At 59.9% G+C, this 40,868-nt stretch carries 40 protein-coding genes and 1 other RNA gene; 20 read left to right on the top strand and 21 right to left on the bottom strand.

The window, feature by feature from the left end:
* Nucleotides 1-192: 192 nt before the first annotated feature.
* A complete protein-coding gene (rhtB, locus tag HU765_RS23555; protein WP_186623331.1) occupies nucleotides 193-825 on the top strand; it encodes a homoserine/homoserine lactone efflux protein in 633 nt (210 codons plus the stop codon).
* Between the two features lie 213 nt (nucleotides 826-1,038).
* On the opposite strand, the gene HU765_RS23550 is transcribed toward rhtB, so the two are convergent.
* The 5 genes from HU765_RS23550 to HU765_RS23530 all read right to left on the bottom strand — a co-directional run bounded on the left by HU765_RS23550 (nucleotide 1,039) and on the right by HU765_RS23530 (nucleotide 5,806).
* On the bottom strand, nucleotides 1,039-1,782 hold the full coding sequence (locus HU765_RS23550) for a penicillin-binding protein activator LpoB (RefSeq protein WP_186623329.1): 744 nt from the start codon (nucleotides 1,780-1,782) through the stop codon (nucleotides 1,039-1,041).
* 3 nt (nucleotides 1,783-1,785) lie between these two features.
* Nucleotides 1,786-2,373 (bottom strand): penicillin-binding protein activator LpoB, encoded by a 588-nt coding sequence (gene lpoB / locus HU765_RS23545; protein WP_186549634.1) that lies wholly within the window; start codon nucleotides 2,371-2,373, stop codon nucleotides 1,786-1,788.
* A 36-nt stretch (nucleotides 2,374-2,409) separates the two neighbouring features.
* A complete protein-coding gene (locus HU765_RS23540; protein ID WP_016772611.1) occupies nucleotides 2,410-2,781 on the bottom strand; it encodes a YcfL family protein in 372 nt (123 codons plus the stop codon).
* Between the two features lie 16 nt (nucleotides 2,782-2,797).
* Complete coding sequence (locus HU765_RS23535) at nucleotides 2,798-4,192, bottom strand: hypothetical protein (RefSeq protein ID WP_186549632.1); 1,395 nt, start codon at nucleotides 4,190-4,192, stop codon at nucleotides 2,798-2,800.
* Between the two features lie 207 nt (nucleotides 4,193-4,399).
* Nucleotides 4,400-5,806: a hypothetical protein gene (locus HU765_RS23530; protein ID WP_186623327.1), complete on the bottom strand. Its 1,407-nt coding sequence runs from the start codon at nucleotides 5,804-5,806 to the stop codon at nucleotides 4,400-4,402.
* A 241-nt stretch (nucleotides 5,807-6,047) separates the two neighbouring features.
* Here HU765_RS23530 and HU765_RS23525 point away from each other — a divergent pair, with 241 nt between their 5' ends.
* Both HU765_RS23525 and HU765_RS23520 read left to right on the top strand, forming a co-directional pair.
* Nucleotides 6,048-7,943: an FTR1 family protein gene (locus HU765_RS23525; RefSeq protein ID WP_186623325.1), complete on the top strand. Its 1,896-nt coding sequence runs from the start codon at nucleotides 6,048-6,050 to the stop codon at nucleotides 7,941-7,943.
* A 105-nt stretch (nucleotides 7,944-8,048) separates the two neighbouring features.
* Nucleotides 8,049-8,504 carry a YaiI/YqxD family protein gene (locus HU765_RS23520; RefSeq protein ID WP_186623323.1) on the top strand — a complete coding sequence of 152 codons (456 nt, stop codon included), beginning with the start codon at nucleotides 8,049-8,051 and terminating at the stop codon, nucleotides 8,502-8,504.
* A 132-nt stretch (nucleotides 8,505-8,636) separates the two neighbouring features.
* Here the strand turns inward: HU765_RS23520 and elbB are convergent, their stop codons facing one another.
* Together elbB and HU765_RS23510 are read right to left on the bottom strand one after the other, a co-directional pair.
* Entirely contained in the window at nucleotides 8,637-9,305 is a 669-nt protein-coding gene (gene elbB, locus HU765_RS23515) for an isoprenoid biosynthesis glyoxalase ElbB (RefSeq protein ID WP_186623321.1), read from the bottom strand.
* 161 nt (nucleotides 9,306-9,466) lie between these two features.
* Nucleotides 9,467-10,126: a DedA family protein gene (locus HU765_RS23510; protein ID WP_186623319.1), complete on the bottom strand. Its 660-nt coding sequence runs from the start codon at nucleotides 10,124-10,126 to the stop codon at nucleotides 9,467-9,469.
* A gap of 206 nt (nucleotides 10,127-10,332) precedes the next feature.
* Between HU765_RS23510 and hemB the strand changes: the two genes are divergently transcribed.
* Both hemB and ppk1 read left to right on the top strand, forming a co-directional pair.
* A complete protein-coding gene (gene hemB, locus HU765_RS23505; protein WP_186623317.1) occupies nucleotides 10,333-11,346 on the top strand; it encodes a porphobilinogen synthase in 1,014 nt (337 codons plus the stop codon).
* A gap of 18 nt (nucleotides 11,347-11,364) precedes the next feature.
* A complete protein-coding gene (gene ppk1 / locus HU765_RS23500) occupies nucleotides 11,365-13,590 on the top strand; it encodes a polyphosphate kinase 1 (RefSeq protein ID WP_186549620.1) in 2,226 nt (741 codons plus the stop codon).
* A gap of 173 nt (nucleotides 13,591-13,763) precedes the next feature.
* Here ppk1 and ppx read toward each other — a convergent pair whose 3' ends face one another.
* The 5 genes from ppx to HU765_RS23475 form a co-directional block, all read right to left on the bottom strand.
* Nucleotides 13,764-15,266: an exopolyphosphatase gene (gene ppx, locus HU765_RS23495; RefSeq protein WP_186549618.1), complete on the bottom strand. Its 1,503-nt coding sequence runs from the start codon at nucleotides 15,264-15,266 to the stop codon at nucleotides 13,764-13,766.
* Between the two features lie 244 nt (nucleotides 15,267-15,510).
* On the bottom strand, nucleotides 15,511-16,248 hold the full coding sequence (locus tag HU765_RS23490; RefSeq protein ID WP_186530872.1) for an amino acid ABC transporter ATP-binding protein: 738 nt from the start codon (nucleotides 16,246-16,248) through the stop codon (nucleotides 15,511-15,513).
* A complete protein-coding gene (locus HU765_RS23485) occupies nucleotides 16,235-16,885 on the bottom strand; it encodes an amino acid ABC transporter permease (protein ID WP_016772621.1) in 651 nt (216 codons plus the stop codon). Before HU765_RS23485 ends, HU765_RS23490 begins: the two co-directional genes overlap by 14 nt.
* The gene (locus tag HU765_RS23480) at nucleotides 16,882-17,550 is read right to left on the bottom strand and encodes an amino acid ABC transporter permease (protein ID WP_186623315.1); all 669 of its coding nucleotides are present in this window, start codon (nucleotides 17,548-17,550) and stop codon (nucleotides 16,882-16,884) included. Before HU765_RS23480 ends, HU765_RS23485 begins: the two co-directional genes overlap by 4 nt.
* Before the next feature lie 21 nt (nucleotides 17,551-17,571).
* On the bottom strand, nucleotides 17,572-18,357 hold the full coding sequence (locus HU765_RS23475) for a transporter substrate-binding domain-containing protein (protein ID WP_186549614.1): 786 nt from the start codon (nucleotides 18,355-18,357) through the stop codon (nucleotides 17,572-17,574).
* A gap of 256 nt (nucleotides 18,358-18,613) precedes the next feature.
* On the opposite strand from HU765_RS23475, the gene HU765_RS23470 reads away from it, so the two are divergent.
* From HU765_RS23470 to HU765_RS23440, 7 genes are all read left to right on the top strand, one after another.
* On the top strand, nucleotides 18,614-19,318 hold the full coding sequence (locus HU765_RS23470; RefSeq protein WP_186549612.1) for an FCD domain-containing protein: 705 nt from the start codon (nucleotides 18,614-18,616) through the stop codon (nucleotides 19,316-19,318).
* Nucleotides 19,319-19,438: 120 nt separating this feature from the next.
* On the top strand, nucleotides 19,439-19,768 hold the full coding sequence (gene trxA, locus HU765_RS23465) for a thioredoxin TrxA (protein ID WP_003206727.1): 330 nt from the start codon (nucleotides 19,439-19,441) through the stop codon (nucleotides 19,766-19,768).
* Nucleotides 19,769-20,015: 247 nt separating this feature from the next.
* Complete coding sequence (rho, locus tag HU765_RS23460; protein ID WP_057712815.1) at nucleotides 20,016-21,275, top strand: transcription termination factor Rho; 1,260 nt, start codon at nucleotides 20,016-20,018, stop codon at nucleotides 21,273-21,275.
* A 139-nt stretch (nucleotides 21,276-21,414) separates the two neighbouring features.
* On the top strand, nucleotides 21,415-23,376 hold the full coding sequence (locus tag HU765_RS23455; protein WP_186623313.1) for an acyltransferase family protein: 1,962 nt from the start codon (nucleotides 21,415-21,417) through the stop codon (nucleotides 23,374-23,376).
* Nucleotides 23,377-23,456: 80 nt separating this feature from the next.
* Nucleotides 23,457-24,923 carry a 4-hydroxy-3-polyprenylbenzoate decarboxylase gene (gene ubiD / locus HU765_RS23450; protein WP_008081413.1) on the top strand — a complete coding sequence of 489 codons (1,467 nt, stop codon included), beginning with the start codon at nucleotides 23,457-23,459 and terminating at the stop codon, nucleotides 24,921-24,923.
* Nucleotides 24,923-25,891, top strand: a complete 969-nt coding sequence (locus tag HU765_RS23445; RefSeq protein ID WP_186549606.1) for a CDP-6-deoxy-delta-3,4-glucoseen reductase — start codon at nucleotides 24,923-24,925, stop codon at nucleotides 25,889-25,891. Before ubiD ends, HU765_RS23445 begins: the two co-directional genes overlap by 1 nt.
* 303 nt (nucleotides 25,892-26,194) lie before the next feature.
* The gene (locus HU765_RS23440) at nucleotides 26,195-26,863 is read left to right on the top strand and encodes a gamma-glutamylcyclotransferase (protein ID WP_186623312.1); all 669 of its coding nucleotides are present in this window, start codon (nucleotides 26,195-26,197) and stop codon (nucleotides 26,861-26,863) included.
* Here HU765_RS23440 and glpT read toward each other — a convergent pair.
* Nucleotides 26,839-28,188, bottom strand: a complete 1,350-nt coding sequence (glpT, locus tag HU765_RS23435) for a glycerol-3-phosphate transporter (protein WP_186549602.1) — start codon at nucleotides 28,186-28,188, stop codon at nucleotides 26,839-26,841. The genes HU765_RS23440 and glpT overlap by 25 nt on opposite strands.
* A gap of 229 nt (nucleotides 28,189-28,417) precedes the next feature.
* On the opposite strand from glpT, the gene HU765_RS26950 reads away from it, so the two are divergent.
* Both HU765_RS26950 and HU765_RS23425 read left to right on the top strand, forming a co-directional pair.
* Nucleotides 28,418-28,582, top strand: a complete 165-nt coding sequence (locus HU765_RS26950) for a hypothetical protein (protein WP_238344759.1) — start codon at nucleotides 28,418-28,420, stop codon at nucleotides 28,580-28,582.
* 290 nt (nucleotides 28,583-28,872) lie between these two features.
* Nucleotides 28,873-29,484, top strand: coding sequence for an energy transducer TonB (locus HU765_RS23425; RefSeq protein WP_186623309.1), 612 nt, complete (start codon nucleotides 28,873-28,875; stop codon nucleotides 29,482-29,484).
* Between the two features lie 41 nt (nucleotides 29,485-29,525).
* Here the strand turns inward: HU765_RS23425 and HU765_RS23420 are convergent, their stop codons facing one another.
* From HU765_RS23420 to HU765_RS23410, 3 genes are all read right to left on the bottom strand, one after another.
* Nucleotides 29,526-29,798 (bottom strand): bacteriocin immunity protein, encoded by a 273-nt coding sequence (locus HU765_RS23420; RefSeq protein WP_186623308.1) that lies wholly within the window; start codon nucleotides 29,796-29,798, stop codon nucleotides 29,526-29,528.
* Nucleotides 29,795-32,119, bottom strand: a complete 2,325-nt coding sequence (locus HU765_RS23415; protein ID WP_186623307.1) for an S-type pyocin domain-containing protein — start codon at nucleotides 32,117-32,119, stop codon at nucleotides 29,795-29,797. The genes HU765_RS23420 and HU765_RS23415 overlap by 4 nt, the downstream gene beginning before the upstream one ends.
* 175 nt (nucleotides 32,120-32,294) lie before the next feature.
* Entirely contained in the window at nucleotides 32,295-33,272 is a 978-nt protein-coding gene (locus HU765_RS23410; RefSeq protein ID WP_186623300.1) for an NADPH:quinone oxidoreductase family protein, read from the bottom strand.
* 150 nt (nucleotides 33,273-33,422) lie between these two features.
* Between HU765_RS23410 and HU765_RS23405 the strand changes: the two genes are divergently transcribed.
* Entirely contained in the window at nucleotides 33,423-33,830 is a 408-nt protein-coding gene (locus HU765_RS23405) for a flagellar basal body-associated FliL family protein (RefSeq protein ID WP_186623299.1), read from the top strand.
* Between the two features lie 116 nt (nucleotides 33,831-33,946).
* Here HU765_RS23405 and HU765_RS23400 read toward each other — a convergent pair whose 3' ends face one another.
* Entirely contained in the window at nucleotides 33,947-34,399 is a 453-nt protein-coding gene (locus HU765_RS23400) for an EVE domain-containing protein (RefSeq protein WP_186623298.1), read from the bottom strand.
* A 197-nt stretch (nucleotides 34,400-34,596) separates the two neighbouring features.
* On the opposite strand from HU765_RS23400, the gene HU765_RS23395 reads away from it, so the two are divergent.
* The gene (locus tag HU765_RS23395) at nucleotides 34,597-34,752 is read left to right on the top strand and encodes a hypothetical protein (RefSeq protein WP_186549594.1); all 156 of its coding nucleotides are present in this window, start codon (nucleotides 34,597-34,599) and stop codon (nucleotides 34,750-34,752) included.
* Between the two features lie 36 nt (nucleotides 34,753-34,788).
* Here the strand turns inward: HU765_RS23395 and HU765_RS23390 are convergent, their stop codons facing one another.
* The 4 genes from HU765_RS23390 to HU765_RS23375 all read right to left on the bottom strand — a co-directional run bounded on the left by HU765_RS23390 (nucleotide 34,789) and on the right by HU765_RS23375 (nucleotide 36,207).
* Nucleotides 34,789-35,394: a 5-formyltetrahydrofolate cyclo-ligase gene (locus HU765_RS23390; RefSeq protein ID WP_186623293.1), complete on the bottom strand. Its 606-nt coding sequence runs from the start codon at nucleotides 35,392-35,394 to the stop codon at nucleotides 34,789-34,791.
* A gap of 80 nt (nucleotides 35,395-35,474) precedes the next feature.
* Nucleotides 35,475-35,653: non-coding RNA, 6S RNA (ssrS, locus tag HU765_RS23385), on the bottom strand.
* A gap of 30 nt (nucleotides 35,654-35,683) precedes the next feature.
* A complete protein-coding gene (locus tag HU765_RS23380) occupies nucleotides 35,684-36,001 on the bottom strand; it encodes a cell division protein ZapA (RefSeq protein WP_186549590.1) in 318 nt (105 codons plus the stop codon).
* Nucleotides 35,998-36,207, bottom strand: a complete 210-nt coding sequence (locus HU765_RS23375) for a TIGR02449 family protein (RefSeq protein WP_007911197.1) — start codon at nucleotides 36,205-36,207, stop codon at nucleotides 35,998-36,000. The genes HU765_RS23380 and HU765_RS23375 overlap by 4 nt, the downstream gene beginning before the upstream one ends.
* 125 nt (nucleotides 36,208-36,332) lie before the next feature.
* Between HU765_RS23375 and HU765_RS23370 the strand changes: the two genes are divergently transcribed.
* The 4 genes from HU765_RS23370 to HU765_RS23355 all read left to right on the top strand — a co-directional run bounded on the left by HU765_RS23370 (nucleotide 36,333) and on the right by HU765_RS23355 (nucleotide 40,766).
* The gene (locus HU765_RS23370) at nucleotides 36,333-36,893 is read left to right on the top strand and encodes a YecA family protein (protein ID WP_186623292.1); all 561 of its coding nucleotides are present in this window, start codon (nucleotides 36,333-36,335) and stop codon (nucleotides 36,891-36,893) included.
* Nucleotides 36,894-36,920: 27 nt separating this feature from the next.
* Nucleotides 36,921-38,255, top strand: a complete 1,335-nt coding sequence (gene pepP / locus HU765_RS23365) for a Xaa-Pro aminopeptidase (protein WP_186623291.1) — start codon at nucleotides 36,921-36,923, stop codon at nucleotides 38,253-38,255.
* Entirely contained in the window at nucleotides 38,252-39,439 is a 1,188-nt protein-coding gene (gene ubiH / locus HU765_RS23360) for a 2-octaprenyl-6-methoxyphenyl hydroxylase (protein ID WP_186623290.1), read from the top strand. Before pepP ends, ubiH begins: the two co-directional genes overlap by 4 nt.
* A 109-nt stretch (nucleotides 39,440-39,548) precedes the next feature.
* Nucleotides 39,549-40,766 (top strand): 2-octaprenyl-3-methyl-6-methoxy-1,4-benzoquinol hydroxylase, encoded by a 1,218-nt coding sequence (locus HU765_RS23355; RefSeq protein ID WP_186623333.1) that lies wholly within the window; start codon nucleotides 39,549-39,551, stop codon nucleotides 40,764-40,766.
* Nucleotides 40,767-40,868: the final 102 nt, after the last annotated feature.

Genomic DNA, 40,868 nt, shown 5'->3' with positions numbered 1-40,868 from the left:
ACGGTCTGTACTGTTACAGCAGTCAGATGCGAACTGTTCGTCCCACCACCCCTTCAAGTCTAACCATACAAGCGAGCCTGCTTGCGAAGGGGCCATTAGCCGCACCTGCAACCTTCAGCAAGAAATCGGTAGTCATCCACGCGAAGCCGCATTAGCTTAGGCATTTGCCACAAGCATCAGTCGAGGTGTGCGATGGAGCTTCAAACATGGCTGGCGTTTTTTGCCGCCTGCTGGGTGATCAGTCTGTCCCCGGGCGCCGGCGCCATTGCGTCGATGTCCAGCGGATTGCAATACGGCTTCTGGCGCGGTTACTGGAACGCCCTGGGTCTGCAAGTCGGCCTCGCCGTGCAGATTGCGATTGTCGGCGCCGGTGTCGGTGCGATCCTCACCGCCTCGGCCACGGCGTTTTATGCGATCAAATGGTTCGGCGTGGCCTATCTCGTTTATCTGGCGATCAAGCAATGGCGCGCGTTGCCCATGGACATGAGCGATGACGCAGCGGTGCGACCGATCGGCAAGCCGCTGGCGCTGGTATTCCGTGGTTTCCTGGTGAACATCAGCAACCCCAAGGCTCTGATATTCATGCTCGCGGTGCTGCCGCAATTCATCAACCCGCATGAACCGCTGCTGATCCAGTATCTGGTGATTGGCGTGACGATGATTTGCGTCGATCTGATCGTCATGGCCGGCTACACCGGGCTGGCGTCGAAGGTGCTGCGCCTGCTGCGCACACCGAAACAACAGAAGCGCATGAACCGCACGTTTGCCGGGCTGTTCATCGGTGCGGCGGCGTTTATGGCGACGTTGCGCAAAGCAGCGGTGTAAACCTGGCAAACAAAAAAAGGCGACCTTTGCGGGTCACCTTTTTTATTGCCTGCGAGATATCCGACTGAAACTCGATTGTGGCGAGGGGATTTATCCCCGTTGGCTCGCGCAGCGGGCCCTCTTGATCTTAAAAGAAGGGGCCGCTGCGCAGCCCAGCGGGGCGGTGCGACGTTTCGCTAAATCCCCTCGCCACAGAGAGTATTCATCCCGGTGTCAGCGCAGGATTACCGGTGCGGTATCGCGCGGCAGGTTATTGCGCTGCGGCGCCTCGCGCGGTTGCTCGTAACCGTCGCCACCGAGCTGCATGCTCAACTGCCCGGCCACGTCTTCGCCCAACGCCTTGGACACGTCACGCACCACTCTCGGACGGTTCAGCGAGATCTTGATGTCGCGGTGGTTCACCAGTTTGGTGTCCTGCGCTTCACCCATCGCCGTGAAAGCCGAAGTGATCTCGAAGGTCTTGGTGTTGATCAGGCTGAAATCCGCCACCAGCGTCAGGCCCAGCACCGCCGAGTAGCTGTCGGTGTGCGCCAGCTCGTTGATGTCTTGGGTGAAGTCGATGTCGGACACGGTGCCGAACAGCACGTAGTCGGCGCCTTTGAAGTTGCCGGCCTTGATGCGCTTGATCACGTCATACACATCGCCCTTGGACGAGGCGGTGTACGGAGTACCCTGCACCAGCTGGAACATGCCGGTACGGAGGATTTCGCCCTTGATATCGCCGGTGAATTTGCGCAGCTCGCCCTGTTCGATGTAGCTGGTGGTCGCTTCGATTTCGTTATAGCTCGAAGAACCGCTGGCGCTGTAATAACTCTCGCGGTGATTGCTCTGCGCCGAAACGATGTGGATGTATTGCTCCACGCGCTCCTGATACGCCAGATCCGTCACCGCCACTTTCGGGGCCGCCTGCACGCAGAACGCGCAAGCCAGGGCCATCATGCCAATCCATGTGCGCATCGATTAACGCTCCGTGGTTTTGCGAATCTCTTTTTCGTCCATCCACTCGGCCAGACCACTTTCGACGTCGATCAGTTGCAGGCTGAATTTGTAGAAGACGTCCTTGTAGTCGCTGCTGCGCTTGACGATCGAACTGATCGAGCCTTCGATGCGGTACTTGGCAGCAATCATGTTGCCGGTCTTGGCCACAGTGCTTTTCTTGTACAGGCCGCTCTGGTTTTGCAGCTTGAGCTGATCGACCTGGCTCTGCATTGCCGTGTTGTCGCTGGCGAAGCGCGCCACGCCGGTCTTCATCAGTTGGGTCTTGATGCTGGTGGTGATTTCGCGGGTATCGATGTACTCGCTGGTCTTGTTCTTCACGTCGTAGACCTGAACCACCGGACGGCCCTGCAAAATGCCGGACTGGGCCAGCGAGCGGGTCATCGATTCGGCGATCATCTGCAGGTCGGTCGAACCGAATTCATTGGTCACGGTTTCAACCGCTTTGGTGTCGCCGTAGCTGATGTTCTTGCTGCCCAGGGTCGGCGAAGTATTGGCGCAACCGGAGGCCAGCAGGGCGATGACGGCGATGCAGGAAAAGCGTGCAAACATGGGAGTGCTCTCTAAATCAGAAAAAGGGTGACGGGCTTACGGCGTCTTGATTTCCAGACGGAAGTCCACGGCTTTCGGAGTCGGGGCGATGGCCTGAATGAAGCTGGTCTGCGCGCCATACATCATCTGGCTCTTCCAGACTTCTTCTTCGGCTACCGGGAAACCTTCCGCGCCCAGCCAGGCGAAGCGGTAGTAGAAAATTTTGTTGCTGTTGAGGGTGTTGCTCAACTGCACATTGACGGTCATAAAGCCGTTTTCACGGGCGACGCGCATGGCGCCGACAACGATGTGTTTCTGCGGGCCCATGGCCACGACCTTGCTCGCGGCGCTGCCCGGCTCCGGCGGTGGCGGGGTGGCGCAGCCTGCCAGCAAGGCGAGGGCGGCCACGGCGATGATCTTCAAGCGCATTGCAAAGACTCCGTTCTTAAGGTTGTTTGAGGCTGGCGACGTTGGTCGCGCCGGCACTCGGCATTACGTGCGCGGCGATGCCGCCGGCGAACACCTGATTACCCACGGCACGCAGGCTGACCACCTGATAACGCTGATCGACGGTGACCTTGACCACCGAGCCGCCGACGGCGCTCGGCAGGGTAACCTGATGCTCGCCCTTTTTCAGGCGCAGACGCACCACTTGGGTGTTGTCCGGCAGGGTGCGCCATGTACGGGTATCGGCACCTTCAAGCACCGCTGAAGAAATGCCCACGGCAAGACCGGCCAGCGGGTTGGTTTCGTTGATCTGTTTCTGCGCCACGCCCTTGGTGATTGCGCGCACGGTGGTGCGTACGATGATTCCCGGCATGTCATCGCGCAGGGCGCGGCGGGACATGGCAGTGGTGCTGTTGAGCGCGGTCAGGTCGACTTGCTTGCCGTCGACACCGATCTGCGCGAACGGCGCGGTGGAGGTGTCCGGTTTGATGATCGGGAACGACAGCGGGGTGATCACCACGTTGTTGGAAATCGGCAGCGGCAGCGGCACGCGGATCGAGTCGCGCGCCGGCGCCAGACCGCTCTGGACCACGATCAGGATGTCGCTGTCGTCAGACTTCACAGGCTTGTCGAGGTTGACCAGCGCCTGCTCGAGCAGCGGCGTGTTCGGGCGCAGCTCGGCGGCTTTGCGATAACCCGGCGCCGCCAGATCTCTTTCGCCCAAGGCTTCGTAAACGAAACCGGCCAGGTAATGACTGAATGCGCTCTGGTAGCTGTTCTTCAGACCGACCACTTCCGGGGCGTCGAGGCTGGCGACCGGATAACCCTGCAAATCCTTGTACTGGGTCTTGATGCCTTCTTTCTCGGCCTGTTCTTCGCTCCTGAGGTATTCCTTGTCGCGCAGGTCGGCGATCACCGCTTCACGTTCGTGAGTCTTCTTGATCGCGGTGCGGGCGCCATCGAAGTCGTTGACTGCCAGCAGGTTCAGGGCCATCTGCGTGGTCAGCATGACTTTTTCGTAGTCATAACCTTCGTAGCGACGCACCTTGTCGTTGACGATGAAGCTACCGAACTGCGCCAGGTACTTGGCCGAGTCGAGCTTGACCGCGTCTTCCCACTGCCCGACCACCTGATCGGCGCTGCCCCAGGCGTTCTGGCTGCCAGAGAGGTCGCCCTTGGCGCGCAGCAACTCACCTTTCTCGAAGTAATAAAGCAGGTCTTTGTCGGTGCCGGTGTTGTTCTTTTCCAGCAGGGTCAGGGCGGCGTCGACATTGCCGGCCGCCAGTTGCTGGTTGGTCTGGGCCAACTCGGAATCGTAGTTGCGAAACGCCGAACAGCCAGACAGCAACGTGACCGCGCCGAGGGCGATCAAAGTGGGAGTGCGCAATGCCATGGAGGTACTTCTTCCCTGAGTAGCGATAACTACAGCCGCCTGTGCTGGTCGGGCTAGTGTGACCTATCGGCGGCGGCGCTGGCCTCCTGCCAATTCCTCATGCGTGAGGAGCTTTGATGCCGGCTCGCTGGGCGAGGGCGCGGCATTATAAGCGCTGGGTGATGGCTATGTAATAGCTTTTTGGGTGCATTTTCTGAGGTTGTGCCATCACCTGTCCGCAGAAGCGGGTTTATCCGGTGCAGGTTTGTGATTCGGCACAAAGGCTGATCCAACGGTGTAGACCTGATCCCGGAATACCCGCAGGTGCAGAATCTGGCGATCCTGGTCGACGCGTAATTCAAAAGGGTGGTCGATGGGTGCAGTCGCAAAACGGAAGGTATGCAGGCCTTTCTTCAGGCGCAGGCGGGCGACCAGTGTCTTGTCCGGCAGCGCTCGCCATGTGCGGGTGTCGGCTTCTTCGAACGGATCATGCTGAGTGACGATCAACGATGCTTTCGCCGGGTTGCGCTCGTTTTCCTGCGCTTGACCGATAGCGGCCATGTTGGCGCGGAACATCGCCCGCGAGATGATTTCCGGCATGTCGTCGCGCAGTGTGCGCATGGACATGTCGGTCACGCTGTTGATCACCACCAACGGCTGCTTGCGACCCTCTACGGTGATATGGCTGAAGTTGGGCGTGACCGCGTCCGGCACCATCACCGGGAATGAAATGGGCGCAATGATGACCAGCGTTTCGTTCAGACGAACCGGGATCGACACCTGCACGGAGCTGCGAGCCGGGGCCAGGCCACTCTGGATAATCAGCAACACATCGCTTTCATCGGCTTTCGCTGGCGGTTTGTCGAGATTGCGCAGGGCCTTTTGCAGCAAGGGCATGTCCGGCCGCAGTTCGATCGCCTGACGATAACCGGCCGCTGCCAGGGCGCGCTCGCCGAGGGCTTCGTAAGTGAAGCCGGCCAGATAGTGGCTGAACGCACTCTGGTAACCGTTTTTCAGCTCCACGACCTGCGGCGCTTCGAGCAGGGCGACCGGGTAACCCTCCAGGTCCTTGTAATGCAGGGTCTTGCCTTGGGCTTTGGCCTGTTCCTCGGCCGCTTCGTATTGCTGTTCACGCTGCCGGGCGATCAATGCTTCGCGTTCGTGGGTCTTCTTGATGTCTGCGCGGGCGCCGGCGAAGTCATTGACGGACAGCTGGTTCAAGGCCATCTGTGTGGTCAGCATGACCTTTTCGTAATCGTAGCCTTCGTAGCGCCGCAACTTGTCGTTGACCAGCATCGTGCCCATTTCATCGCCGAAGCGCGCCAGTAATTTCAACGCGCCGGACGGGTTGGCCTCCTCGCGCTGGAAGATCATCCGGTCGGCGTTGCGCCAGGCGTCCTGGCTGTCGGGCAGGACACTGCCAGCGCTGAGTATTGCGCCTTTTTCCAGGTAATACAGCAGATCCTTGTCTTCCCACGGGTTGTGCATTTCCACCAGTGCCAGAGCCCCGTTCAGATTGCCCCGGGTCATTTGCTCGGTGGTCTGCTGCATTTCAAGATCGTAGTTGCGGTAGGCGGCACAACCGCTCAACTGAATAGCCACGCAAAGCAGCAAAACGAACGGAAGACTCCGCATTAAGGTTGTTCCTCGCACGCAAATGCTCTGGGGCGGGCAGTATAAGGTGGGTGATGGCAAATGGCTGCGATCTTCATCCAAGGTCAATCGGCAGCGCGCCGTGCGGCAATACTCGGCGACAGACGTTGTTGCTGTCTGCCGGGAATGTCCTGCCTATCAAGGTGAAACGCCGACAAAGCTTGAGAGAAACGTCTGCGAAGTGAACAATATGTAACTTCGTATTTCCATTTGAGATTCTTTCATGACTGCCTCGTCCCGATTGCTGGCCTGGCTGCTGCTCCCGTTATTCGCCCTGAGCAGCTTGCCGCTGCTGGCCGATAGCGTGGACGGCGCGCCGCAAGCGCTGCACCTGCTGGATTACATCAGCGCCGACTATCCGCCGACCGTCGCGGCAGGCAAAGTCATCGACGACGGCGAATACCGCGAACAGCTGGAATTCACGCAGGTGCTGCAAGGCTTGATCACCGCGCTGCCGGCGAAACCGGAAAAAGCCGCGCTGGAGCAGGGCGTCGACTCTTTGCACGCCGCTATCAGTGCGAAGCAGGAGGGCGCCGATGTCGCCCGTCAGGCTCGCCAGTTGGGGGCGAAACTGGCCGTGGCTTATGAAGTCAGTCAGGCACCGATCATCACGCCGGACCCGACGCGGGGTGCACCGCTGTATGCGCAGAACTGCTCGGTGTGTCACGGCGACACTGGCGCCGGGGACGGCCCGGCCGGGGTTGGCCTGACGCCCGCGCCAGCGAATCTGCGCGACGCTGCGCGGATGGATCACCTGAGCCTCTACGCGATTTACAGCACCCTTGGCCAAGGCGTCGAAGGCACCGACATGCCGGCGTTTGCCGATCAGCTCGATGATCGTCAGCGTTGGGATCTGGCCACCTATATCGCCGGCTTCAGCGCCGATGCGGCAGCCGCCAAGTCCGACAAGGTCTACAACATCGCCGATCTGGCGCGCCAGACGCCGGCCGAAGTGCAGGCTGTCGAGGGCGCACAGGTCGCGGCAACGTTCCGTGCGCAACGCGCACAACCGCCGCAGGTCAAACGCGGCCCGGCGCAGTTGCTCGATTATACTGCCGCCACGCTCGACAAGAGCCTCGCGGCCTACCGCGCCGGTGAGCATGATCAGGCCTATGACCTGTCGGTAGCGGCGTATCTGGAAGGTTTCGAACTGGTCGAAAGCTCGCTGGACAACGTCGATGCCAACGTACGCAAGGACACCGAAAAATCGCTGATGGCGTACCGGCAGTCGCTGCAGGACGGTCTGCCGGTCGAGCAAGCCGAACAGCGTCTGGACGCGGCCAAGGCGAAACTCAAGGAGTCCGCCGGCCTGCTGGGCAGCGATGGGCTGAGCTGGTCGCTGAGCTACATTTCCGGGTTGCTGATTCTGCTGCGCGAAGGCCTGGAAGCGATTCTGGTGCTGGCGGCGATCCTCGCCTTCCTGCGTAACACCGGCCAGCAATCGGCGGTGCGCAGTGTCAATGTGGGTTGGGGGCTGGCGTTGCTGGCAGGTTTGGCTACCTGGGCGCTGGCTGCATACGTGATCGACGTCAGTGGTTCGCAACGTGAGTTGCTGGAGGGCGCGACGGCGCTGTTTGCCAGTGTCATGGTGCTGTGGCTTGGCGTGTGGATGCACGACCGTCGCCATGCCGCTGCCTGGCAGGATTACATCAAGAGCAGCCTGGTCGGTGGCGGCGGGCGTTTCGGCTTTGCGATCCTGGCGTTCTTCTCGGTCTATCGCGAGTTGTTCGAAGTAATCCTGTTCTACGAAACCCTGTGGTTGCAGGCCGGTCCGGCCGGGCATGACGCCGTGCTGGCCGGCGGCGCGACGGCGCTGGTGCTGCTGATCGGCCTGGCCTGGGTGATCCTGCGCGGCTCGGCGAAACTGCCGCTGACGCTGTTCTTCAGCATCAACGCCGCGCTGCTCTGCGCGTTGTCGGTGGTGTTTGCCGGGCATGGCGTCAAAGCCTTGCAGGAAGCCGGGATCTTCGGCACTCGGCCGGTGGCATTCTTTGAGTTCGACTGGCTGGGGATTCATGCCGATGCGTATTCGCTGACAGCGCAGGCGGTGGCGATTCTGGCGATTGTTGTGTTGTATGGGCGTAGTTGGGTGGCGGAGAAGCGCCGAGTCGTCGCTTAAAGAAGCATTCGCTGGCGCTCACATTCGCGAGCAGGCTCGCTCCCACAGGGTCGGTGTGTATCCTGTGGGAGCGAGCCTGCTCGCGAATTTTTTGGAGGCAAGAAAATGCGTGTATGGATCGATGCCGACGCCTGTCCGCGGGCGGCGAAGGATCTGGTGGTGAAGTTCGCCCTCAAACGCCAGTTCGAGGTGGTGCTGGTCGCGGGTCAGCCACAGATCAAGCCTGGGCTGGCCATCGTCAAACTGATCGTGGTACCGAGCGGGCCGGATGCGGCGGATGATTATCTGGTCGAGCACGCCGTACCGGGCGAGCTGGTGATTTGCAGCGATATTCCGCTCGCCGACCGGCTGGTGAAGAAGGGGGTGGCGGCGCTGGATCCGCGCGGCAAAGAGTTCGATGCGCAAAACATGGGCGAGCGTCTGGCGGTGCGTAATCTGTTCACCGATCTGAGAGAACAGGGCCAGATGAGCGGCGGTCCGGCGCCGTTTGGCGAGCGTGAGAAGCAGGCGTTTGCCAATGCGCTGGACCGGATTCTGACCAGACTCACCCGCACATCCTGAGACTTGCACGGATCCCCTTGTAGGAGTGAGCCTGCTCGCGATAGCGGCGTATCAGGCGGCACATGAGTTGGCTGACACACCGCTATCGCGAGCAGGCTCACTCCTACATATAAGTTTGCGTGCAGGCAGTGATCACGCGTCGTTTTCGTGGGTCAGTTCGAGTACGCGGTCGACCAGTTTGTTGATCCCGGACGCCGCTTCGCTGATGGTCTGCGCCAGCATATAAGCAGGTGTGGTGACCAGTTTTCGCGCCTTGTCTTCAACGATTTCGGTCACGGCGCAGTCTTCGTGTGTCGCGCCCATTTTGCTCATTGCGGCGGCAGTGTCGGCATCGTTGCCGATGGTGCAGGTCACGCCCGGTCCGTAGATTTTCGCCGCCAGTGCCGGTGAGATACAGATCAGCCCGACTGGTTTGCCGGCTTCGGCAAACGCCTCGGCCAAGGCCAGCACGTCCGGTTGCACGGTGCAGCCGGCGCCTTCGACGGCGAAGTTCGACAGATTCTTTGCTGCACCGAAGCCGCCGGGCACGATCAACGCATCGAAGTCATCGACGTCGGCGTCGCGGATGTCCTTGACGTTGCCACGGGCAATGCGCGCCGACTCCACCAGCACGTTGCGCGATTCGGGCATTTCTTCACCGGTCAGGTGGTTGATCACATGCAGCTGCGCAACGTTGGGAGCGAAGCACTGCACCTGCGCGCCTCGCTGGTCCAGGCGCAGCAGGGTGATGACACTTTCGTGGATCTCGGCGCCGTCGTAGACGCCACTGCCGGACAGGATCACTGCAACTTTTTTGCTCATGGGCTTCTCTCCAGATTCATGGCGCTCAATGTCCACTATATTGCTGCGGGTTGCCAGAGCGGCAAGCGCCGGCCAACACCGGGACAGAGCGCTTTCTACATGGATCGCAACGACGGCGGGGTGTTCATTATTTGCCGGCTGTCGGGCGCAAGCGCCCGCAATCAGTCAGCCGGCGTCTTTGGTTCGGCAGGATTGGCCGACTCGGCCTCGCGCAATTGTTCAGCCTGGGCTGCTTTAGCGGTTTGCTCGTCTTGATAGACCTGTCTGGCCAGGCGGGCATTCTTGAAGCGTCGACGCAGCCACAGGCCGAGGCCCAGCAACAGCAGGGCGCCCAGCACCCATAGCTCATACTTCTTGATGCTGCCGAGCATGCCTTCGAGTACCGCGCCGAAGTGATACGCCGCCGCCGCCAGCGCCGTTGCCCAGATCGCCGCGCCGATACCGTTGAGTAGCAAATAGCGTCCCGGCGGATATCCGGACAGGCCGATCGCCACCGGCATCACTGTGCGCAAGCCGTAGACGAAGCGGAAGCTCAGCACCCAGATGTCCGGGTGTCGGCGGATATGCTCCAGCGCGCGGTCGCCCATCATTTGCCAGCGCGGTTTGCGCGCGAGCAATTTGCGCCCGTGCTTGCGCCCCATGAAGTACCACAGCTGATCGCCGGCATAGCTGCCGAAGAACGCCACGACCACCACCAGGTTGATGTCCATATAGCCACGGAACGCAAGAAAGCCTGCGAGCACGAGGATGGTTTCGCCTTCGAAGAACGTGCCGAGAAACAGGGCAAAGTAGCCGAAGTCATGCAGAAATTGTTGGAGCATTGTCTGGGTGCTGGCGAAATGAACGCGCAGCCTAACCCTTCGGACACATTCAGGAAAGTATCGAAATGTGTCTCGACGTGAACAATTCCTGCACTGAGAATGGAATGCGGCTACCTGTCACAGCTCTCACACAACTGTCATCCGTTCGTCATAATGGCCGTCTATAACTGTCACGCTCGCCCGTTGCGCGGGCTCAGGAGTCTGCCGTGAGCTTTACCCCCGCCAATCGTCTGTTCCCTGCCACTCGCCTGCGCCGCAATCGCCGTGATGATTTTTCGCGGCGGCTGGTGCGGGAAAACGTGCTGACGGTCGATGATCTGATCCTGCCGGTATTTGTGCTCGACGGTGAAAACCGCCGCGAAGCCGTGGCCTCGATGCCGGGTGTGGAGCGTTTGACCATCGACCTGCTGCTGGAAGAAGCCGCCCAATGGGTCGAGCTGGGCATTCCGGCGCTGGCGCTGTTCCCGGTCACACCGCCGCAACTGAAATCCCTCGACGCCGCCGAAGCCTGGAATCCCGACGGCATCGCCCAGCGCGCCACCCGCGCGTTGCGTGAGCGCTTCCCGGAACTGGGCGTGATCACCGACGTGGCGCTCGATCCATTTACCACCCACGGTCAGGACGGCATTCTCGACGCCGACGGCTACGTGCAGAACGACATCACCGTTGACGCACTGGTGCGCCAGGCGTTGTCCCACGCCGACGCCGGCGCGCAGGTCGTCGCGCCGTCGGACATGATGGACGGGCGCATCCAGGCCATTCGTGAAGCGCTGGAAGTCGCCGGCCACGTCAACGTGCGGATCATGGCCTACTCGGCGAAGTACGCCAGCGCCTATTACGGCCCGTTCCGCGACGCCGTGGGTTCGGCGTCGAACCTCGGCAAAGCGAACAAGGCCTCTTATCAGATGGACCCGGCCAACAGCGACGAAGCGCTGCACGAAGTCGGCGCGGACTTGTCTGAAGGCGCGGACATGGTCATGGTCAAACCGGGTATGCCGTACCTGGACATTCTTTTTCGGGTCAAAGATGCCTTCAAGGTGCCGACCTTCGTCTATCAGGTCAGTGGCGAATACGCCATGCACATGGCAGCGATCCAGAATGGCTGGTTGAGCGAAGCGGTGATTCTCGAATCATTGACCGCCTTTAAACGTGCCGGTGCAGATGGCATCCTGACTTACTTTGCCGTTCGTGCCGCTCAATTGTTACGAGAGCAGAAATAGCCCTCCCAGGAACATTCCATGAATACCGAAGGACTCACTGAAGTTGCCGTAAAAGAAGCTCAGCCGGTGGTCGAGCAAGTCACCGAAACCCCGCCGGAACTGGAGCCAGCGCCACCCGCGCCGGCGGCCGAACCGGTTGCGGCGGTGCCGGCGATCGCCATTCCCGGTCTGGATGACAGCAGCCTGTACATCCATCGCGAGCTTTCGCAATTGCAGTTCAACATCCGCGTGCTGGAACAGGCGCTGGACGAGTCCTATCCGTTGCTGGAGCGACTGAAGTTCCTGCTGATCTTCTCCAGCAACCTCGACGAATTCTTCGAGATCCGCGTCGCCGGGCTGAAAAAGCAGATCACCTTCGCCCGTGAGCAGGCCGGCGCTGATGGTCTGCAGCCGCATCAGGCGCTGGCGCGGATCAGCGATCTGGTCCACGGCCATGTGGACCGCCAATACGCGATCCTCAACGACATCCTCCTGCCAGAGCTGGAAAAGCATCAGGTGCGCTTCATCCGTCGGCGCAATTGGACGACCAAGCTCAAAACCTGGGTGCGCCGCTACTTCCGCGACGAGATTGCGCCGATCATCACCCCGATCGGTCTCGACCCGACGCACCCGTTTCCGTTGTTGGTGAACAAGAGCCTTAACTTCATCGTCGAGCTCGAAGGTATCGACGCCTTCGGTCGCGATTCCGGTCTGGCGATCATTCCGGCCCCGCGCCTGCTGCCGCGGATCATCAAGGTACCGGAAGAAGTCGGCGGCCCCGGCGACAACTATGTATTCCTTTCGTCGATGATCCACGCCCACGCCGACGACCTGTTCCAGGGCATGAAGGTAAAAGGTTGCTACCAGTTCCGTCTGACCCGAAACGCCGACCTGGCGCTCGATTCCGAAGACGTCGAAGACCTGGCCCGCGCGCTGCGCGGCGAATTGTTCTCCCGCCGTTACGGTGATGCAGTGCGGCTGGAAGTCGCCGACACCTGCCCGAAACACCTGTCGGACTACCTGCTCAAGCAGTTCAACCTGAGCGAGACCGAGCTGTATCAGGTCAACGGCCCGGTCAACCTGACGCGTCTGTTCAGCATCACTGGTCTGGACAGCCATCCGGAGCTGCAATACACGCCGTTCACCCCGCAGATCCCGAAACTGCTGCAGAACAGCGAAAACATTTTCAGCGTGGTCAGCAAGCAGGACATTCTCTTGCTGCACCCGTTCGAGTCGTTCACGCCAGTAGTCGACCTGCTGCGTCAGGCGGCGAAAGATCCGCATGTGCTCGCCGTACGGCAAACGCTGTACCGCTCCGGGGCCAACTCCGAAATCGTCGATGCGCTGGTGGATGCCGCGCGTAACGGCAAGGAAGTCACGGCGGTCATCGAGTTGCGTGCGCGTTTCGACGAAGAGTCCAACCTGCAATTGGCCAGCCGTCTGCAAGCAGCCGGTGCGGTGGTGATCTACGGCGTGGTCGGTTTCAAGACCCACGCCAAGATGATGCTGATCCTGCGTCGTGAGGCCGGTGAGATTGTCCGCTATGCGCACCTCGGCACCGGTAACTATCACGCCGGTAACGCCAAGCTGTACACCGATTACAGCCTGCTGACCTCCGACGACGCCTTGTGCGAAGACGTCGGCAAACTGTTCAGTCAGTTGATCGGCATGGGCAAGACGCTGCGCATGAAAAAGCTGTTGCATGCGCCGTTCACCCTGAAGAAGGGCATGCTCGACATGATTGCCCGCGAAACCCAGTTCGCCGTTGAAGGCAAACCGGCGCACATCATCGCCAAGTTCAACTCGCTGACCGATCCGAAGATCATCCGCGCGCTGTACAAGGCCAGCCAGTCGGGCGTGCGTATCGATCTGGTGGTGCGCGGCATGTGCTGCCTGCGTCCGGGCATCGCCGGGGTCTCGCACAACATTCACGTGCGCTCGATCATCGGCCGCTTCCTGGAACACACCCGAGTGTTCTACTTCCTCAACGGCGGCGAGGAGCAGATGTTCCTCTCCAGCGCCGACTGGATGGAGCGCAACCTCGACAAGCGTGTCGAGACGTGCTTCCCGGTCGAGGGCAAGAAGCTGCTGACCCGGGTCAAGAAAGAGCTGGAGCTGTACCTGACCGACAACACCCACAGCTGGAGCTTGCAGTCGGATGGCCGCTACATCCGCAACACGCCAACCGGCAACCAGAACCCGCGCAGTGCGCAGGCGACGTTGCTGGAGCGGTTGGGCAGTCCGATATTGCCGGTGAGCAGCTGACCGTCAGCGCAATAAAAAAGGCGATCCCTCGGGATCGCCTTTTTTGTGTCTGTACTGATTCAACCTGTGGCGAGGGGATTTATCCCCGTTGGCCTGCGCAGCAGGCCTGGTTTGATCAAAGAAAGGGTCGCTTCGCGCCCCAACGGGGATAAATCCCCTCGCCACAATCAGTGTCAGTGAACCGTGAGGACGATGCCGACCCGCGTCAGCCAGTCTGCCTCCAGCCCGAAATCCGCCTGGGTCAGTTGATTTTCTTCCAGCCAGTTCTCGGGAAATTCCACTTCCAGCCTGTCGCCATTGGCGTGCAGCACCACCTGCGGCATCGCCTGAGTACCACGAATGTGGTGGAACAGGATGGCAAAGCGCAGCAGCACGCAGAGGCGGATCAGCTTGATGCCGTCGTCGCCGAATTCGGCAAACTTGTCTTTGGGAATGTTGCGTCGGTGGCCGCGCACCAGCAGGGCGAGCATTTGCTGGTCTTCGCGGGAGAAGCCGGCGAGGTCCGAGTGTTCGATCAGGTAAGCGCCGTGTTTGTGGTAGTGGTAGTGGGCGATGTCGAGGCCGACTTCGTGCACTTTCGCCGCCCAGCCCAGCAGTTCGCGCCAGATGCCGTCGTCCAGCTCCCAGTCCACCGCGACCTGGTCGAACGCATGCAGGGCTTTGCGTTCCACCCGCGCGGCTTGTTCCAGGTCGACGTGGTAACGCTCCATCAGCGAGGTCAGGGTGCGTTCGCGCACGTCTTCGTGATGATGGCGGCCGAGCAGGTCGTACAGCACGCCTTCACGCAGGGCGCCGTCGCAGTGGTCCATGCGTTGCAGTTCGAGGGCATCGAAAATCGCTTCGAGAATCGCCAGGCCCGCCGGGAAAATGGTCCGGCGGTCAGGCTTGATGCCTTCAAAGTCGATCTTGTCGGCGTCGCCCAGTTTGAACAGCCGGCGCTTGAGCCAGGCCAGGCCTTCGGCATTGACTTCGCCCGTGCCGTGGCCGCCAGCCTTCAACGCCAGACCGATGGCGCGAATGGTGCCTGAGGAGCCGATGGCTTCATCCCAGGTCAGGCGGTGCAGGGCGTGCTCGATGCTCATGATCTCCAGCCGCGCCGCCGTATAGGCCTGGGCGTAGCGCGCGGGGGTGATCTTGCCGTCCTTGAAGTAGCGCTGGGTAAAGCTCACGCAACCCATTTGCAGGCTTTCACGCAGCAACGGCTCGAAACGCTGGCCGATAATGAACTCGGTACTGCCGCCGCCGATATCGGCCACCAGGCGTTTGCCGGGGGTGTCGGCGAGGGTGTGCGACACGCCAAGGTAAATCAGTCGCGCTTCTTCACGACCGGAAATGACTTCCACCGGATGGCCGAGGATTTCTTCGGCACGGCGGATGAATTCGCCGCGGTTGCGCGCTTCGCGCAGGGCGTTAGTGCCGACAATGCGCACGGCGCCGAGCGGCATACCGTTGATCAGTTGGGCAAAACGCTTGAGGCAATCGAGGCCGCGCTGCATCGATTCTTCGTTGAGTTGGCGCGCGTCGTCGATGCCGGCGGCCAGTTGCACCTTTTCGCCGAGGCGCTCAAGAATGCGGATTTCGCCGTTCTGGGCCTTGGCCACGACCATGTGAAAGCTGTTGGAGCCCAGGTCGATTGCGGCGATCAGGGACAGATTCTTGGCTTGGGATTGCGGCATGGTCAGGGGGTCTCGGTCGATAACCCCGCCATCGTGCCACGATCAAACGCTGGCGCCAACGCACACGGTTCAAACCGTTGATCCTGCGCAGCAAGCTTGACACCGCAGCGCGGCCATTCGCGAGCAGGCTCGCTCCCACATGGCAATGCGTACTGCTTGGGGTTTGCTTTGATCCCATTGGAATGCGTTCCAATGTGGGAGCGAGCCTGCTCGCGAAGGCGCCCGCCTCGACACCGGAGAGTTTTCAGGCTGTCGCTTCCACTGTGCCAATAAAGTTCGCCAGCTCGGCCGTCTGCGGATTGGCAAACAGCACCTTCGGATCCCCCACCTCATGTACCTTGCCGTGGTGCATGAACACCAGTTTGTCGCCCACTTCCCGGGCAAAGCGCATTTCGTGGGTGACCATGATCAAGGTCATGCCTTCCTTCGCCAGTTGCCGCACCACGCTGAGCACTTCGTTGACCAGTTCCGGATCGAGCGCCGAGGTGATTTCATCGCATAACAAGACTTTCGGCGACATCGCCAGAGCCCGGGCGATCGCCACGCGCTGTTGCTGACCGCCAGACAACCGGTCCGGAAAGGCGTCGAATTTTTCCCCCAGGCCGACACGTTCAAGCATCTCGCGCGCCAATTGCGCGGCCTTGGCCTTCGGCACTTTCTGCACCACTTGCGGCGCCAGCATGACGTTCTCGCCCACGGTCAGGTGCGGGAACAGGTTGAACTGCTGGAACACCATGCCGACTTTCTGCCGCAGGCTGCGCAAGTCGGCGCGGGCGGCGTCGAGGTATTCGCCGTCGACTTCGATCACGCCGTCGTTGATCGACTCCAGACCATTGAGGGTGCGTAGCAACGTGGACTTGCCCGAGCCGCTGCGGCCGATGATCGCCACCACCTGGCCTTCCTCGACGCTGAGGTCGATGCCTTTGAGTACATGGTGATCGCCGTAGTATTTATGCAGGGCGGAAATTCTAAGCAGAGGCATGCAGTCTCCTTTCCAGGTAGCGCGCACTGAGGGACAGGGGGTAGCAGAGCAGGAAGTAGCCGAGGGCGACGAGGCCGTAGACCATGAACGGTTCAAACGTGGCGTTGGCGAGCATGCCGCCGGTCTTGGTCAGCTCGGTGAAGCCGATAATCGACGTTACCGCCGTGCCTTTGACCACTTGCACCGAGAAGCCCACGGTTGGCGCAACAGCGATGCGCAGCGCTTGCGGCAGAATGACGTAGCGCAGTTGCTCAAGCGGATTGAGCGCCAGGCTCGAGGAGGCTTCCCACTGGCCGTGGGGAATGGCCTCGACGCAACCGCGCCAGATCTCCGCCAGATAGGCGCTGGTGAACAGGGTCAGGGCGATCGCCGCGGCCATCCACGGCGAAATCTCAATCCCGGCCAGGGCTACGCCGAAGAACACCAAAAACAGTTGCATCAATAATGGCGTGCCCTGGAACAGCTCGATCCAGGTGCGGGCAATGCTGCTCGGCAAGGTGTTTTTCGAGATGCGCATCACCAGAATCAGCAGCCCGACAAGGCCGCCACCAATGAACGCCACCAGCGAAAGGGCCAGCGTCCATTGCAGACCGGTGAGCAGGTTGCGCAGGATGTCCCAGAAAGTGAAGTCGCTCATTGGTTGCTCCTGGCGATGAACCGGCGACCGAACCAGTTGAGCAATTGGCGGATCAGCAGCGCCATGCACAGGTAGATCAGCGTGGTCAGCGCATAAGTCTCAAAAGCGCGGAAATTGCGCGACTGAATGAAGTTCGCGGCGAAGCTCAGCTCTTCAGTGGCGATCTGCGAGCACACCGCCGAACCGAGCATGACGATGATGATCTGGCTGCTCAGCGCCGGCCATACCTTGCCCAGCGCCGGCAGCAGCACCACGTGGCGGAACGCTTCGAAGCGCGTCATGGCCAAGGCTGCGGCGGCCTCCAGTTGCCCACGGGGGATCGCCTGAATGCCGGCACGAATGATCTCGGTCGAATAGGCGCCGAGGTTGATCACCATTGCCAGCACCGCCGCCTGCCACTCGGAGATTTGCACGCCGAGCGACGGCAGACCGAAGAAGATGAAAAACAACTGCACCAGAAACGGCGTGTTGCGGATCAACTCGACGTATACGCCGAAAATCGCCGAGAACGGGCGGATATGCCAAGCCCGCACCAGCGCCCCGACAATGCCCACGCCCACCCCGAGCAACGCGCCGATGGCGGTCAGCTCAAGGGTGAACAGTGCGCCACGCAGCAGCAGGTCGGTGTTTTCCACCACCGGCAGGAAATCGAACTGATAAGCCATGAAGGTCTCCCGCGCAGTCGATCAGAGATCGGCCGGCAGCGGCTCTTTCAGCCAGGTCTGCGAATTCTTTTCCAGTGCGCCGTCAGCCTTGGCGGTGTTGAGGATGTCGTTGACCTTGGCCAGCAGCGCCGCTTCGTTCTTGTTCACGCCGACGTAGACCGGCGAATCCTTGAGCTTCACTTTCAGCGCCGGCACGCGTTTCGGGTTCTTTTCGCTGATGGCGACCATCACCACGTTGCCGCTGGCGATCAGATCGACCTGGCCGGCCAGGTAAGCGGCGATAGTCGAGTTGTTGTCCTCGAAGCGTTTGATGGTCACGCCTTCGGGGGCGACCTTGGTCAGTTCGATATCTTCGATGGCGCCGCGGGTAACGCTGATGGTTTTACCTTTGAGGTCGTCGAGGCTGGTGATGGCGGCGTCTGGCGGGCCGAACACAGCGAGGTAGAACGGCGCGTAGGCGCGGGAGAAATCGATGACTTTCTCGCGCTCGGCGTTTTTGCCGAGGCTGGAAATCACCAGATCGACCTTGCCGGTGGTGAGGAACGGGATGCGGTTGGTGCTGTTGACCGGGGTCAGCTCAAGTTTGACCTTGAGCTGGTCGGCGAGCAGTTTCGCCGTGTCGATGTCCAGTCCGCGCGGCTTCATGTCCGGGCCGACCGAGCCGAACGGCGGGAAATCCTGAGGCACGGCAACTTTCAGCGTGCCGCGTTTGACCACGTCGTCCAGACCGTCGGCGTGAGCGGGAGCCTGGCACAGCAGCAGGCCGGCAAACAGGGAAGCGAGGAGGGCGCTGTAACGCTGGGTCATGGACAATCTCCGGATCGGCGGGAAGTGGTTTCTGCGATCGGACAGAGCATGGGCCGTGCCAACGCGTGGCATTCGCCTGCGCAAGCCGCAGTATCAGCGGCTTCGTTCGGTCTTACTGGTCTGAACAGTCAGGTCGCATTTCGCACTGCGATGGCGCATCGATGGTGCGCGCCGAACCCCGCTGGGGCACGACTTGCCGGACTCGGCGAATAGCTTTACAACTAGCCGCACCTTGGCCCTGACGCGTCCGCAAACCATGAATTCGATCTCCCGCGCCGTACCCGAAGTGGCGCTGCAAGCGATCCGCAAACTGATCACCGAACAGGGCTTCGGCGCTGGTGCTGCCTTGCCGTCGCAACGGGATCTGGCACTTCAACTGGGCGTCAGCCGGGCATCGCTGCGTGAGGCGTTGTCGTCGCTGAGCGCGTTGGGCGTGGTCAGTATCCAACCGGGCAAGGGCGTGTTTGTGCAGTCGCCGGTCGAGCTGCCGCGCGGCGAAGCGCCGGGCTGGCCGTTCGCGGAGCAGGCCTCGCCGCTGGACATCTTCCAGCTGCGCTACGCGCTGGAGGGCTTTGCCGCAGGGCTGGCAGCGACCACGTTGAGCACGTTTGATCTGGATGCGCTGGAAGACAACGTCGCGGCGATGCGCGAGCAATTGCGCGGCGGCGACTTCGAAGCGGCGGCGAAACTCGACTTCGAGTTCCATCGGCGCATCCTGCTGGCCAGTGGTAATCAGGCGATGCTGAGCATCCTCACCGCCAGCGCCGAAATCTTTCTCGAAAGCCAGAAACTGCCGTTCATCCGCGCCGAGCGCGCCATGGAAACCTGGCAGGAACACCGCAAGATCCTCCGCGCTCTGGCCCGCCGTGCGTCGGCGGCTGCGCAAAAAGCCATGCAGGAACACGTGCGCAACGCGGCCCTGCGTACCGGAATCGCCTTCATCGCTCCCGTCGCCGGCTGATTTGAGCTATACCGAAACTCATCAGGGGCCATAGCAACACTCAATCATCTGCGACTTCCTGAACAAGGGAAGGGCGGCTATGATGGACCACGTTTTTTTGCTTACAACCTGGAGAATTCCATGAGCAGCGATCTGATCAAACACGTTAGCGACGCTAGCTTCGAAGCCGACGTACTCAAGGCCGAAGGCGCTGTCCTGGTCGACTACTGGGCTGAATGGTGCGGCCCTTGCAAAATGATCGCACCGGTTCTGGACGAGATTGCCGAGACTTACAAAGGCAAGCTGACCGTCGCCAAACTGAACATCGACGAAAACCAGGAAACCCCGGCCAAGCATGGCGTGCGCGGTATCCCGACGCTGATGCTGTTCAAGAACGGCAACGTTGAAGCGACCAAGGTCGGCGCCCTGTCGAAGTCGCAACTGGCGGCTTTCCTCGACGCCAACATCTAAGCGTCGCAGTAAAACGCTGAAAAAAAGCCCCGCAATTCGCGGGGCTTTTTGCGTATTCAGGGCTAGACGCTCCGAAACTCAGGTGGTACATTCGGCCCCGCACTGGTTTCTCCACTGCCCCCTGCTAGCCGTCGCCGACGCACTCCTTTTCGAATTAGTTCGCGATCCTGTCGCCTTCTCCGCGGCGCGGCCTCATTAAGCCAAAAGCTTAATTTCCCCCCTCCATAAATGATTACGTCATTCCTATATGAATCTGACTGAACTCAAGCAAAAGCCGATTACCGAACTGCTCGAATTGGCCGAACAGATGGGCATAGAAAATATGGCCCGTTCGCGCAAGCAGGACGTGATTTTCTCCCTGCTGAAAAAGCACGCCAAGAGCGGCGAGGAAATCTCCGGTGATGGCGTGCTGGAGATTCTCCAGGACGGCTTCGGCTTCCTGCGCTCCGCAGACGCTTCCTACCTGGCCGGCCCTGACGATATCTACGTCTCGCCAAGCCAGATCCGCCGCTTCAACTTGCGCACCGGTGACACCATCGTTGGCAAGATTCGCCCTCCGAAGGAAGGTGAGCGGTATTTCGCCCTGCTCAAGGTCGACACGATCAACTTCGATCGTCCGGAGAACGCGAAGAACAAGATTCTCTTCGAGAACCTGACGCCGCTGTTCCCGACCGTGCGCATGAAGATGGAAGCCGGTAACGGTTCCACCGAAGACTTGACCGGCCGTGTGATCGACCTGTGCGCGCCGATCGGTAAAGGCCAGCGTGGCCTGATCGTGGCGCCGCCGAAAGCCGGCAAGACGATCATGCTGCAGAACATCGCCGCGAACATCGCCCGTAACAATCCTGAAGTTCATCTGATCGTGCTGTTGATCGACGAGCGTCCGGAAGAAGTGACCGAAATGCAGCGCACCGTGCGCGGCGAAGTGGTCGCCTCGACGTTCGACGAGCCGCCGACCCGTCACGTGCAAGTGGCTGAAATGGTCATCGAGAAGGCCAAGCGCCTGGTCGAACACAAGAAAGACGTGGTGATCCTGCTCGACTCCATCACCCGTCTGGCCCGTGCCTACAACACCGTGATCCCGAGCTCCGGCAAGGTCCTGACCGGTGGTGTCGATGCCCACGCCCTGGAGAAGCCGAAGCGTTTCTTCGGTGCGGCGCGCAACATCGAAGAAGGCGGCTCGCTGACCATTATCGCCACCGCGCTGGTTGAAACCGGCTCGAAGATGGACGAAGTGATCTACGAAGAGTTCAAGGGTACCGGCAACATGGAGCTGCCTCTGGATCGCAGGATCGCCGAGAAGCGTGTGTTCCCGGCCATCAACATCAACCGTTCCGGCACTCGCCGCGAAGAGTTGCTGACCGCCGACGACGAGCTGCAGCGCATGTGGATTCTGCGCAAGCTGCTGCACCCGATGGACGAAATCGCCGCCATCGAGTTCCTGGTCGACAAGTTGAAAACGACCAAGACCAACGACGAGTTCTTCTTGTCGATGAAGCGCAAGTAACAGCAAGTCGTTGAAAAAGGCGTCCCGCGAGGGGCGCTTTTTTTTGCCTGCGATTTTATTTGTATCTGGATTGAAGCTTGCGCGGCTGCTAACTTCGCGCCTTCAAGGGACTCTGTATCCAGAACAGGTAAGGTTTTACATGCACACGTTTGGCAATCGCCGTGATATCGACGGTTTACGCGCACTCGCGGTACTTCCCGTCGTGCTGTTTCATTTCGGATTCACTACATTCAGCGGCGGCTTTGTCGGCGTCGACGTTTTCTTCGTCATTTCCGGCTTTCTGATCACCTCGATTCTGTTCCGTGAAATCAGTGCGCAGCGCTTCAGTTTCCTCGATTTCTGGGGCCGTCGCGCCCGGCGTATCCTGCCGGCGCTGACGTTGGTGGTGGTGGTGACTCTAGCGTTGGGCTGGTTGCTGCTGACGGCCAAGGACCTGTCCGATCTGGGGCGGACCATTCGTTACCAGTCGCTGTTCATTTCCAACATCCTGTTCATGCGCGAAGACGGCTATTTCGAGCCGGCGTCGGATCTGAAACCGTTGCTGCATACCTGGTCGCTGGCGGTAGAAGAGCAGTACTACATCTTCTTCCCGCTAATGATGGTGCTGTTGATGCGTTATGTCCGGCACTGGCGCTGGATGCTGTTCGCGGTGCTGCTGGTGTCGTTCGGGCTGAACATCGTTTACATCGAGCGCCGTCCGGAATTCGCTTTCTTCTCTCTGCCGACCCGCGCCTGGGAACTGCTCTGCGGCGCCATGCTCGCGGTACTGCCGGCAGCAAAGCACGCGCCGCGGCTTTGGGTTCGGCAAACGGTCGGCCTGGCCGGACTGGCGGCGGTGCTGCTGGCGGTGTTCACCTTTGACAAAACCACGGTGTTTCCGGGTTGGGCAGCGTTGTTGCCGGTGCTCGGTACGACTGCATTGATCTGGTCGGGCGCACGCGGCCCGACCCTCGCAGGCCAGCTGTTGAGCCTGCGGCCGATGGTGTGGATCGGTCTGTTGTCCTACTCGCTGTACCTGTGGCATTGGCCGATTTATGTGTATGCCAACGCCATCTCTATCGACGGTATTCAGCCGCTGGAAGCTGTTGGCTGGATTGCGCTGGCAGTGGCGCTGGCGTGGCTGAGCCTGCGCTATGTCGAGCTGCCGTTTCGCGAGAAGCGGGTGTTTGCCAGCCGTAACTCGGTGCTGGTCGGGGGGCTGGTTTCCATTACTGCGCTGGCCGTGGTCGGCTCGGCCATCCGTTCGGCGGACGGCGTGCCTGAGCGTCTGAGCGGCAAGGCCCTCGAATATGCGCAGTCCCAGGAATGGAACGCCGGGCAAATGAAATGCATGCACATGAGCAAGGACAAGACGCTGGACAAGGCGTGTCGCGTGGGCGGCGATCAGAAGATTGCCCCGACGAAGATGTTCTGGGGCGACAGTCATACCGCTGCGCTGCTGCCGGCCATCGAAGGCAATAGCCAGCGTGACGGTCAGCCAGTGTGGCTTTACAGCCTCACGGGATGCCCGCCGATCATCGATGACGCCTTGCGCCCGCAGTGCAAGCAATTCAACCAGCGCAACATGCAATTGGTCCGCGAACTGGGCATCAAGGACGTGGTGCTGGCGGCAAACTGGAGTTTGTATGTCTACGGCCGCGAGGACGGCGACGGCGACAAGCAGTTCCTGCTCGATCCTTCGCGCAATGTTGCGCAGTCCGAGAAGCGCATGGCGGCCGCGATCAAGGCGCAGGTCGGCGAGCTGCGCGAGGCTGGCGTGCAGGTCTGGCTGTTCAAGGAAGTACCGCTGCAGCACAAGAGTTACATCGGTCGCCTGACCAGCCTGGCGCGCGTCGGCCGTTCGGCAGAAGGCCTTGGTCGCCCGCTCGGCGAACATCTGGCTCGCCAGCAATTCTTCACTGAGCTGTTCGGCGCGATGAATGCCGCGGATGCCGGTGTGCACGTCATCGACCCGACGCCGCTGATGTGCAAGGACGGCCTGTGCATGATTGATGTCGATGGCCATTCTCAGTACAAGGACGCCGATCACCTTTCCGACGCCGGCAGCGCGCGGCTGAGCCCGCTGTTTGCGCCGATGCTGCTGGGCGCAAGCCACAATTGAGCGCTGCCGGGCACTGACGGGCTGCTGTTTGCCCGTCAGAGCAGGTAGGATGTACGCCTATTTTGAGGGTGCCATCGTCAATGAAATTCAAGGATCTTCGGGATTTCGTGCAGCAGCTTGAGCAGCGCGGAGAGTTGAAACGCATCCAGATTCCCGTCTCGCCGGTGCTGGAGATGACGGAGGTGTGCGACCGCACGCTGCGGGCCAAGGGGCCGGCGCTGTTGTTCGAAAAGCCCACGGGCTACGACATTCCGGTGCTCGGCAACCTGTTCGGCACCCCTGAACGCGTGGCCATGGGCATGGGCGCCGAGTCGGTCAGCGAGCTGCGCGAAATCGGCAAGCTGCTGGCCTTCCTCAAGGAGCCGGAGCCGCCGAAGGGCTTGAAGGACGCGTGGTCGAAGCTGCCGATTTTCCGCAAGATCATCTCGATGGCGCCGAAAGTCGTCAAAGATGCGGTGTGCCAGGAAGTCGTCATCGAAGGCGATGACGTCGATCTGGCGATGCTGCCAGTGCAGACCTGCTGGCCCGGCGACGTCGGCCCGCTCATCACTTGGGGTCTGACCGTCACCAAAGGTCCGAACAAGGAGCGCCAGAACCTCGGCATCTACCGCCAGCAGGTGATCGGCCGCAACAAGGTGATCATGCGCTGGCTCAGCCACCGTGGCGGTGCCCTTGATTTTCGCGAGTGGTGCGAGAAGCACCCGGGCCAGCCGTTCCCGGTGTCCGTGGCGCTTGGCGCCGACCCGGCGACGATTCTCGGTGCGGTGACGCCCGTCCCGGACAGCCTCTCCGAATACGCCTTCGCCGGTCTGCTGCGCGGCAACCGCACCGAACTGGTCAAGTGCCGTGGCAACGACCTGCAGGTGCCGGCCACCGCCGAGATCATCCTCGAAGGCGTGATTCATCCGGGCGAGATGGCCGATGAAGGCCCCTACGGCGACCACACCGGTTACTACAACGAAGTCGACAGCTTCCCGGTGTTCACCGTCGAGCGCATCACTCACCGGATCAAGCCGATCTACCACAGCACCTACACGGGTCGTCCGCCGGATGAGCCGGCGATTCTCGGCGTGGCACTCAACGAAGTGTTCGTGCCGATCCTGCAAAAGCAGTTCCCGGAGATCACCGACTTTTACCTGCCGCCGGAAGGCTGCTCGTACCGCATGGCCATCGTGACCATGAAGAAGTCGTATCCGGGGCATGCCAAGCGCGTGATGCTCGGTGTCTGGTCGTTTTTGCGACAGTTCATGTACACCAAGTTCGTTATCGTCACCGACGACGATATCAACGCCCGTGACTGGAATGATGTGATCTGGGCCATCACCACGCGCATGGACCCCAAGCGCGATACGGTGATGATCGATAACACGCCCATCGACTATCTCGACTTCGCCTCGCCGATTTCCGGCCTGGGTTCGAAGATGGGTCTGGACGCCACCCACAAGTGGCCGGGCGAGACCACTCGCGAGTGGGGTCGTGTGATTGTCAAGGACGACGCCGTTACCCAGCGGATCGATGCCATATGGAATCAATTAGGAATAGATTGATGCGTGTAACCTTGCAGCCCTCCGGAGCAGTGCTTGAGATACGGCCCGGTGAGCGGATTCTCGACGGCGCGCGGCGCCTGGGCTACGACTGCCCGCAAAGCTGCCGCAACGGTAATTGTCACGTGTGTGCGGCGCTGCTGGTGGAAGGCCGCGTCGAACAGGCGGGCAACGTGCACGATCATGGCGAGTTCTACACTTGCATCGCCGAGCCGCTGGAAGACTGCGTGCTGCTCTGGGATGGCGTGCTGGCGCTGGGCGAGTTGCCGGTGCGCAGCCTGTCCTGTCAGGTCATTGAATGCCGTGAGGTCGGCGGCGATACCTGGCGCGTGCGGCTGCGTGCGCCGGCGGGCAAACCGCCGCGCTATCACGCCGGCCAGTACCTGATGATCGAGCGCGAGAGCGGCGAGAAATCAGCATTTTCCATGGCTTCGGCGCCCCATGGCGGGCGCGATCTGGAAATTCACGTGCTGGCGCGTGAAGCCAGTGCACTGAGCCTGATCGAGCAACTGCAACGCAACACGCTGGTGCGCGTCGAACTGCCGTTCGGCGATACCCACCTCGCCGAATTGCCCGACGGCCCGCTGGTGCTGGTCGCCGCCGGTACCGGCATGGGCCAGATTCACAGTCTGATCGAACATTGCCGCGCTGAAGGCTTCAAGCATCCGGTGCATCTGTACTGGGGGGTGCGCCGCCCGGAAGATTTCTACCAGATCGAACATTGGGACGAATGGCTGAAACTGCCCAACCTGTTTCTGCACAAGGTGGTCAGCGATCAGTGTGGCTGGGAAGGGCGCTGCGGGATGCTGCATGAAGCGGTTTGCGAGGACTTCCCCGACCTGAAACCGTTGCACGTCTATGCCAGCGGTTCGCCCGCCATGGTCTACGGCACGCTGGACGCGCTGGTCGAGGCGGGAATGGATGCGCACCAGATGCGCGCTGACGTATTCGCCTACGCACCGCGCTCTTGAAAATGTGGGAGCGAGCCTGCTCGCGAATGCGGTTTATCAGTCACCATTGATGTCGACTGACCGATCGCTTTCGCGAGCAAGCTCGCTCCCACCTTGGTTTTATGCGTAGCGCTGGTAATGCGTTATAACTTTGCATATAGCCGATCGGTATTTAAGTAATTACATAAATACCGCTAGGTTATATATCAATCAGGCAATTAATCAGTGGCACTTAATTTGCCTTAAAACATATGTGCCTTACTGTTACAGCGGTGCGTTCTATTAAGTAATTCTTCACCCGCGGGGAGCTGAACGCTATTCGCCATGAGCGCCATTGAAAACGCAATTCTGAACCTGGCTTACCCTCCGCGACTCGATCTTGGGCCGCAGCTGACGCACGAACAACTTCTCGCTTCCATGCAATCGACCATGGCGCGCCACAAGGGCGGGCCGGTGTGGCTGTTCGCGTATGGCTCGCTGATCTGGCGACCGGAATGCACAGCGGTCGAGCGCATGCGCGGTCGTGTGCATGGCTATCATCGCGGCTTGTACCTCTGGTCCCATGAGCACCGTGGTACGCCGGAAATGCCCGGTCTGGTGTTTGGTCTGGATCGCGGCGGTTCCTGCAGCGGTTTTGCCTACCGTTTGCCGGAGGACAATCTCGATGCCGCGCTGTATGCCCTGTGGAAACGTGAAATGCCGTTCCCTTCCTATCGCCCGCACTGGCTCAATTGCCGGCTCGAAGATGGTACTCGGGTACAGGCCTTGGGATTCGTTCTGGAGCGACACCTGCCCAGCTATGCCGGCAACTTGCCGGATCATGTGCTGAGCCAGGTGTTTGCAAGCGCTTGCGGGCGTTACGGCACCACTCGCGATTATGTCGAGCAGACCGCCCACGCCCTGCGCAGCCACGCCATGCCAGACCGCAATCTGGAGGCGCGGCTCAAGCGCTGTAAATCACACAGTGATCAGGCGACCGCTTCACGGCTCTGACTGGCGACTTGCTTGTGCCATAGCGTTGGCGCAAGGAAGGCCATCGCCAGCAGGCAAGCGCTCACCAGCAACACAAAGCCGCCGTCCCAGCCGAAATGGTCGACGGTGTAGCCCATCGCCGCACTGGCCGCGACCGAACCACCCAGATAACCGAACAGACCGGTGAAGCCCGCTGCGGTGCCTGCGGCCTTCTTCGGTGCCAGTTCCAGCGCCTGCAGACCGATCAGCATCACCGGGCCGTAGATCAGAAAGCCGATCGACAGCAGTGCGATCATGTCGACCATCGGGTTGCCGGCCGGATTGAGCCAGTAAACCAGCGTGGCGACTGTCACCAGTGCCATGAACACCATGCCGGTCAGGCCACGGTTGCCACGGAAGATCTTGTCCGACATCCAGCCGCACAACAGCGTGCCCGGGATGCCCGCCCACTCATAGAAGAAATAGGCCCACGAGGTTTTATCCACGGTGAAACCCTTGGCTTCCTTCAGATAGGTCGGCGCCCAGTCCAGTACGCCGTAGCGCAGCAGGTAGACGAAGACGTTGGCCAGCGCGATGTACCAGAGCATTTTGTTGCGCAGCACGTATTTGACGAAGATTTCCTTGGCGCTGAATTCGTCTTCGTGGCTGGCATCGTAGCCTTCCGGGTAATCGTTCTTGTATTGCTCGATCGGTGGCAGGCCTACCGATTGCGGGGTATCGCGCATGGTGATGAAGGCAAATACCGCCACGCCCAGCGCCACGGCAGCCGGCACATAGAACGCCGCGTGCCAATCGTTGAACAGGCCCATGCCGATCAGGAACAGCGGGCCGATCAGGCCGCCGCCGACGTTATGCGCCACGTTCCACACCGAGACCACACCGCCGCGTTCCTTCTGCGACCACCAGTGCACCATCGTCCGTCCGCTTGGCGGCCAGCCCATGCCCTGGGCCCAGCCATTGATGAACAGCAGGATGAACATCATGGTCACGCTGGACGTTGCCCAGGGCGCGAAACCGAAAACGAACATCACCCCCGCCGACACCAGCAGGCCGAACGGCAGGAAGAAGCGCGGGTTGGAACGGTCGGACACCAGGCCCATGAGGAACTTCGACAAGCCGTAGGCGATGGCGATCGCCGACATCGCCAGGCCCAGATCGCCCCGGCTGTAGCCTTCGTCGATCAAGTAAGGCATGGCCAGCGAGAAGTTTTTGCGCAGCAGGTAGTAACCGGCGTAGCCGATAAAGATACCGGCGAAGATCTGCCAGCGCAGGCGCCGGTAGGTGCTGTCTATTTTTTCTTCAGGCAATGGAGCCTGATGTGCGGCAGGACGAAAGAAAGCAAACATTCAAGAGCTCCAGTTTTCTTGTTTTGACTGCGGATGCGAATGTTACAGTTTCGTTACCGAAAATATCACCGCTTCGCATCAACCAGACAGCGGAAAATGTGGCCAGTCGCATGTTCCTTTACGAACCTGTCGCTCAGCTGTAAGAACGTGGCGTTTTCAAGTCGATCGCGGCGTTGTCGCATAGACTCGCGATCAATCGACTGACTGATTGAAGAGAGCGCTGATGGCCATGAGTGTTCGCAGTTTGTTGCCGAGATTATTGGCGGCCGCAATCATTGCCGGTGCAGCGCTGGTGCTGAGTTTTGCCCAAGGTGCGTCAGCCCCGGGTTTGCGCAACGTCACCGTACTGATCATCCGTCATGCGGAAAAGCCTGATGCCGGACCCGGTCTATGACTGGCTCATCGTGCTGCGTTTTGATGACAAGGGGCAGTTGATCCAATCGAGTAGCCAGCGGGTTCAGGAAGAGTTAATGCCCGGTGATGTTGCAGTCCCAAGCCACGGCTAAACATCCGTCAGACTAATTACCAGCGGCCATTCACGCGGCGAGTTCGCCCGGTTTCCTGTCGGGATTAGGGAAACGTCCTGCGTGCAGCAGCGAAGCTAGGCCATTCAGCTAAAAGTCATTGCCCAGTAACCTTTGTGCTGTTGCCGGATAGGACAACTCACTAGGGAAGGGCACAATTATGCGGTGGTTTTTTGTTGGGCTTTTGTTGATAGTCGGCGGTTCTGCGCTGGCCTCAGACGTTTTTTTGATACCGGAAAACAATCCCAAGCCGATTTATCCTCGAGAACTGCAAAGGGCAGGTGTAACGGGTGACGTGAAGGTTGGCTTCATCGCCAGGGCGGATGGCTCGGTCAGCGAGATCAGTATTCGGGAAAGCAGTCACCCTGATTTTGCCGAGGCGGTTCGAGTCGCCATCGCGCAGTGGCGTTTCAAGCCCTGGACGGTTGAAGGGGATAAACCTGAAGAGCAGGAAATCATTGCGCCAATGATTTTTCGCCTTGAAAACCAGCCGCTTCATATCAATCAGTGGCTGAAAACAGTCAAATGCCGGGCTGTTAATGAAAACCTCGGAAATATGAGCGAGTTCGATTGGGTCGACTCGAACATTTTTGCTTATACGCGGGCCTATCTTTCAAATTCCCTCACGAGGCATCAATTATCGGATGAGAAGCGTTTGGCGATGATTGCGAAGATGAACAAGCGAGTTTCGATGATCGTAAGAAGTTGTCGAGAGAATCCGATGCGCAAGTTTACGAGTCTGCTGCCTGTGGAAATTCGTGAATTGCTTTGACTTTTAGCTAGACAGCGCCACAGTGTGTGGCGCAATTTTTATTACTCTGCTTTAAAGCCAGGTTTGCCGTTTGCCAAGCGCCATTCTTTGATTTCTTCGAGCGCTCCTTCTGGGCTATCTTCGCGTCCTATTGGACGAATTAAAACCAGCCGTTTCCTTGGATGCTCTGTTATTTTCTCAAAATGCCGCATCCGCTTAGAGGAATACTCACTATAGGCATCGCCCGAAAGACCACTGTCATTCTCGAAGAAGCCTCGTAAAAAAGTTAAGAACTCTTGCTCTGTGTAATCCTCTAACTTGTCTTTAAAATTCATTGTGGAGTACCTTTTTTATGCAGTTCTATGTGCGCTTTTGGAGTTAAGATTCTCAGGTTTTCCAGATCGTACACTTCTCCGCCATCAGCAATTCGGTGGTTGTGGTGTATTTCAAATTTTTCTCTGCCGCCGACAGTCTCCAAAGGATCCGCATAAGGTGCTGCGCCATTGGCCATTTGCTGCAAATCGACTTTACCGAACTGTCGCCGTAGCAACTCATCCGCCGCAACGGTTTTCCAGAAGCTTTCCCTGAATCTACCAAAATCCCTGAACTCCTGACCACGCAACTGATCGGCAATCTGTGCAGGAACCGGCGAGCCGCTTGATTGTGCCGCGCTCCCTAACCAATTATTGCCAACCCCCTGCCCTGTACCTGTAGCCGTACCCGGTTCATAACGCGGGCCGCCACGAGTGGCCATCATGTATATCGATTCGATCCCCGACTCTATCGGAAACTCCAGGATGTAATCATCCGGGTCGTCAAAGTCGCAGGAGGGGTGTTCGTCCACTCGCCCCTGGATTTGTGTGACTCTCGCTCCGGGATAAATTCTGATACCGGGGTCGGTAGCCGGCAGGTCGGTATTGTTTAATAACTCTACACCGGGCGGTGACGCGGGGGCCCACGTCAGCGTAATTGGGATCAAGCCTTCTGTAGTGAACGTGTAAAGTTTCGTTTGGGAGTCAAGGCTGGCTTGCCTGACCCGCACGCCAAAGCTCTTTTTGGGCGACTCAAGATAGAGTTGTGTGTGCTCTCCTTTGGCGGATGACAGTACTCGATGTCGTAGCCAGTAGAGGAGAGTAGATCTTCCAAGCGGAGAGTATTCACGCTCCGGGTAAAACTGAGACAACGGAATGGTGAGCACTATGGGATTGCGCTGAAGCTCTCCATTTCCAAGTGTTGGAATATAGAAAACTGAAGCGAGAAAGGCGCTGACTGGTCCCTTGGCGAGTGCGGTGCGTAGTCCGTTCAGCGAGTCGAGTGCTTTACCGAAGGAGAACGGTGAGCCTTCAAACCCGCTAATCAGGCCATCTGCAGTGATTACCAGTGATCGACCAGCAGTGCCTGTGCTGTCAATCAGTGGTATTTGGACTTTATCGATATTGTATTTTTGGCGAGTCAACTCCTTGATTTCTTCTTGGATATTATTCAAGGCGCTCCAACGTTTTCCGCTTCCAGGCGCTCGATAGAAGTCACCAACGTCGCTCTCCGCTTTAGATATTGCTCGGTCGGCGGTATAGAGTTTCTGATATTTGTCTTTTAACCAGCCAAGTTGCTCATCGATACCCTCTGGCCGGTTCTGAATGAATTGGCCGAGCATCGAATCAAACTCAGCGGCAACCTTTGACGCCACTGCCTGTTTTCTTCTCCGCGCAGCCTGTTTTGCTGCGTCACGTCTTCTGGCTTGCTCTTTGACTTTCGTTTGTTCCGCTTTCCACAGTGCTTCTTCCCTCGCTTCGTGTTCAGCTTGAGCAATCTGTGCTGCGATTCTGGCCGCATCCTCAGCTTTCGCCCTTACTCTTGCAGCTTGAGCTTGGTGCTCAGCTTCTGCCCTTGCTTTCGCGGCTTGAGCTTGCCGCTCAGCTTCCGATTTTGCTCTCGCAGCGTGAGCTTGCTGCTGAGTTGCAATCTGTGCCCGTCGTTCAGCTTCTTGCTGAGCCGCTAAACGAGCCAACTCTTGAGCATGCAAGCTTGCGAGATATGCATCGAGGCTGTTGGATTTGTTCTGCAAAATCTGGATAGCAGTAGTAAGCAGTCGAGCCTTATACGCCGCTTGGGCAGAACTTGCGTATGTTTTTAATAGGTAGGCTGCAGACTGGTCGAATTGAGCAGGATCATTTACAAAGCGAATTGTCGTAATGCTTTTAAGTTGCTCGTGGTTTAACGTAAGCGGGTCGTTTCCTGAAAATTCATTCGCTTGTTGCTGTGCCGTTAGTAGCTGTGCATATCTAATCTGAATGAAGGAAGTGACGATAGTCTTGTCGCGGGTTATAGCCTGAACGGTTTTTTTCAAGCCTTCGTTTGAATGTCCAGAGGCTGTCAGCTCTGAGTTGATATCTGTTTCGATGGTTTGTAGTGTTTTTTTGTATTCATCATCGAGATGGCGGCGGGCTTTTTCATACCGGGCCGGTAATGAGCCTATTATCATGTTTTTGAAGGTTCGTGCCATTGTTACGTCTGAAATGTCAAAAGTTGGGAGGCGACTTGTCTCTCGATATTCCCCTCCGTTTCCAAACTCGGAATAAGTTTGTTTTTCGTACGGGTTGACTTCAGTTACGTCCAGCGAAACAGGCTGGCCGGGGCGCCAGTTTTGATTGCTCATACAGTTACTCCTTGTGTCTGTATGTGCTCAAACTAACCGGATTTTCTACGGGGACTGCGCTAAATAGTTACCGCCCACAAACCAAGGACTTGTGGTTAAGGGGGAAGTTGATGTATGAATAAAAAGGCCAGAATCGAGTTTCAGCGATCCTGGCCTGTTGAAAGTCGAGCAAAACTCAGCGCACCTGCACCACTACCTTGCCCACCGCCTTGCGCTGGCCCAGATCATTGATCGCCTGCGCCGCATCGCCCAGCGGATACACCTGCGACACCAGCGGTTTCAGCTTGCCCTCGGCAAACCAGCCGAACAGTTGCTGGAAATTCGCCGCGTTGTCCTGCGGCTGGCGCTGGGCGAAAGAGCCCCAGAACACCCCAAGTACGGCCGCGCCTTTGAGCAGGGCGAGGTTGACCGGCAGTTCCGGGATGCGTCCGCTGGCGAAACCGACCACCAGCAGGCGACCGTTCCAGGCGATGGCACGAATGGCCTGGTCGAACAGGTCGCCGCCGACCGGGTCGTAAATCACGTCAGCACCCTGGCCGTCGGTGAGGCGTTTGATTTCGTCCTTGAGGTTGCTTTCGCTGTAGTTGATCAACTCATCGGCACCAGCCGCTTTAGCCACCGCGAGTTTCTCGGCGCTGCTGGCAGCGGCGATGACCCGGGCACCCATGGCTTTGCCGATTTCCACAGCGGCGAGGCCGACGCCGCCGGAGGCACCGAGGACCAGCAGGGTTTCGCCCGTTTGCAGGTTGGCGCGCTGCTTGAGCGCATGCATCGAGGTGCCGTAGGTCATGCTGAAGGCGGCAGCGACGTTGAAATCCATCGACTCAGGAATCGGCAGCACGTTGTAGCCGGCAACGGCGACCTGCTCGGCGAAACTGCCCCAGCCGGTCAGGGCCATGACCCGGTCGCCGACCTTCAAATGGCTGACCTTTTCCCCGACTTCGCGGACCACGCCGGCCGCCTCGCCGCCCGGCGAGAACGGGAAGGGCGGCTTGAACTGGTACTTGCCCTCAATGATCAGCGTGTCCGGGAAGTTCACCCCGGCGGCGTGCACGTCCAGCAGGATTTCGTTCTTCTTGGCGACAGGACTGGCGACGTCTTCCAGCACCAGCGATTCGGCAGGGCCGAAGGCTTTGCACAGCACGGCTTTCATCAGGGCTATTCCTTTGGGAGTGATGGCCGATAAGTGTAGGTGTGTGAATCAACGGGTCAACGAGCATGCCCGGCCCTGATAGTCAGCCATAAGCTTGTGCTTGCGCGGCGGGTCGTTATGCTAGGCCGCAAACCGGATAAGGAGCGAATTGTGAAAGCGTGGATCATGTTGTTGCTGGCCCTGTCTCTGCCTCTGGCAGCCTCGGCCGAAGAAGCCAAAGAAGGCGCGGCGCCGAAGGTCAACTACATCACCCTGAGCCCGCCGTTCGTCGGCAACTATGGGCTGGACGGCACGACGAAGCTCAAGGTCTACAAGGCCGATGTGGCCTTGCGCGTGACGGGCGATGAAGCGACCAAACTGGTCAAGGCCAACGAGCCGCTGATCCGCAACCAACTGGTGGCGCTGTTTACCCAGCAGAGCACCGAGGCGATGGGCAGCATCGAAGGCAAGGAAAAACTGCGTCAGGAAGCGCTGAAGCAGACCCAGCAAGTGATGAATGACGAGACCGGCAAGCCGGTGGTTGAGGATCTGTTGTTCAATAACCTGATCATTCAATAAATCTTGTGTTGTCCGGGCTGGCGCCATCGCGAGCAGGCTCACTCCTACAATTGGAATGCGTTCCCCCTGTAGGAGTGAGCCTGCTCGCGATAGCTGTATTTCAGCCGCGAAATTTCCTACGGCTTGAGCGCAATCACCGCCGCCCACTGCTCCGCCGTCACCGGCATCACTGACAGCCGCGATCCCTTCTGCACCAGCGGCAGCTCGGCCAGCGCCGTCTGCTGCTTCAGATAATCGAGCTTCAACACCCGCGCAAACGTCTCGACGTGCGCCACATCGATCGCGCTCCAGGCATTTTTCTCCGGCGTCGCCTTGGGATCGAAGTAATGACTCTCGGGTTCAAGCGCCGTCGGATCCGGATAGGCCGCTTCGATTATTTTGCCGATCCCGGCAATCCCCGGCTCCGGGCAACTGGAATGATAGAAAAAGAACTCATCGCCCACCGCCATCGCCCGCAGGAAGTTGCGTGCCTGATAGTTGCGAACCCCGTCCCAGCGCGCCTTGCCGAGCTTCTCCAAAGCCTTGATCGAGAGTTCGTCGGGCTCTGATTTCATCAGCCAGTAAGCCATGTGGTGTGCTCCTGAAGCGGTCATTGGGCAGGTTGTCGGGCAATTTTATGACAAACCGACAGTCGGTTGACGTCAGCATTTGCGCGCGGGTTCACGTTGCCGCAAAATGCCGGCCTTTAAAGCTTGACGCTGCTGCACGGCCTACGAATGGAAACCGCTGCTGTCATCGTGATGATGTGCCTTGAGGGGGGCAATCGATGAAACGCAAACCGGATTTGCTATGGACTTTGGTAATTTTGTTCGGCCTGGGCGTTGTAACCACCGGTTATGCGCAAAGCCTGTGGACCGCCAAGACCGATGCGCCGATTGAAGTGGCGCAACAGGTTCAACAGTCGACCGCGTTCAAACGCTGAAACGACTTGCTCGACGCCGCTGTTCTGCGCGGCGTCTTATCCCGCGAAATACCACGCCTTGTCAGTGACCGTGCCCTGTAACGGTACATCCCAGCTTGCCTGCGCCAACCGTTCGACTTTCTGACATTCATGGGCCAGACCCAGCAGCGTCGGCTTGCGCCAGTTTTTGCGCCGGGCCAGGTACGCCAGGCTGCGATCGTAAAAGCCACCGCCCATCCCCAGTCGTCCGCCGACATCGTCAAAGCCCACCAGGGGGAGCAGCACCAGGTCCAGCGCCCAGACCTTGCGTTGCCGAGCCAGATTGGCCCGCGGCTCAAGGATGCGGAAGCGATTGGGGATGAGCTTTTCGCCGGGGCGGATGCGCTGGAAGACCATTTTGGTCCGCGGCCAGGCACTGAGCACCGGCAGATAGGTCGCCTTGCCCCGGCGTTGCGCTTCGCGCAGCAGCAGACGCGGATCGATTTCACCGTCGGTGGGCAGGTACAGGGAAATGTGTTTCGCCCGGCGAAAGTGCGGGTCTTGCGCCAGTTGCCGGAACAGGCCTTGGGCGGCCTGGCGTTGCTCGCTCGGCGTCAGGGCACGGCGCGCCTTGCGCAGCAGGCGGCGGAGTTGCGGGCGGGGCAGCAGCGCGGGTTCGGTCATGGTTCGGCTTCGGCAGGTGGATGCAAAAACGTACGCATAAAAAATCCGATGTCGGCATACACCGACATCGGATTCGAATCAGGCTCCCCGGATGTACCGCTGTCAACTCAGCCCTTGAACCCGAAAGTTCAAGGTGGAAGAAGCAGTAGACTTTAAGGCTTTCCGTCTAGCGGACATGCACACCAGCCCAACGTGCAACTTCCAGGGTAGTGCGAATCGGCTCCGGGACATCGTCAACTGGCAAGCACCCCAGGGAGTGCCGCGAGTATACCTCAAGCCGCCAGTCGAATCAGCCCTTGCCGGTGCTCTGCTCGTCGGCGAGCACCAGATCGACACGATCGAGCAAGTCGCGCACTTGCTCACGGGTCGAACCGCTGGCCTGGATATCCGGACGCTCTTCTTTGTGCAACAGGTCATGGGTGATGTTCAACGCGGCCATTACGGCGATGCGGTCGGCGCCGATGACTTTGCCGCTGCTGCGGATCTCGCGCATCTTGCCATCGAGGTAGCGCGCGGCGCTGACCAGATTGCTGCGTTCTTCCGGCGGGCAGATGATCGAATACTCTTTATCGAGGATCTGCACGGTGACGCTATTGCTTGAACTCATGAGTCTTGCTCCAGGGCCTTGAGGCGCGAAATCATCGATTCGACCTTACGCCGGGCGATTTCGTTTTTTTCAATGAGGTGAGCGCGTTCCTCGCGCCAGGTTTTTTCCTGAGCTAGTAAGAGTGCGTTTTGACTCTTTAGTTGCTCGACTCGGCCAATCAGCAGTTCGAGTCTGGCCATCAGCGCTTGCAGGTCGGTGTCTTCCATTGGGTCCACGTGTTCGTCTGATGGGTGGGAACTGGCGGACAGCCTTTAATGGTCTTGGCGGGGCTGTCGATGTAGGATACAAGGCCTTCATTCTAGACATAGCGCCGTCTGGCGCCTAGCTGCCCATGCCCATTCAGAATTCTCCGTACCAAGCCTTTGCCACCCTGCTGACCACCAGCGGCCACAACGTCTCGCCTGCCGAGTTGCACGGCGTGCTGCTCGGGCGCAGTTGCGCCGGCGCCGGCTTCGATAACGAAGGCTGGCTGATCGACGCCGCCGAACTGCTCGAAGGCGACATCCAGGACAACGTCCGCAACGCCTTGATCGGCTTGCAGGAGATGGTCCAGGGCGAGCTGACCGGCGACGACGTTACCGTCGTTCTGCTGTTGCCGACCGACGACGCGCCACTGACCGACCGCGCCGCTGCACTGGGCCAATGGTGTCAGGGCTTCCTCAGCGGCTTCGGCCTGAACTGCCGCGACAGCAGCATGCTCAGTGTTGAAGCAACGGAAGTGCTGCAGGATCTGGCAGCCATTTCTCAGGTGCAGGACGCACTGGAAGAGTCCGAAGACGGCGAGTCCGACTACATGGAAGTCATGGAATACCTGCGCGTCGCGCCGCTGCTGCTGTTCTCGGAAACCAAGAAAGCCGACGTGCCGCCAGCGGCCAAGCCGTCGCTGCATTAATCGCGTGTCAGGGAAAGCCATCTGCCCATGATCCATATCCCCAAAGCGGAATACAGCCGTCGCCGCAAGGCGCTGATGGCGCAGATGGAACCCAACAGCATCGCGATCCTGCCCGCCGCCGCGGTGGCTATCCGCAACCGCGACGTCGAGCACGTCTACCGCCAGGACAGCGACTTCCAGTACCTCAGCGGTTTTCCCGAACCGCAAGCCGTCATCGTGCTGATGCCCGGCCGTGAGCATGGCGAGTACATCCTGTTCTGCCGTGAACGCAACGCCGAACGCGAATTGTGGGACGGCTTGCGCGCCGGGCAAGAAGGCGCGATCCGCGATTACGGTGCTGACGATGCGTTTCCGATTACCGACATTGACGACATTCTCCCGGGCCTGATCGAAGGCCGCGACCGGGTGTATTCGGCGATGGGCAGCAACCCGGAATTCGACCGGCACCTGATGGACTGGATCAACGTGATCCGCTCCAAGGCCCACCTTGGCGCGCAGCCGCCGAATGAATTCGTTGCCCTGGATCATCTGCTGCACGACATGCGCCTGTATAAATCGGCGGCAGAAGTGAAGGTGATGCGCGAAGCGGCACGAATCTCGGCCCAGGCGCATCTCCGCGCGATGCAGGCCAGCCGTCCCGGGCTGTATGAGTACAGCCTCGAAGCCGAACTGGATTACGAGTTCCGCAAGGGCGGGGCGAAGATGCCGGCCTACGGCTCGATCGTTGCGGCCGGTCGCAACAGCTGCATCCTGCATTACCAGCAGAATGACGCGTTGCTCAAGGACGGCGATCTGGTGCTGATCGACGCCGGTTGCGAAATCGACTGCTACGCCAGCGACATCACCCGCACCTGGCCGGTCAACGGCAAGTTTTCGTCGGAACAGAAAGCGATCTACGAAGTGGTGTTGGCTTCGCAAGAAGCGGCGTTCGCCGAAATCGCCCCGAACAAGCACTGGAACCAGGCGCACGAAGCCACGGTTCGAGTGATTACCTCGGGTTTGGTGAAACTGGGCTTGTTGCAAGGCGGGGTTGATGAATTGATCGCCAGCGAAGCCTACAAAGCGTTTTATATGCACCGTGCCGGTCACTGGCTGGGCATGGACGTGCACGACGTCGGCGAATACAAGGTCGGCGGCGAATGGCGAGTACTCGAAGTCGGCATGGCGCTGACCGTCGAGCCGGGCATCTACATCGCCCCGGACAACCAGAACGTAGCGAAAAAATGGCGTGGCATCGGCGTGCGTATCGAGGACGACGTGGTGGTGACCAAAACCGGTTGTGAAATTCTCACCCGCGGCGTGCCAAAAACCGTCGCCGAGATCGAAGCGTTGATGGCACAAGCAAGGACACACGCGGCATGAGTCGAGTCAATCTGGCAATCATCGGTGGCGGCCTGGTCGGCGCCAGTCTGGCGTTGGCCTTGCAGGCCGGAGCCAAGGCCCGTGGCTGGAAAATCGTACTGATCGAACCGTTCGCCCCCGGCGACAGTTGGCAGCCGAGCTACGATGCGCGTTCCTCAGCGCTGTCGTTCGGCTCGCGGCAGATTTACCAGCGCCTGGGCGTTTGGCAGGAAATCTCCCGCCGCGCCGAACCGATCAAACAGATTCATGTGTCTGACCGTGGCCGTTTCTCTACCGCCCGGCTGTCGGCGATGGAAGAGGGCGTGCCTGCGCTGGGTTACGTGGTGGAAAACGCCTGGCTCGGCCAATGCCTGTGGCAACACCTCGACAAAGACGTGATCAGTTGGCGCTGCCCGGCCGAGGTCATGCGGATGGAGCCGTTGCCCGATGGCTATCGCCTGACGCTCAACGATGAAACCACGCTGGAATGCGACCTTGCGGTACTCGCCGATGGCGGTCGTTCGGGACTGCGCGAGCAGTTGGGGATCAACGTGCGCCAGCGGCCGTACAACCAGAGCGCGCTGATCGCCAACATCACCCCGAGCGAAGCGCACAACGGCATGGCGTTCGAGCGCTTTACCGACGAAGGGCCAATGGCACTGCTGCCGCTGCCGGACAACCGCTGTGCGCTGGTCTGGACGCGGCTGGGCATGGACGCGCAGCGTCTGACGGCGTTGAGCGAACGCGACTTTCTCAGCGAATTGCAGGGCGTGTTCGGCTATCGCCTCGGCACCTTGAAACAGGTCGGCGCGCGGCATCTGTATCCGCTGTCGCTGGTCGAGGCTGAAGAACAGGTGCGTTCGCACCTGGCCGTGCTCGGCAACGCCGCGCACAGCCTGCACCCGATCGCCGGGCAGGGCTTCAACCTGTCGCTGCGCGATGCCGATGCCTTGGCAACCGCGCTGTTGAGTAGCGACAAAGGGCTGGGCGACTTTGCCACGCTGCAGGCGTATCGCGAGCGGCAGCGTCTGGATCAGGACCTCACCGTCGGCTTCTCCGATCAGGTCACGCGCCTGTTCGGCAGCACGCAGCCACTGGTCTCGCTGGGCCGTAATATCGGCCTGCTCGGCCTAGACCTGCTGCCTCCGGCCAAGCGCTGGTTTGCCCGGCAGGCCATGGGGCTGGGAACGCGTCCGGATGCTTGAGTGGCTGGCCGGCACTTTCATTTTCAGGATCGCGCCGTCAACTGGCGCGCTCGGTAAAACCCTTAACGTGCGGCGCAAGCCGCAAGCGAGACAGGCTTAAAGCATGGAAATGCGCGCAGATCTGCTGATTGTCGGAGCCGGAATGGTCGGCAGCGCCCTGGCGCTGGCGCTACAGAACAGCGGGCTGGAAGTGCTGCTGCTCGATGGCAGCCCGCTGAGCGTCAAGCCCTTCGACGCGGCCGCACCTTTCGAGCCGCGCGTCAGTGCCTTGTCGGCGGCCAGCCAGCGGATTCTGCAACGCCTCGGCGTGTGGGACGGCATCGCCGGGCGCCGCAGCAGTCCCTACACCGACATGCACGTCTGGGATGGCAGCGGCACCGGGCAGATACATTTCTCGGCCAGCAGCGTGCATGCCGATGTGCTTGGTCACATCGTCGAAAACCGCGTGGTGCAGGACGCCTTGCTCGACCGTCTGCACGACTGCGATCTGGGCATGCTGGCCAACGCCCGCCTGGAACAGATGCGCCGCTCCGGCGATGACTGGTTGCTGACACTGGCCGATGGCCGCCAGTTGCGCGCGCCGCTGGTGATTGCCGCAGATGGCGCGAACTCGGCGGTGCGCCGGCTGACCGGCGTCGCCACTCGCGAATGGGATTACCTGCATCACGCCATCGTCACCAGCGTGCGCAGCCGCCAGCCGCACCGCAAAACCGCGTGGCAGCGTTTCACCGACCACGGACCGTTGGCGTTTCTGCCGCTTGAGCGTGACGGGCAGCAGGATTGGTGCTCGATTGTCTGGTCGACCACGCCGAGCGAGGCCGAACGCTTGATGGCGCTGGACGACGCTTCGTTCTGTGCCGAGCTGGAGCGTGCTTTTGAAGGGCTCCTCGGTGAGGTCGTCAGTGCCGATCCACGTGTGTGCGTGCCGCTACGTCAGCGTCACGCCAAGCGCTACGTGGCTGAAGGCCTGGCGCTGATCGGTGACGCGGCGCACACCATCCACCCGTTGGCGGGACAGGGCGTGAACCTGGGTTTCCTCGACGCGGCGGTGCTGGCGGAGGTTGTGCTGCAAGCGCACGAGCGCGGTGAGCGGCTGGCGGATGTGAAAGTGTTGAGCCGTTATGAGCGGCGGCGCATGCCGCACAATCTGGCGCTGATGGCGGCGATGGAGGGCTTTGAACGCTTGTTCCAGGCCGATCCGCTGCCGCTGCGCTGGTTGCGCAATACCGGGCTGAAACTGGTAGATCAAATGCCCGAGGCGAAGGCTTTGTTTGTGCGTGAAGCTCTCGGTTTGACCGGTGATCTTCCGGCCCTCGCCAAGCCCTAAGATATGCACTGAGTTTGATGGCCTCATCGCGAGCAGGCTCACTCCTACAATGCACTGTGCAAACCACATTTCCTACGGCGGTCAGTCACAGTGACGATAGAT

It is taken from the genome of Pseudomonas sp. SWRI81 (assembly GCF_014268545.1).
GTDB lineage: Bacteria > Pseudomonadota > Gammaproteobacteria > Pseudomonadales > Pseudomonadaceae > Aquipseudomonas > Aquipseudomonas hamedanensis.
The sequence above is the reverse complement of the archived record's forward strand: the minus strand, read 5'-3'. Positions and strand labels throughout refer to the sequence as shown.

What these genes read in the sequence shown, in the direction of transcription:
- rhtB (WP_186623331.1), top strand. Translation starts at nt 193, where the DNA reads ATGGAGCTTCAAACATGGCTGGCGTTTTTTGCCGCCTGCTGGGTGATC.
- HU765_RS23550 (WP_186623329.1), bottom strand. Translation starts at nt 1,782, where the DNA reads ATGCGCACATGGATTGGCATGATGGCCCTGGCTTGCGCGTTCTGCGTG.
- lpoB (WP_186549634.1), bottom strand. Translation starts at nt 2,373, where the DNA reads ATGTTTGCACGCTTTTCCTGCATCGCCGTCATCGCCCTGCTGGCCTCC.
- HU765_RS23540 (WP_016772611.1), bottom strand. Translation starts at nt 2,781, where the DNA reads ATGCGCTTGAAGATCATCGCCGTGGCCGCCCTCGCCTTGCTGGCAGGC.
- HU765_RS23535 (WP_186549632.1), bottom strand. Translation starts at nt 4,192, where the DNA reads ATGGCATTGCGCACTCCCACTTTGATCGCCCTCGGCGCGGTCACGTTG.
- HU765_RS23530 (WP_186623327.1), bottom strand. Translation starts at nt 5,806, where the DNA reads ATGCGGAGTCTTCCGTTCGTTTTGCTGCTTTGCGTGGCTATTCAGTTG.
- HU765_RS23525 (WP_186623325.1), top strand. Translation starts at nt 6,048, where the DNA reads ATGACTGCCTCGTCCCGATTGCTGGCCTGGCTGCTGCTCCCGTTATTC.
- HU765_RS23520 (WP_186623323.1), top strand. Translation starts at nt 8,049, where the DNA reads ATGCGTGTATGGATCGATGCCGACGCCTGTCCGCGGGCGGCGAAGGAT.
- elbB (WP_186623321.1), bottom strand. Translation starts at nt 9,305, where the DNA reads ATGAGCAAAAAAGTTGCAGTGATCCTGTCCGGCAGTGGCGTCTACGAC.
- HU765_RS23510 (WP_186623319.1), bottom strand. Translation starts at nt 10,126, where the DNA reads ATGCTCCAACAATTTCTGCATGACTTCGGCTACTTTGCCCTGTTTCTC.
- ppk1 (WP_186549620.1), top strand. Translation starts at nt 11,365, where the DNA reads ATGAATACCGAAGGACTCACTGAAGTTGCCGTAAAAGAAGCTCAGCCG.
- ppx (WP_186549618.1), bottom strand. Translation starts at nt 15,266, where the DNA reads ATGCCGCAATCCCAAGCCAAGAATCTGTCCCTGATCGCCGCAATCGAC.
- HU765_RS23490 (WP_186530872.1), bottom strand. Translation starts at nt 16,248, where the DNA reads ATGCCTCTGCTTAGAATTTCCGCCCTGCATAAATACTACGGCGATCAC.
- HU765_RS23485 (WP_016772621.1), bottom strand. Translation starts at nt 16,885, where the DNA reads ATGAGCGACTTCACTTTCTGGGACATCCTGCGCAACCTGCTCACCGGT.
- HU765_RS23480 (WP_186623315.1), bottom strand. Translation starts at nt 17,550, where the DNA reads ATGGCTTATCAGTTCGATTTCCTGCCGGTGGTGGAAAACACCGACCTG.
- HU765_RS23475 (WP_186549614.1), bottom strand. Translation starts at nt 18,357, where the DNA reads ATGACCCAGCGTTACAGCGCCCTCCTCGCTTCCCTGTTTGCCGGCCTG.
- HU765_RS23470 (WP_186549612.1), top strand. Translation starts at nt 18,614, where the DNA reads ATGAATTCGATCTCCCGCGCCGTACCCGAAGTGGCGCTGCAAGCGATC.
- trxA (WP_003206727.1), top strand. Translation starts at nt 19,439, where the DNA reads ATGAGCAGCGATCTGATCAAACACGTTAGCGACGCTAGCTTCGAAGCC.
- rho (WP_057712815.1), top strand. Translation starts at nt 20,016, where the DNA reads ATGAATCTGACTGAACTCAAGCAAAAGCCGATTACCGAACTGCTCGAA.
- HU765_RS23455 (WP_186623313.1), top strand. Translation starts at nt 21,415, where the DNA reads ATGCACACGTTTGGCAATCGCCGTGATATCGACGGTTTACGCGCACTC.
- ubiD (WP_008081413.1), top strand. Translation starts at nt 23,457, where the DNA reads ATGAAATTCAAGGATCTTCGGGATTTCGTGCAGCAGCTTGAGCAGCGC.
- HU765_RS23445 (WP_186549606.1), top strand. Translation starts at nt 24,923, where the DNA reads ATGCGTGTAACCTTGCAGCCCTCCGGAGCAGTGCTTGAGATACGGCCC.
- HU765_RS23440 (WP_186623312.1), top strand. Translation starts at nt 26,195, where the DNA reads ATGAGCGCCATTGAAAACGCAATTCTGAACCTGGCTTACCCTCCGCGA.
- glpT (WP_186549602.1), bottom strand. Translation starts at nt 28,188, where the DNA reads ATGTTTGCTTTCTTTCGTCCTGCCGCACATCAGGCTCCATTGCCTGAA.
- HU765_RS26950 (WP_238344759.1), top strand. Translation starts at nt 28,418, where the DNA reads ATGAGTGTTCGCAGTTTGTTGCCGAGATTATTGGCGGCCGCAATCATT.
- HU765_RS23425 (WP_186623309.1), top strand. Translation starts at nt 28,873, where the DNA reads ATGCGGTGGTTTTTTGTTGGGCTTTTGTTGATAGTCGGCGGTTCTGCG.
- HU765_RS23420 (WP_186623308.1), bottom strand. Translation starts at nt 29,798, where the DNA reads ATGAATTTTAAAGACAAGTTAGAGGATTACACAGAGCAAGAGTTCTTA.
- HU765_RS23415 (WP_186623307.1), bottom strand. Translation starts at nt 32,119, where the DNA reads ATGAGCAATCAAAACTGGCGCCCCGGCCAGCCTGTTTCGCTGGACGTA.
- HU765_RS23410 (WP_186623300.1), bottom strand. Translation starts at nt 33,272, where the DNA reads ATGAAAGCCGTGCTGTGCAAAGCCTTCGGCCCTGCCGAATCGCTGGTG.
- HU765_RS23400 (WP_186623298.1), bottom strand. Translation starts at nt 34,399, where the DNA reads ATGGCTTACTGGCTGATGAAATCAGAGCCCGACGAACTCTCGATCAAG.
- HU765_RS23395 (WP_186549594.1), top strand. Translation starts at nt 34,597, where the DNA reads ATGAAACGCAAACCGGATTTGCTATGGACTTTGGTAATTTTGTTCGGC.
- HU765_RS23390 (WP_186623293.1), bottom strand. Translation starts at nt 35,394, where the DNA reads ATGACCGAACCCGCGCTGCTGCCCCGCCCGCAACTCCGCCGCCTGCTG.
- HU765_RS23380 (WP_186549590.1), bottom strand. Translation starts at nt 36,001, where the DNA reads ATGAGTTCAAGCAATAGCGTCACCGTGCAGATCCTCGATAAAGAGTAT.
- HU765_RS23375 (WP_007911197.1), bottom strand. Translation starts at nt 36,207, where the DNA reads ATGGAAGACACCGACCTGCAAGCGCTGATGGCCAGACTCGAACTGCTG.
- HU765_RS23370 (WP_186623292.1), top strand. Translation starts at nt 36,333, where the DNA reads ATGCCCATTCAGAATTCTCCGTACCAAGCCTTTGCCACCCTGCTGACC.
- pepP (WP_186623291.1), top strand. Translation starts at nt 36,921, where the DNA reads ATGATCCATATCCCCAAAGCGGAATACAGCCGTCGCCGCAAGGCGCTG.
- ubiH (WP_186623290.1), top strand. Translation starts at nt 38,252, where the DNA reads ATGAGTCGAGTCAATCTGGCAATCATCGGTGGCGGCCTGGTCGGCGCC.
- HU765_RS23355 (WP_186623333.1), top strand. Translation starts at nt 39,549, where the DNA reads ATGCGCGCAGATCTGCTGATTGTCGGAGCCGGAATGGTCGGCAGCGCC.